We start from the raw sequence: 57516 nt of genomic DNA, 5'->3' as shown, positions 1-57516 counted from the left end.
CACGCGCCGCGCGGAGGGATAGATGCTGCCGTCCGGCTCGTGGATCAGCGGCCCGAGCGCCCCGGCTCGCGGCCAGCGCCGCGCGGCGGCCAGCAGCTGATCGATGGAATCGGTACCCCAGCGCACATCGGGGTTCGCGATGATCACGTATTCGATATCCGGATCGAGCTCGGCGACCGCTCGGTTCACCGCGCCGCCGTAACCGATGTTGCCACCGGTGCGCAGCAGCGTGACGTGTTCGTTGGACTCCGCGGCCAGCTCGGGAGCGCCGTCGGTCGAGCCGTTGTCGGCGAGGATCACCTGCGGCTTCTCCGCGGTGGCGGTCGCGAGTGTGCTGATGAAGTGGTCGAGATGCTCGCCCGGCGAATAGGTAACGGTGACCACCGCCAGCTGAGGGGTACGGTCCGCGGAAGGGGCTGAATCCGAAGCGCTCACGGAAGGCCAGCCTAATGGGTGAGAGGCCGGAGTAGGTACCCGAGCGCAGCCACCCACAGGGCCTTATCAGACTGACGGCCGGCGCCGGTGCTCACACTCGCCGCCTCGCGCGGCGGCGAGCAGGAAGAATCACGGTTTCGCCCGATCCGACAGGCGTGCCAGCGCGTCGGCGAGCGCCGCGCGCCACTCACGCAGCGGGGTGAGCCCGGCCTCGGCCCACGCCCGATTCGACAGCACCGAGTACGCCGGGCGCCGTGCTGGACTCGGGAAATCGGCGGTGCCGCAGGGCCGCACCCGCTCGGGATCGGCCCCGAGTTCGGCGAACACCGCACGCGCCAGCCCGAAGCGGCTGACCGCACCCGCGTTGCTCGCGTGCAGTACCCCCGGAACCGGCTGTCGCGCAACGAGTTCCAGCAGACCCTGCGCCAGATCGGGCGCGTAGGTGGGCGATCCGATCTGATCATCGACCACCGATATCGTCTCGCGTTCGGCCTCGAGCCGGAGCATCGTCGCCACGAAGTCGCCGCGGTCACCGGTGTAGACCCACGCCGTGCGCACGATCGTGGCCTGCGGATACTCTCCGAGCACGGCCTGCTCACCGGCCAGTTTGGTACGGCCGTACACACTTGCCGGTCCGGTCGGGTCGTCCGGCTCGTACGGGTCCGAGGCCGTGCCGTCGAAGACGTAATCGGTCGAGATGTGGATCAGGCGCGCATCGGCCACGCGGCAGGCGGCGGCGAGTACCGCCGGCCCGGTGACATTGCCCGCATACGCCGCCTCGTGGTCGGACTCCGCGGCGTCGACGGCGGTGTAAGCGGCACCGTTGAGCACCACGTCGCCCGGACGCACGACAGCGCGCACCGCCTCGGCGTCGGTGATGTCGAGATCGGCACGCCCCAGGGCGAGTGCCGTGGGCGCCGCCGCGCGCAACGCCCGGCCGAGCTGTCCGCCGGCACCGGTGATCACGAGCCGGGAGTGGGAATCGGGACTCACCCGACAAGTCTGGCACGCCACGCCAACAGCGGTTCAGCGGTGCGGGCGCACTGGTTGGATAGCCTCGAATCCGGGAACTCCCCGGTACGCCACCGGTATCGGAGGCGGTGGGCTACGCGGGCAGATTCTCGAACGGGGGTCGATCGAGCGTGGAAAAGGAATACGGAGTGCCGCAGAACAGAAGTGCGTCGTCGTCGCCCCGCGGCGCCGGAGCACCACTGCCCGGCGGCCGCATCCCGCGAGCTCGCGGCGTTCGCCCGAGTCCGGATCCCGGGGTGAATCGTCCCGGACGACTGCTCGCCGTAGCCGCGGCGGCCGTGGTGTTCATCGTCACCGGCTTCGGCTGGCACAGTGTGGATTCCTTGATCTCCGGTATCGAGCGGATCGGCAATCTCGGCCTGGGCGGCGGCCACGACGGTGCGGTCGACATCCTGATGGTCGGCATCGACAGCCGCACCGACGCGCACGGCAATCCGCTCAGCGACCAGGAACGGGCGATGCTGCACGCCGGCGACGAGGTCGGCACCAACACCGACACCATCGTGCTGGTCCGGGTGCCCAACGACGGCCGTTCGGCGACCGCGATCTCGATTCCGCGCGACTCCTACGTCGACATCCCCGGAATCGGCAAGGGCAAGATCAACTCCGCCTACGGCGCGACCAAGGAGAACGCCCGGCAGAAATACGCGTCGCAGGGCCTGTCCGACTCCCAGATCGAGCAGAAGTCCACCCAGGCCGGCCGGCAGGCGCTGATCAAGTCGGTCGCCAACCTCACCGGGATCACCGTCGACCACTACGCCGAGGTCGGGCTGCTCGGATTCGTGCTGCTCACCAATGCCGTCGGCGGGGTGGACGTATGCCTGAACAATGCGGTGGACGAACCGCTCTCGGGCGCGGATTTCCCAGCCGGACAGCAACGCCTGAACGGGGCGCAGGCACTGAGTTTCGTACGCCAGCGCCACGATCTGCCGCGCGGCGACCTGGATCGGATCGTGCGTCAGCAGGTGTTCATGGCCTCGCTGGTGAACAAGGCGCTCAACGCGCGCATCCTCGCCAATCCCGCGAAGTTGCGCGAACTCAGCGATGCCGTCGGCCGCACGATCGTGCTCGACGAGGACTGGGACGTGGTGGCCTTCATGCATCAGCTGCAGGATCTGTCCGGCGGGAAGGTGAATTTCGAGACCATTCCGGTGCAGGACCTCGACGGGACGACCGCCGACGGCGAATCCGTGGTGAAGGTCGATCCGAAATCGGTGAAATCCTTCGTCGCGGCGGCGGTCGGCGCCACCACCGACGAGCACGACGACGACCGGGCGGTGGCGCCGAGTTCGGTCACCACCGACGTCTACAACGCCGGCAGTACCGGTGGTTTGGCCGGCCAGGTCGCGCAGGCCTTGACCGGCAAGGGTTTCCACACCGGAACAGTCGAGAACTGGCCGGGTTCGCCGGTGCGCAGCAGCCGGGTCCTCGCCGCCTCCAGCTCCGATCCGAAGGCGAAGGCGGTCGCCGAGGCGCTCGGCGGCCTGACCGTGGTCGCCGCACCGGATGTGCCGGAGGGCGCGGTGCGCGTAGTGCTCGCCGATGACTACTCTGGTCCGGGCTCGGCGGCCGGCAGTCTGTTCGATATGTCCGGAACCTCGCCGGCCTCGGGCACCGCGACACCGGTGCCGCCCGCGCCTCCCATCGACGCCGGCCAGAACGGACCGAAATGCGTGAACTGAACGACACTCTCACCGATGCCCTGCTCGGCCCGATCCTCGCCCGCGAGCCCGCGGCGCCCCGGATCACCCACTACGACGACAGCACCGGTGCCCGCATCGAACTGTCCGGGCTGACGCTGGCGAACTGGGCGGCCAAGACCGCCAATATGATTCGCGACGAATTCGGCCTCGCTCCGGGCGCACGGGTGTCGGTGCTGCTGCCCGCGCACTGGCAGACCGCCGCGGTCCTGCTCGGCTGCTGGTGGGCGGGCACGGAGGTGGTGCTGCGGCCGGACGCCGACGCCGAGCTCGCGCTGGTCTCGGCCGCACGCATCGACGAGGCCGGTGATATCGCCGAGGTGGCCGCGCTGTCGCTGGACCCTATGGGCATGCCCGTCGCCGATCTGCCGGTCGGCGTCACCGATTACGCCACGTCGGTGCGGGCGCACGGTGATCAATTCCACCCGTCGGGCGCGGGCGCCGCGCTCGACGGCGCCACCGTCGCCGAGACCGTGGCCGCGGCCCGGGCCTCGGCCGAACAGCAGGGGTTCACCGCGAGCGACCGGGTGCTGTCCACCACCGACTGGGACACCACCGCCCACCTGATCGACGGACTGCTCGCGGTGTACGCGGCCGGGGCCTCGCTGGTGCAGGTGACCGCCCCGGATCCGGCGCGGCTCGAGCACCGGATCGACGCCGAGCGCGTCACCACTCGCCGATCCTGATCTCCTACCCGGGTAGGGCACGGCGATCCACCCGCGGTCCGTTTTCGGCTCGCCCGCTACTCCGTAGTGTGGGTGTCAGGGAACCGGACGACGAACGGGGATGGCGATGAAGCCGCAGTACTGGTTTCGGTGGTTGGTGGTGCAGGGCACGCCGCGGCTGGTCTTGAAGACCTACGCCCGGCGCGGCGAAACCGTGGCACAACTGATGTCCAGCCCCGAGGCGGTCGATGATCCGATACCACTGCTGGAATCCCTGCGCGCACAGGGACGGCTGGTGCACTCCCCCCTCGGCTGGGCGACCACCGACTACGAGGTGGTGCGGACCGTGCTGCGCGACACCACCTTCAAGGTCGCGGCGGCCGAGGGCTTCGTGCCCGGACCGCTGCGGCCGCTGATGGATCTGGCGCCGCTGCCGCCCAATCCGGTGCAGCCGCCGTCGATGCTGGTGATCGATCCGCCCGACCACACCCGGATGCGTAAACCGGTGGCCTCGGCATTCACTCCGCGCGCGATCGCCCGGCTGCGCGACCGCGTCGAATCGGTGACCACGGAACTGCTCGATGCCCTGCCCTCCGGCGGATCGGCGGATCTGGTGGCAGATTTCGCCTCCCAGGTGCCGATCGCGATCATCTCCGAAATGCTGGGCTTCCCCGACGCCGACCGCGACCGCTTCCTGGCGTGGGGCGACGCCGTCTCGCCGATGCTCGATATCGGCATCAGCTGGCCCACCACGCGCGACGCCTCGGCGGCCATTCTGGAGATGGACCACTATCTCGACGAGCACATCGCGCGGCTGCGGCGCGAACCGGGCGAGGACATCCTGTCCGGCCTGGTGAGTTCCGGCACGCTGGACAACACCGAGTTGAAGGCCTCCGCCACGCTACTGATGGGCGCCGGATTCGAGACCACGGTCAATTTGATCAGCAACGGCGTCGTGCAGCTGGTGAACCATCGCGATCAGCTGGACCTGCTGCGCGAGGATCCGCAGCTGTGGCCCAACGCGATCGAGGAGATTCTGCGTTTCGACGCCCCGGTGCAGAACACCGGCCGCATCGCCGGGCGCGATGCGGAGCTGGGCGGGGTCACCGTGCACCGGGGCAGCACGGTGGTGCTGTCGCTGTCGGGCGCCAACCGTGACCCGAAGGTGTTCGACGAACCGCACCGCTTCGACGTCACCCGCGCCAACGCCAAGGATCACCTGACGTTCTCCAGCGGCATCCACGCCTGCCTGGGCGCGAGCCTGGCCCGGATGGAGGGCACGTACGCGCTGCGGTCGCTGTTCGAGCGTTTCCCGAATCTCGTGCTGGCCGGTCGCCCGCAGCGCCGGCCGCTGTTCACCCTGCACGGCTACAGCCGGCTGCCGGTGCTGCTCGGTAAGCGCGCCGAACAGCCCAGCAGCGTCTGAGCCGGCTCAGCTGAAGCCGACCGCCTGGTCGCCCCAGGCGGTGTGCAGATCGTGATCGGGATCGTCGAGGACTCGATCCGCGGCGTCGACGAGCAGTGTCGTGCGGGTGGACTCGCGGTAGGGCGGCCAATGCTTCGAGCCGTCCAGCGCGGCCGGCACTCCGTGCTCGGCGAAGGCCAGCCAGCGCCGCATCATCCGGCCCGAGACCTCGCTCGCGACCTTGCGACCGCCCAGCCAGAAGGTCGGGTCGTGATCGAAGGAGCCGAAATTGCCGAAGATGTACGGCAATTCGGTGGCGTGTCCGGCGCCCACACGCGCCGCCTTCAGCATCGGCGTGGCCTGATCGAAGCGATACATCCAGGTGCGGCTGTGCCGGGAATGCGCATCGGCGACCCAGTGCGCCGGCATCCGGAACGCCGCATCGGTCGACATCGCCAGCGCGCCGCGAGTCTTGGTCAGATCCGGGTAGGCGGAGGTGATTTCGGCGATGCGCTCGTGCGACATCCCGGGGTGTTCCCCCGCGATGGCATTGAGCATCGCGTTCACCGCATCCGGTGTCACCGGCATGATCGGCGAGCGGAACAGCCGGAACAGCGATGCCTCGTCCTTGTTGGTGCCGATGATCAGCGGTACGCGATGCGAGCGGCCCTGCTGGAAACGGTCGGTCGGATAGGTGGGCAGCAGATCACCGTCCACCACCGGCGCCGCGGCCAGGCGCCCCGGCGACTGCAGCGGCACCTCGTCCAGCAGGATGCCGGCCGCGTCCACGATCCGTTCGATGGGGCATTCCAGCAGTTCCCCGGCACGTTCGGGCGGCAGATCCATCAGTTCCAGGAAGCGGCTCGCCACCCCTGCGGCCCGATCGGGGCCGAAGACCGTCGTGGCCGGGGGGCTCTGCGCGATGGCGCGGTGGAACAGGCCCGCGGCCCGCGGCGAGGTCAGCAGCGCGGTGACGCATCCGGCGCCGGAGGATTCGCCGAAGACGGTGACGTTGCCCGGATCGCCGCCGAAGGCGGCGGCATTGTCGCGCACCCATTCCAGCGCCGCTATCTGGTCGTGCAGGCCGAGGTTGGCGACGAACCGGTCGCCCAGCGAGGACAGATCGAGGAAGCCGAGTGCGCCGAGCCGATAGTTCACCGCGACGATCACCACGTCGCCCATCTCGACCATCCGGCGGCCGTCGTAGATCGCCTGGGCCGCCGTGCCCAGACAGTAGGCGCCGCCGTGCAGCCACACCATCACCGGACGCGGCCGCACCGGCTCGGCGGCCGGTGCCCACACGGTGACCCACAGGCAGTCCTCGCCCATGCGCAGCCCCGAGTCGACGGGCACCATATCGCCCATGGTCTGCGGCGCGATCTCGCCGAATTCGGTGCAGTCACGCACTCCCGACCAGGGTTCGGGCGGTTCCGGCCGGGCGAACCGCTTCGGGCCCGCCGGTGCCGCGGCATAGGGGATGCTGCGCCACACGTGAACCGATCCCGTACGGAATCCGCGTACCGCACCGCTGGTCGTGTGGGCGACGGGTCCGGCAGTGTCCTCGACCGGGGTCGCCTCGAAGAATTGAGTGCTCATCTCGCACCTCCTCGTACTCCCTGTAACCGAGAGTACGTCCGAGATCATTCGTACCGCGTCAGCCTCGATCGATGTGGCCGAGGTCGCGGGCGGGATCGATGCGGTCGCGCACGCGCTGTTTCAGCCCGGCGACATCCGGGAAGCCGCCGTCGGCCTTGCGCTCCCAGATCTGCTCACCGTCCACGGTGATCCGGAACACTCCACCGGTTCCGGGAATCAGTGCCACCTCGTCGAGGTCGGTGCCGAAGGTGTTCAGCAACTCTTGGGCCATCCATCCGGCCCGTAGTAACCATCGGCATTGCGTGCAGTATTCGATCGCGATTCGTGCCATGCGGTGACCCTAATGAGGGTCCGGATTCCCGGTAGCCACCGCGCGACTGTCCACGTTTACGGCAACTCCTTCGCTATCTGCATTAATCGGAAATGTATTGCCGAAATAATAATGGGAGAGCACGGGAAACTCTTTACGAGCCGGTTACGATTCGATATCTCCATCGACGTAGACCCAGCGGCCGTCGATACGAGCAAACCTGCTGCACTCGGAGAGCACACCCCGCCGGCCGTCGTATCGGTACGTGGCGCGGAATTCGACCACTCCGGTGTCGTCGAAGAGGCCGCCCGCCTCCGTAGCGAAGACCTGCAGCGATACCCAGCGCTGCGCCGGATCCAGGGCCAGCCGTCGCGGCCTGGTTCGCGGATGCCAGGTCCGCAGCAGGTAGTCGCGATCGCCGACGGCGAAGGCGGTGTAGCGCGAACGCATCAGCGCCTCGGCGGTCGGCGCCGGGCGGCTGTCGTCCAGGCGCGGGCCGCAGCACTGCCCGAACTGTTCGCCGCTGCCGCACGGACAGCGGTCGGTGTAATCCGGACGCTCGGGAAAGGTATCGGCCATCGGACGATTATCGCCGCCCGATATCACCTGTTCCGGCGGCGGCCGAAGACGGCGGGTACATCCGCGCGGCCGATGCGGTCGAGTTCCTCGGCCAGCCGGGCGGTCTCGTCGTACCAGTCACGCAGTTCGTGCAGGGTCGGCGCGGGTTCGGAGTCGAGGTGATGTCCGGCCCGCGACAGCGTCGCCCACAATCCGGCGACCCGGCCCGACAGTTCGGGGCCGGCGCAGCTGTCCAGCGCCAGCAGCTGGGCGCGCATACTGCACCGGGCCAGCGGTGGCGACACCCGCGCCCACAGCCGGTCCACCGACTGTTCCAGCGCGATCCGCAGGATCCACACCGTCGCCCGCGACCACAGGCCGCCCGCATCGGTGACCGTGCCGTCGAGCAGTTCCGCGGCCGCCGCCAAGCGCTCGGCCACGGTCGGTCTCACGGATTCAGCCATGTCACGAATCTCTTCGTCCCCGAGATCAAATCGCCCGAGCGACGCTGGATGCGAATATGGGCTCCGGCCGTGGCATCGCGCACCACCGCGCGCGCCCACGGCGCCTCCCGGTCGAGATAGTCGTTGAGATCGTCAACGCGGTCGGGCACACCGAAGACCGCCAGGGCGACCGTCTCCCACGTGGTCCGGGCCCGATCGACGCGGCGCTGGACCTCGCGGTGGTCGACGCCGGCGGCCAGCAGTTCTCGCCGCGCGCGGGCCAGCGCGGCCGCCTCGATCGCGGATCGGCAGCAGGTGATGACCAGTTCGTTCGCGATGGGCTTGGGCAACTGCCTGGTGCGCAGCAGGGCCCGCGCGTCGCCGAGATAGCGCTGCACCGGATCCTCGACCGCGCGCACCTCCACTCGCGAGTGTTCGCGCCGCTGCACGTCGAGAACCGTTGCGTCCAAACGTAACCGGCGCACCGCCTCGGCCAGCCGCTCGTCGTGGGTGAACACGATGACCTGGCGTCCGCTGCGCGCCACCGCGGCCAGCACGCGGGCGAGTCCGTCGACCTTCGCCGGATCCATCGCCTGCACCGGGTCGTCGATCATGACGAATCCGAACGGACTTTCGGCCACCGTGGCCCGCGGCAGGAACAGGGCCAGGCCCAGGGCATGCAATTCGCCCTGGCTCATCACTCCGAGAGCGGCGGCTCCGGAGTCGTCCACGGTGACGTCGAGCAGCACCTTGCGACTGGCTCCGGCGTTGCCCTGCAGGCGAATCGCGCCGAGGTCCACATTGCTGCGCTGGCGCAACCCGCCCCAGATCCGCCGGGCGTGCTCGGCCAGCGGGGCGAGCCGCTCGTCGCGCAGGCCGGCGGCGGCCGACTTCAGCCAGTCCTCGGCGCGGCGGACGGTACGCAGTTCGGCATCGGCTGCGGCCACCAGCCGCGCCTCGTGCAGCCAGGTGGCGATGCGCGGGACCAGCGGCGTCCAGACCGCATCGATGCGATCGAGTTCCTTGTGCACGGCCCGCTGCAACACCTCCAGCCGCACCGCGAGGTCGGCGTGCGCGCCGCGCATCCGGGCCGCCAGCGTGGCGCCCGCTTCGACCTCCAGCAGGGCGGACCAGGATGACCAGGCGCGACGGGCGTCCACGGGATCGATATTCGGCGCGGCGATGGTCGATTCCAGTTCCGGCGGCACCGGCTCGATCAGAGCACGGGCCGCGGCGATCGCCTCGCCCAGCGCGCCCCGGGCGGCGGTCAGGACGGCGGCGCGCCGCTCGACGGCCTCGATCCGGGCTGTCGCCTCGCGCCGCCACCGCGAGTCGAGCCGGCCGTGGCCGCAGACCGGGCAGGGGCATTCGCCGTCCTCGGCGTGTTCGCGGGCGCCACGCAGCAGGTCGACGACACGGAGTTCGGCCTCCAGATCGCCGGTCGCCAGGTCCAGCAGCTCCGCGGTGGCCCGCTCGACCGCCTCGGCGGCCGCCTCGACCTGGACGGGAGCCGGAATACGCAGCCGTGCCACGGCCTGCAGTGCCGCGACACCGCCGGGGTCGTGGCGGGCGCCGGCGAGTTCGTGGGCGATCGCGGACAGGTCCGGCGCGGGCGCGCGCAACATCTCGGCGACGCGCTCGGCGCGCTCGTCGGCGACGGTGATCAGTTCGTCCAGCAAAGCCTGCCGGCCGTCCCGGGACTGTTTCGCGGCGCGTTCCAATTCGATTCGGCGCGTGCGGGTCCGGTCCAAGGCGGCACTGATGTCGTCGAGCCCGAGCAGCCGATGCAGCGCGTCGAACAGGTCGCTGGGACGGCCGTCGACCACCGCGCCGAGTTCGTTGTAGGACAAAAACGGCCGATACAGCTCCAGGGCGCGGGCCCAGTCCTGCGGGCGGAATCGGTCGCTGTCGCTGCCGTTTTCGTGCTGCGTCCAGCTACCTTCGGACAGTTCGTCGCCGCCGGCCCACGTGCGCTCGATCGTGAACGGGCCGCGTTCGTGCGCGACCAGATCGATCGCGATCCGGGGATCCTGCTCGCAGTGCATATTCCGCCAGCCGTCGCGCCAGACCGCGGATCTGCCCTCCCAGCGCCGGTTGACGCCGGTGAGTGCGAGTTCCGCGGCCTCGGCGAAACTCGACTTACCCGACCCGTTGCGGCCGACCACCAGCGTCAGACCGGGGCCGGGCGCGATGCGCAGTACCGCCTCGCGACCGATTCCGCGGAAGCCGCGGACGCGGATGGCACGCAGGAATACTCCGGATCGCGGCCCGGCGCCGCCCGCCTCGGCGGACTCCCCCAGCGCCTCCAGCACCGTCTGCGCTACCTCGGGGCTCACCGACGAATCCGTCTGCAGCCGAGCCGAAACCAGGTCACGCAGCCGCGGCGCGACCTCCCCCTGCTCTTGCCCCACTGCCCCTCCCGGCCCTCGCACACGACTCGTCGTGGCGAACGCTACCGGAGAACCGGCCCGGGCGGGACGCATGGCCATCGAACGGTCGAACCGCCCGATGTCCACCCCTCGGCCGTCCCGGCCGGGCAGTTCCACGGGTTACACCCCTGACGGGTGGCTCGGTTCAACCGAACAGATCAGAATGCCAGAGATCACGATCGTTCACAACAGCGCTTGATCCTGCAATCACATTCCGCGCCACGGCAATTCGTCTCGCAATCGATGAGCGAACCCGGTGACGGCCGGCCGGACGGCGGCGTCGACGGCCGGGCGCGCGATGTTGTCGGTGGGCTCGGGTACAAATCCGGGGGTACCGAACGAACGGGGGAACACGTGACGACCTCTCCGGCCGCGACCTACGCCGTCACCGCCGACAATGTGCTGGCCCTGGCGCCCGACGCCGCATCGGTGAGCGCCGCCCGCAAGCTCACCGCCGCATGGCTGGGCACCGGCGTCCACGGCAGCGCGCTGTGGGGGCAGTGCAAGGGCAGTGGCGCCAAGCCGTATCAGACGATCGTCGACCTGTCGGGGCCCGCCTATCGCTGCTCGTGCCCCAGCCGGAAATTTCCCTGCAAACATGCGCTGTCGCTGTTACTGCTCTGGTCGCAGGGCACGGTCGCGGCGTCCGACGCACCCGCCGACTTCGCGGCCGAGTGGTTGGCGGACCGGGCCGCACGGGCCGCGAAACCGGCCGAGCCGGCCACGCGCGGCACCAAACAGTCGACAGTCGACCAGCGGCGGGCGCGAGTGACCACCGGACTCGACGATCTCGACGTCTGGCTCGGCGACCAGATCCGCACAGGCCTGGCCCAGGCCGACCATTCCGCGGCGGCCCTGGAGGCGGTGGCCGCCCGGATGGTGGATTCGCAGGCGCCGGGGGTGGCGGCAGCATTGCGGCAACTGCCGCGCCGCACCCTGGGCGTCGAACAGTGGCCGGCGATTCTGCTCAGCGAATACGCCCGGTTGCATCTGCTCATCGGCGCACACCGGCGGCTCGACGACCTGCCGCCAGCGCTGGCTGCCGGGGTACGCGCCCATATCGGCTATCCGGCCAAGGCCGAGGAGGTCCGCGGCGGCGAGCCCGCGATCCGCGACCGGTGGATGGTGCTCGGGGTGCGGATCACCGAGGAGGAACGGGTCTTCACCCGCCGCACTCTGCTGCTCGGCCGGGACACCCAACGCTGGGCACATATCCTCGACCACAGCTTCGGCAGTGCGAGTTTCGCGGGTGAGCTGCCGATTCCCGGCACCATGGTCGAGGCGGACCTGCACTACTACCCGGGCGCGATGCCGCTGCGCGCGGTGTGGGGCGTGCGCCACGGCGAGCCGGAACCGTTCACCACCATCATCTCGGAGTCCGCGTCCATCGCCGGACAGCTCGACGCTCACGCGCGGGCACTGGGCGCCGATCCGTGGTTGCGTGGGTGGCCGATGCTGCTGGCGGACGTGGTCCCGAGTCCGGGAACCGCCGACTGGTATCTCGCCGAGCCGGACGGCACGGCGGTGCCCATCGCCGCGACCGCCGAGGTGCCGTGGCAGTTGATCGGACTGTCGGGCGGTCATCCGCTGACGGTGATCGGTGAATGGACCGCGGCCGGATTGGTCCCGGTCTCCGCTCTGGTGGCCGGCGAACTCGTCGGGGTCGAGACCGAATCGCTTCTGGGGGTACCGACCCCCGGCACCGCCGTCCCGGCCTCGTCGGAGCCGATCGTGCCGGTTGCGCTGCTGGGTACCGCCCGCCGCACCCTCGATCCCGGCGGACTGGCCGAGGCGGTGACTTCGGCCGCGCGCGCCGACACTCCGGAACATGCCGTGCTGGGGGCGGTGGCGCTCCAGGAGCTGTATCACCGCGGCGGGGTGCCACCGGTCCGGACCGAGTTGCCGGTCCCGGCCGCCGACGACGATCGCGCCCCATTGCCGCGGGCAGCGGCACAGCGGCTGCACCACCTGCTGGCCGACGGCTCACCGATGCTCGCCGAATGGTTCGAGGCCGCGCTGCCCGGCGACCGGCGGGCACCCGACGCACTCTGCGCCACACTCCTCGAGGCAGCGAGAAGCCAAGCCGCCCTGCGGGTTCCGCTGATGCGCCTGGCGGGCGCTCGGGGGCGGTGGCTGGCGGCGCTGCATCCACGCTGGCGACCGCTGCTGCGGACCGGTGACGACGATCCCCAGGTGTGGACGCACGGCCGGCCTGCCGAACGCCGAAGTTGGCTGGAAGCCCTGCGCGCCCGCGACGCCGCGGCCGCCCGGCAGGCCCTCGCCGAAACCTGGAGCCGGGAGCCGGCGCGCGGCCGGGCCGAACTGCTGGCGGTGCTGGCCGCAGGAGTCGGGCCCGAGGACGAGCCACTGCTCGAATCGGCGCTCGACGACCCGCGGCCCGACGTTCGCCGCACGGCCGCCGATCTCCTTGCCCACCTGCCTGATTCGGCCTTCGCGGAACGGATGCGCGAGCGCGCCGGCCGGTGGCTGACCGTCCGGTCCGGCCGACTCGAGGCGCATCTGCCGCACGACCTCGACGACGCGGCTCGCCGCGACGGACTCGCCGACCGGCTCGACCCGGTGGCCTACCGCCGCGACGGCGGTGCGGACGTGGATGCCGAACGGCTGCGCCGCCTGATCGCCGCCACCCCGCTGCGACATTGGGAGCAGCTGTGCGGATCCGCGGAGGCCGCCACGGCGCTGGGAATGCCCGACGACATCCTCGGACCGGTCGCCGCGGGATGGGCGGAAGCGGCTCTGGCACAGGATGATTCCCGCTGGGCGATTCCACTGTTCGAGGTGCTGACCACCACGCCCACGCTGGGTGCGGATCCGCGGCTGCGACAGCGGTTGTTCGCGCTGCTGCCGATCGAGCGGCGGCTGCGGTACCTGTGCGGCCTGGACAGCAGTTGGCTGGCCGAACTCGAACTGCTCGTCTCGGCGCTTCCGCGGCCGTGGCCGCAGCCACTGGCCGAACACCTGGTCCGGCTGCTGCTCGATCGCGCCCATCTGGCCGCCGCCCGTCCCGGCGCGGCCGGACTGTCCCCCGCCTCCTATCGCACGCTGCTGCGCAGTGCCGCGATCAACTTCCCGGTCCGCGCGGTCGCGGCGGTGACCGTCGCCGCCCGACGCTGTGCGGACCCCTACTGGCAGAGCGCCTTCGACCGCCTCGCCGACGATCTGACCCAACGCACCCTGATGCTCGAGGAGCTGGCATGACCACCACCCAGAACCCACCCGCCGACCTGCTGCGTCCCCATGCCGAACAGGCCTACGCCGACGAACTCCGAGCCCTCGCCGAGGTCGACGACCGTCCGCGGCCGCCGTCGTGGCAGCTGTCGCCCTGGGCGGTGGTCACCTACCTGTTGGGCGACACCCTTCCCGACGGCACGGTGATCACCCCGAAATACGTCGGACCGCGCCGCCTGATGGAGGTGGCGGTCGCGACGCTGGCGACCGATCGGGCACTGCTGCTGCTCGGCGTACCGGGCACCGCCAAAACCTGGGTGTCCGAACATCTTTCGGCCGCCATCAGCGGCGCCTCCACCCTGCTGGTGCAGGGAACGTCCGGAACCGCCGAGGAGGCGATCCGGTACGGCTGGAACTACGCGCGCCTGCTCGCGGAAGGGCCGAGCGCCGGCGCGCTCGTGTCCTCACCGGTCATGACCGCGATGCGCACCGGTGCGATCGCCCGCGTCGAGGAGCTCACCCGCATTCCCTCCGACGTGCAGGACGCACTGATCACGGTGCTGTCGGAGAAGACGCTGCCGGTGCCCGAACTCGGTATCGAGGTGCAGGCGGCCAAGGGCTTCAACGTCATCGCCACCGCCAACGACCGCGACCGCGGCGTCAACGAACTCTCCTCCGCGCTGCGCCGCCGGTTCAACACCGTGGTGCTGCCGCTGCCCGCGGGCGAGGACGACGAGGTCGCGATCGTGACCCGCCGAGTCGAACAGCTCGGCGCCGCACTGCAATTGCCGCCGATTCCGGCTGCCGCCGAGGAAGTGCGGCGGGTGGTGCGGGTGTTCCGCGAACTGCGTTCCGGCATCACCGAGGACGGCCGGACCAAGTTGAAGTCGCCCTCGGGCACGTTGTCGACGGCAGAGGCGATTTCGGTGCTCACCAACGGCATCGCGCTCGCGGCGCACTTCGGTGACGGGGTGTTGCGCGCGAGCGATGTCGCCGGTGCGGTCCTCGGTGCGGTGATCAAGGATCCGGTCGCCGATGCCGTGGTGTGGACCGAGTACCTCGAGGCCGTCGTCCGCGAACGCCCCGACTGGTCCGATTTCTACCGCGCCTGCCGTGAGGTGCACGGGTGAGCGGCGACGCCGTCGCGCTCGACGAGCCGCAGACCCGGATCTTCGGCATCCGCCACCACGGTCCCGGGTCGGCGCGCTCGCTGTCCTGGGCGCTGGAGCGTTTCCGCCCGGATGCGATCCTCATCGAAGGCCCGGCCGATGCCGACCCGCTGGTCGCCTACGTCGCCGCCGACGGTATGGAACCGCCGGTGGCATTGCTGGCCTATGCTCCGAACGAACCCTCGCGAGCCGCCTTCTGGCCGTTCGCTGTGTTTTCCCCGGAATGGCAGGCGCTGCGGTACGCGTCCGAAAACGCTGTGCCCGTGAGCTTCTGCGATCTTCCGGCCACCCACACCCTCGCTCTCGACACCGAGCCGGGTGACAGCGGTGATCCGCTGGCCGCGCTGGCCGCCGCGGGCGGATACGACGACCCGGAGCGATGGTGGGACGCCGTCATCGAATCGTCGTCGAATCCCACCGGGGACGGCACCGACATCTTCGAGGCCATCACCGAGGCCATGGGCGCCCTGCGCGCCGCGGTCGGAGACGGTCCTGCCCGTGCGGCGTCGGAGACGGACCCTGGAGCCGGCGCGCCACAGTCCGACCCGGATCGGCACGCCACACATGCTTTCGACACGGAAGATACTGCGCCACAGCAGGATTCATCCGCGCCCACGGAGCTCCTGCCCGGTGGCATCGACCTGCGCACGTTGCAGCGCGAGGCGTATATGCGGCAGGTCATCCGCCGGACGCTCAAAAGCGGTGCGCGCCGGATCGCGGTGGTCTGCGGGGCGTGGCACGCCCCGGCGCTGGCGGGCAAACTCGGTCCAGCGGCGGCCGATTCCCGCCTGCTCAAGGGTCTGCCGAAGAGGAAGGCCACGCTCACCTGGGTGCCGTGGACCCACTCGCGGCTGGCCGGCTCGTCCGGATACGGCGCGGGCATCACCTCGCCCGGCTGGTACCACCACCTGTTCACCCGGACCGACGACCCGATCGCCCGCTGGTTCACCCGGGTGGCCGTCGCGCTACGCGCCCGTGACCTGCCGGTTTCCAGTGCGCACATCATCGAGTCGGTGCGACTGGCCGACACTCTGGCCGCGCTGCGCGGTCGTCCCGCGCCGGGGTTGTCCGAGGTCACCGATGCCACGCGGTCGGTGCTCTGCGACGGCGACGAGTCGATGCTGCGGTTCGTCAGCGACGAACTGGTCGTCGGCGAGGCGCTCGGTTCGGTGCCCGAGAGCACGCCGACCGTCCCGCTGGATGCCGACCTGCGCGCGCAGGCGCGCACCCTGCGGCTCAAAAAGCAGGCTCTGGCCCAGCAGTTGGACCTGGATCTGCGCAAGGACCGCGATGTGGACAGGTCGCATCTGCTACATCGGCTGCGACTGCTCGGAATCGACTGGGGCACACCCGTCACGGGCGAGGTGCGCAATACCGGCACCTTCCGCGAATCGTGGGCGCTGCGGTGGGAACCGGGCCTGTCGGTCGCGGTCATCGAGGCATCGCGCTGGGGCACGACCATCCGCACCGCGGCCGAGGCGAAGATCCTCGACCGCGCCGGCGCCTCCGACGCCACGGTCGCCGATATCAGCGCGGCCCTGGAGGCCGCGCTCCTGGCCGACCTCGGCGGCGCGGTGGACGGTCTGGTCGCTCGCCTGGAGGCGGTGGCCGCGCTCGATCACGACGTCACCCACCTGCTGGCCGCCCTGCCCGGACTGATCCGCACCCTGCGCTACGGCGACGTCCGCAGCACCGACCTCGGCGCGCTGGCGCGCGTCGCCGACGGCCTGCTCCTGCGCATCTGCGCCGGATTGCCCGGCGCCGTCACCGGTCTCGACACCGATGCCGCCACCGAACTGCGTGGCCTGATCGACGCCACCCACGTCGCCATCGCGACCCGTGACGATGCGGACGCCACCCGGTCCTGGCTGGCGGCACTGGGCCTGGTGGCCGACCGCGACGATGTGCACGGGGCGCTGGTGGGCCGCGCGGTTCGATTGCTCTGCGATGCGGAAATCATCGCCGACGCCGAGGCCGCGCGCAGGCTGTCGGCGGCCCTGTCGATCGGCCACAGCCCGGCGGAGAAGGCGGCGTGGATCGACGGCTTCCTGGGCGGGCGTGGCCTGCTGCTCGTCCACGACCGAGACCTGTTGCGGCGCATCGACTCCTGGCTGCGCGAACTGGACGAGGAGCAATTCGTCGCGACCCTGCCGCTGCTGCGGCGCACCTTCGGCGCTTTCGAGGCGGGAGAACGTCAGGCCATCGCCCGAGCCGTCCGGGACGGCACGCCCGCGGCCGTGCCGCAGCGCGACCACTCCGGGCCGGACGCCGCCCGCGGCGTGCTGGCCCTGCACGCGGCGACCGAAATTCTGGCGGGCGCACGATGATTCGAGCCGAGAGGAGCCGACGATGACCCATATCGAATCGGATGAGATGCAGGCCCGGCGCTGGCGACTGGTCCTCGGCGCTCCCGCCGAGGCGGGTCTGGGCGGGCTCGGTACCGCCGAGGACGCGGCGATGGACCGGGCGCTGTCGGCGCTCTACAACGCCGACGAGCACACCCCGTCGGACAAGCGCGCCGCCGGCCTGGGTGGTTCGGCGCCGAAGGTCGCCCGCTGGCTGGGCGATATCCGCACCTACTTTCCGTCGACGGTGGTCGAGGTCATGCAACGCGACGCCATCGACCGGCTGCAACTCACGCAACTGCTGCTCGAGCCCGAACTGCTCGAGGCGGTCGAACCCGACGTCCAGCTCGTCGGCACCCTGCTCAGCCTGAACCGCATGATGCCCGAAACCACCCGCGCCACAGCACGAGTCGTGGTCGAGAAGGTGGTGCGCGACATCGAACGCCGGCTCGCCGCGCGCACCGTGGCCGCGGTGTCCGGTGCGCTGAACCGGGCGGCGCGGGTGTCGCGGCCACGGCTGCGCGATATCGACTGGGATCGGACGATTCGCCGCAACCTCGCCCACTATCTGCCCGAACACCGCACGGTGGTGCCGCAGCAACTGGTCGGATACGGGCGCAAGGCGCAGGCGGTGCGGCGGGAGGTGGTGCTCGCGATCGACCAATCGGGGTCCATGGCGGCCAGCGTCGTCTATGCCTCCGTCTTCGGTGCGGTACTCGCCTCCATGCGCTCGCTGAAGACCTCACTGGTGGTCTTCGACACGTCCGTGGTGGATCTCACCGAGCAACTGTCGGATCCGGTGGATGTGCTGTTCGGCACACAGCTCGGCGGCGGGACCGATATCAACCGGGCCATCGCCTACTGCGGGCAACTCGTCACCCGGCCGGCCGACACGCTGTTCGTCCTGATCTCCGACCTGTACGAGGGTGGAATCCGCGACGAGATGTTGCGGCGGATCTCGGCGATGAAGGAGGCGGGCGTCCAGGTCCTGGTACTGCTCGCGCTCTCCGACGAGGGCGCCCCGGCCTACGACCACGACAACGCCGCCGCGCTCGCCGCGCTCGGAGTTCCCGCCTTCGCGTGCACTCCCGACCGCTTTCCCGACCTGCTGTCGGTGGCCCTCGACCGCGGCGATGTGGCGACCTGGGCCCGATCCAACGCGAGCCGCCGATGATCACCCGACCGGCGCCCGTGTCCGGCGCCACCGAAAGGTCTTGCCGGACCGCAACTCTCACCGGCAGCGCAGTCGCGCGGCGACTACCTGCTGTTCTCGGCGGGGTACGGCCGATTTCCTCCGCACGGGCCGCGCAGTTCGGCGGGCCGCGCGCCGGCGCGGAAATGGACGCGATAACTTGGACCGGTGTTGAAGAATTCCGTGGCCACGACGGCAGGAGCATGGCGGGTAGGTGACGGCACTGCGGTGTCATTTCGCGAGGCGGCGGTGGCCTGGGCATTGGCCGCACATGCCGAACTGGCCGAAACCGCGACCGGATACGGGCATTTCATCACTGTGAACGAGTTGGCCGAACGGATTCAGGACGTGTCCGGGGTGCATACCGAGGCGCCGACACGCACCTGGATGGCCGCGATCCTGCGGAAGGTCGCGCGGCGCTGCCACGGCGCCGGTGAGCCGCCGCTGACCGCGCTGTGCGTACGCCAGAACCACACCGTCGGCGACGACTACAAGTACGTGCTCGAACTCGCCGGCCTGCCGATTCCCGACGATCTCGAACTGCATGCGGCCTACGCCCGCTGGCAGTGCTATCAGCACTACGGCGCGGAGATGCCCGCCGAGGTCGGCGTTCCGCCGCTGACGCCGAAGGTGGACGCGCGCCGTCGCGGTCGCAGCGCGACCAAAACCGTGATGGCACAGGAGGAGAAGACCTCCGAGCCGCGGCCGGCGGTCTGCTCGCAGTGCTTCATCCAGCTGCCCGCCGGCGGCGTCTGCCAGTACTGCGTCTGAGCGTGATTCGGGTCGGCCGCTGAACGCCTGCGCTCAGCGGCCGTATCCTCACCGTCACAGATCGGCGATCGCCGCCAGCGGTGGTGTGCGCGCGGCGCGCACGGCCGGCCACAGCGCCGCCAGCACACCGACCACGGCCGAGCCGATCAACATGCCCACGATCTGGCCCCACGGCACGGTGATCGTGCTCAACCCCAGATCCGACAGCGTGCGCAGGAATCCGACGCCGAGTCCCAGCCCGAGGACCACCCCGACCACGGCACCGAAGACCGCGATCAGCATGGATTCGAGATAGATCGTGCGCCGGACCTGTGGGCGCTGCATGCCGACCGCACGGAGCATGCCGATCTCGCGCCGCCGCTCGACGACCGAGAGGGCGAGCGTATTCACGATGCCGAGAATCGCGATCACCACCGCCAATGCCAGCAGCCCGTAGAGGATGGCGAGCATGGTGTTGATCTGTTTGCCCTGTGCGCCTTTGAATTCCTCGCGGTCCTGCACCTGCACCACCACGTAGGACGCGGTCGCCTTCTCCAGGTTGCCCCGCATCGCGGCGACGTCGGCGCCCGGCGCGGCCTTGACCAGCACGATCAGGTCGGTGCGGAACGCCACCGGCATCACCTGGTTGTAGAGGTCCGGCGCCACCACCAGGGGGCCGAGCAGCTGACTGTCGGCATAGATGCCGGCGACGGTCACCGAGAACTTCTTGTTGTCCACACTGGTGACCTCGACGCGGTCACCCGCATGCCAATTGCGGTCGCCCGCTTCGGTTTCCGACACCAGCAGGGAGTCGCCGGTGAGGTTGCCGGTGCCGTGGCGGATGTCGTAGCGCAGGACCTGCCCCATCGGCGCGTCCGGTGAGGTGCCGGTGACCTGGTTGTCGCCCACCCGCAGCGCGACCCCGCGGAAGGCCACCACGTCGGAAACCCCGGGGACCGAGCGCGCCGCCTCCGCGGCGCCCAGCGGCACACCGATCATCTGCGGCCCGGCCAGGACGTAGTCGGCGTTCACACCCTTGTCGACGAGTTCGCCGACACTGGCCTTCGCCGAGGCGCCGAGCATGCCGATCGCCGAGACCAGCATCAGCCCCAAGGTGAGCGCGAACGCCGTGGCGGCGGTGCGGCGTGGGTTGCGCATCGCGTTGTTGCGCGCCATCGCGCCGATCGAGCCGAACGGACGTACCAGCAGGCTCAGCGCTCCGACCACCGGTCGCGACAATGCCGGTGAGGCGAACAGGACCGCGAAAATCAAAGCGGCCGCGCCGACTCCGACCGTGGCCGCGGCATTGCCGCCGGTGTTGCGGGCCCCGAGCACCACCAGCACCACACCGATCACCGCCAGGACCGCACCGATCAGCGTGCGCACGCGCAGCGATTCACCGACCGAGGCGAACTCCTCGCGCATCGCCTCCACCGGCGGAATCTTGGCCGCCCGCCGAGCGGGCGCGTAGGCGCTGGCCACCGTCACCACCAGGCCGATGGCGATCGCCGTCAGCACGGTCCGCGGCAAGACCTGCATGGTTCCGGTGGGCAGTCCGAGGTCGAACGCATTGAGCAGCGCGGACAGCCCGAACGCCAGCCCGATGCCGCCGGCCAGCCCGAGCAGACTGCCGATCAGGCCGATGACGAAGGCCTCCGCCACCACCGACAAGCCGACCTGACGCCGCCCGGCCCCGACCGCTCGCAACAGCGCCAGCTCCCGCAATCGCTGCGCCACGATCATCGAGAAGGTGTTGTAGATGATGAAGGTGCCGACCAGCAGCGCGATCGCGCCGAAGGCCAGCAGGAAGTAGTTGACGAATTTCAGCGCGTTGCCGACCTGGGCCTTCAGATCGGCGCGCACCTGATCGCCGTTCATGACCTTGTAGTCGGGCGCCACCTTCGCGATCCGGTCGCGCAATGTGTCCGGGGACACCCCGGGCACCGCGGCCACATCCACGTAGGCGACATGCGCTCCGTCGGTGAACAGTTCCCGGGCCTGCGCGTCGTCGAACAGCAGCCCGATGAATCCGCCGGTGTCCGAGGACACGGTGTAGATGCCGCTGACGGTCATGTCGATGGTGCCGCGGGAGGGAATCAGCACCTTGGCCTTGTCACCCACGTGCAATCCGGCCCGGTCCGCGCCACCGGAATTGATCGCGATCTGCCCCGGTGTCACCGGCGCCACTCCGTCGACGAAATGCTCCGGGTCGGCGATCGCCTTGTCCGGCGGCAGATACGACCGGCCCCAGCTCGGCGCGCCGCCCGTCTGCACCGCATGCCCGTCCTTCAGCAGAACGATCGGTCCCTGCACCGCCGGCGCCACCGCGCGCACGCCGTCGGTCGCGGCGACCTTGGCGACCAGTTCGTTCGGAACACCCAGCGACTGGCTGTGTTTCGGCTCCACCCGTACGTCGACGCCCTTCGCCTGGTCGGCGAAGATGCCGTCGAAGGTGCGCTGCAGGGTGTCGGTGAAGACGAAAGAGCCTGCGACGAAGGCGGTTCCGAGCACGACCGAGAGCAACGTCAGCGCCAGCCGCACCTTGTGCGCGGCCAGATTACGCAAGGCCACCTTGCGCATCGGCGATCCAGCCATGGCGCTATGCCTCCAGGGACTTCATGCGGTCCAGCACCGATTCCGCTGTGGGATCCCGCAATTCGTCGACGATGCGCCCGTCGGCGAGGAAGATCACGCGGTCGGCGTAGGAGGCGGCATGGGGTTCGTGCGTGACGATCACGACCGTCTGGCCGAATTCGTCGACCGCAGCCCGCAGAATCGACAGCACCTCACCGGAGGACCGCGAATCGAGGTTGCCGGTCGGCTCGTCGCCGAAGATGATGTCGGGCCGGCCGACCAGCGCCCGCGCACACGCGACACGCTGCTGCTGCCCGCCCGACAGCTCACTCGGCCGGTGGTCGAGGCGATCGCCCAGACCGAGACGTCCGATCACGGTGTCCAGCCACTCCTGATCGGGCTTGCGGCCCGCGATATCCAGCGGCAGGGTGATGTTCTCCAGCGCGGTCAGCGTCGGCACCAGGTTGAACGCCTGGAAGACGAAGCCGATGCGGTCGCGGCGCAGGCGCGTCATCTGCTTGTCCGACAGACCGGTCAGCGCGGTGTCGCCGATGCACACCGTGCCGGAGGTGGCGCTGTCCAGTCCGGCCAGGCAATGCATCAACGTCGATTTTCCGGAGCCGGACGGGCCCATGATCGCGGTGAACTCCCGCTGGGCGAAATCGGCCGAAACCCCGTCGAGGGCGCGGACCTGGGTGTCTCCGGATCCGTACAGTTTCGTCAGGTCGGTGGCGCGGGCCGCGAGCGTGGTCGCCGCGGCGGGTTCGGTGCCCAGGGCATCGGCAGTCATGGTCTCCAGTCTGGCCAAACCGGCGTGCGGGCGCCATCAGGATTTCCCCCCAATACCTGGGGCGCATTTCCCGGGACCCGCCGGGGATCCCGCAGCGCCGAGCTTCCGCGCACCTATCCTCGTGCGCATGGCTGCGCTCACCCCGGTCCTGCTGATGCTCGTCGGTGGGATCGCGCTGGCGCAGCACGACCTTCTGCGCTGGATTTCGGCCGCCCGATTGCTTCTGCCGGCGGTGGTCCTCGGCCTCGCCGCGCAACTCACCCACGACGCGATCGACGGTGGCGGCATCACCCGCATCGACGTACCCGTCACCGACTGGGTGATCGACCATCGCATCGGTTGGCTGAACCCGGTGATTCGGACACTCACCGATTTCGGCGGCGTCGCCGCGATGACGGCCCTGACCATCGTGGCCTGCGCCTGGTTCGGCGTGCGGCGGCAGTGGGCGCGGCTGCTGACCACGGCCGCGGTGGGTGTCGGGACAGCGGTGATCGGTGCCGTGCTGAAGTCGGCCATCGGGCGGCACCGGCCGCCCGCGATCGATCAGCTGGTCACCGAGACCAGTCCGTCGTTCCCGTCCGGTCACACCCTGGGGAGCACCGCGGTGGTCGGGGTGCTGGCCGCCATGGTCGTGCTCTCGCCGTGCGGCCGGATGGCACGCGTCGCCGCGGTCGCGGTCGCGGCACTGTTCGCGGTGGTGATCGGCCTGACCAGGATTTATCTCGGCGTGCACTGGACCACCGATGTGCTGGCCGGTTGGTCGATCGGGCTGATCTGGCTCGCGCTGTGCCTCGGCCCCTACCTGTGGTGGCGGGCGCGGGTCAACTCGAGAGCGCAGCCAGCAGAACCAGAACCACCAGCAGCAGCACCACCGCGCCGACGATGATGCCGATGATGAGCCCGGTATTCGATGTGTTCTGCGCCGGGACCGGTCGCATCGGCTGCATCGGCGCCGGCGGCCGCTGTCCGTAAGGCTGGTTGTACTGGTTGTACTGCCCGGAGGCTCCGTACGGCTGCGGCTGATTCGCCGGACGCGCGGCGGTGGCGGGATACGGCTGGGGCACGGGCCCGTGGTGCGGCATCGGTTGGGGCCGGGCCGCGTGCGGCATCGACGGACCGGTCGCCGGCCGATGCACGACCGGCTGGGCCGGCCCGGTGCCCGGCCGGCCCGTCGTCGGCATCGGCGGACCGGTGTAGGGGCGCCCGACCGTCGGCATCCGCGGCGCACTGGCCGGGGACAACGCCTGGCGGGCGGCGGCGGCGAACTCCGCACAGCTGCCGAATCGGTCGCCCGCACGCTTCTGCATCGCCTTCAGCAGGACCGCGTCCAGGTTCGCGGGCAGGCCGGGTCGCACACTGCTCAGCGCGGGCGGCGGTCCCTGCAGATGGCCGCGGATCACCGCCGCCGGATTCGGCGCGTTGAACGGTCCCCGGCCGGTGAACAGCCAGAACAGGCTGCACGCCAGCGAGTACTGGTCCGAACTGCCGTCCAGCGGCGCGCCGGTGAGCTGTTCGGGTGAGGCATAGGCCAGGGTCGCGGTGAAGGTTCCGGTCTGGGTGAGGTGACCGCCGTCGTCGCGCAGGCGGGCGATCCCGAAGTCGGTGAGGTAGACCCGCTCGCCCTTGCCGCCGGTGGAACGTGCGAGCAACATGTTGCCCGGCTTCACATCCCGGTGCATGACCCCGTTGCCGTGCGCGTAGTCCAGCGCCTCGGCCACCTCGGCGATAATCTGCACGGCTCGCTCCGGCGGCAGCTTCTTCGGGTCCACACTCGCGGCGTCGATACCGTCGATGTACTGCATCGAGATCCAGAGCTGACCGTCCTCGAGGCCGCGATCGTAGACCGTGACGACCTTGGGATGATCGAGTTGGGCGACCAGATCGGCCTCGCGCTCGAAGCGGGCCCGGATCTCCGGATCGGCGACCATCTCGCGGTTGAGCAACTTCAGCGCGGTCATCCGCGGCAAGCGCGGGTGTTTGGCCAGATAGACCTGCCCCATACCGCCGCGGCCCAACAGTCGTTCGATGACGTAGCCCGCGAACACATCACCGTTGGCCAGCATGCCCCGCTCCCACTTCCCGTGCCGGAATCACCGAAACCATAGCAGTCCACCGGAACCGGCATTCTCGATCGACGGGGCCGCCGGCCCGGGTGAACACCGGGTCACCGCCTGTCGCTGCGGGCTGTCGGTGCCTACCGATACGCTCTCTGCCATGCGTATTGGAGCACACGTCCGTCAAGACAGTGATCCGATCGGCTTCGGCGAGCGATTGGGTGCCGACGTCATCCAGATGTTCGTCGTGGATCCGCAGGGCTGGGACAAACCGCAGCCGCATCCGCGCACGGAGGAGATCAAATCCAGCCCCATCGACGTGGTGGTGCATTCCTCCTATCAGATCAATGTGGCCAGTACGAACAACAGGTTGCGCATGCCCTCGCGCAACGCGGTCGCGCAGCAGGCGCAGGCCGCCGCCGATCTGGGCGCGTTCGGCCTGGTCGTGCACGGCGGGCACGTGCGTTCGGATGCCGAGATCGAGGCCGGAATCGTCAACTGGCGCAAGCTGTTCGAGCGCCAGCAGGACAAAGGCGGGTTCGCGGTGCCGATCCTCATCGAGAACACCGCCGGCGGTAATCACGCCATGGCACGTCATTTCGATTCGATCGCCCGCCTGTGGGATGCGGTCGGCGATTTCGGCGCGGGCTTCTGCCTCGACACCTGCCACGCCTGGGCGGGTGGTGAGGAGTTGGTCGGCGTGGTCGATCGGATCCGCGCGATCACCGGCCGCATCGATCTGGTGCATCTGAACTCCTCGCGCGACGACTTCAACTCCGGCGCCGACCGGCACGCCAACTTCGCCGACGGCACCATCGATCCGCAGTTGCTCGCCGAGGTGTGCCGGACCGCCGACGCCCCCGTGGTGCTGGAGACACCGGCCGAGGGTGTCGCCGAGGACCTCGCCTACCTGCGCGAACACGTCGGCTGAGCGCAGCGCCGGCGCCGCCTTTGTGATCGCGCTGACCGTAAACCTGGTCGCGCGCGGGCCCCGATGGTGTGCTCGGAACACAGCGCGTTCCGAGCGAAAGGCCCTCCATGTCAAGCGATCACGCAGCAGAGTCCGTGTCCGTGGTGAAACTCGGAACCCACATCGGCGCCCGGATCGACGGCGTCCGGCTCGGCGGAGATCTGGCTCCGGAGACGGTCGTGGCCATCCGCGCGGCCCTCAACGAGCACAAGGTGATCTTCTTCCGGGATCAGCACCATCTCACCGAAGACGGTCAGCACGAATTCGCTCAGCTGCTCGGAAGTCCGACCACGCCGCACCCGACGGTCACCTCCAAAGGCGTGAAGAGCCTGGCGATCGATTCCCACCACGGCCGAGCCAACAGCTGGCACAGCGACGTCACCTTCGTCGACCGGGTCCCGAAGGCCTCGATTCTGCGCGCGGTGACCCTGCCCAGCTACGGCGGCTCGACCACGTGGGCCTCGACCGTGGCCGCCTACGCCTCGCTGCCGGAGCCGCTGAAGCGGCTGGCCGAGGAGCTGCGCGCCGTGCACACCAACAAGTACGACTACGCGGCGAGCCATGAGGAGCAGCCGGACCCGAACGCGCAGGCCTACCGGGAGGAATTCCAGTCGACCTACTACGAGACCGAGCATCCGGTAGTCCGGGTACACCCCGAGACCGGTGAGCGTGCGCTGCTGCTCGGACATTTCGTCAAGCAGTTCGTCGGTCTGTCCAGCAACGAGTCGCACGCCCTGTTCCGCCTGCTGCAGGATCGCGTGACCCGGCTCGAGCACACCACCCGGTGGAACTGGTCGCTCGGCGACGTGGCGATCTGGGACAATCGTGCCACTCAGCACTATGCGATCGACGACTACGACGGCGCCGAGCACCGCAAGCTGACCCGCATCACGCTGGCCGGAGACATCCCGGTCGGCGTGGACGGCCGGACCAGCCTCAGCATCGCCGGTAACGCCGACCACTACTCGATCATCGACGATCTGGCCGAGGCGGCCTGATCCTCCGGCGCCGGCCGGTGGTTGAATCGGTACATGGAGATTCGACCGCTGGCCGGCGTTCGGGTACTGGAACTGGGCAACTACATCGCGGCGCCGACCGCGGGGCGCATTCTCGGCGACTTCGGCGCCGAGGTGATCAAGGTCGAACGCCCGAAAACCGGTGACGAACTGCGCAATTGGCGCCTCTACGGCGGCGACACCTCGATGTTGTATCGCACGGTGAACCGCAACAAGAAGTCGATCACCCTCGATCTGCGCACCGAGGCGGGCCGGGCGATCGTGCTGGATCTCGTCCGGCACTGCGATGTGCTGCTGGAGAATTTCCGGCCCGGCATGCTGGAGAAGTGGGGGCTGGGGCCCGAGGTGCTCGACGAGGCAAATCCCGACCTGGTCATCACCCGCATCTCCGCCTACGGGCAGACCGGACCGCTCTCCCAGCGGCCGGGTTTCGCCGCGGTCGCCGAGGCGATCGGCGGACTGCGCGAACTGGTCGGCGACCCGGATCGGCCGCCGGTGCGGGTGGGCGTCTCGATCGGGGATTCCATCGCGGGGATCTACGCCGCCTTCGGCACGGTGCTGGCACTGTTCCAGCGCAAGGGCACCGAGGAGCGAATCCCGTTGCCGCAGCGCATCATCGACGTCGCGCTGAACGAGTCGATTCTCTCCGTGATGGAGTCGCTGGTTCCCGACTACGAGGCCTACGGCATCAACCGCCAGCGCGTCGGCGGTCGGATGGAAGGGATCGCGCCGAGTAACGCCTACCCGTGCGCCGACGGCACCAGCATCATCATCGGTGGAAACGGCGACGCGATCTTCCGGCGCTATATGCAGGTGATCGAGCGCCCCGACCTCGCCGAGGATCCGGAATTGCAGGACAACGCCGGCCGCTGGCGCCACCGCGACCGCCTCGACGCCGCGATCGGCGAATGGAGTGTGCGCCACACCCGCGACGAGGCGCTGGCGATCCTCGAGCAGGCGGCCATCCCGTGCGGCCCGATCTACACCGCGGCCGATATCGTCGCCGACGAACAGTACCGGGCGCGCAACATGATTCAGCATTTCCCGGTCGACGTCGGCGCCGCCGAACCGAAACAGGTCGCCTTCACCGGCATCGTCCCGGTGATCGGCGAGCGTTCGCTGCCGATCCGCGCGGTGGGGCCCGATCTGGGCGAACACACCCGAGAGGTCCTCTCGGAACTGCTGGGAATGTCGGACGCCGATATCGACGGCCTGGAGGCGGGATGAGCGGCTTTCCTTCCACCACTGCGGGTGCGTTGCGGGATGTGACCCTGCGGGACGGACTTCAGCTGACCGGCAAGGTGCTGCCGACCGAGCACAAGGTAGAGATCGCCCGCACCCTCCTCGCGCTGGGCGTGCCGGAACTCGAGATCGGTTCGATGGCACGCCCGGATCTGGTGCCGCCGATGGCCAACACCATGGAGGTCGTGGCCGCGCTGACTCCCGAAGAGCTGCAACGCTGCTGGGTGTGGGTGGCCACGCCGCGGCAGGTCGCGCGTGCCGCCGAGGCGGGGGTGCGGAACTTCCAATACTGCCTGTCGGTGTCGGATGCGCACAACAAGGCCAATATCGGCCGCACGGCGCAGGACAGCGTGGCCGCGATGCCCGAGGCGATCCGGCTGACCGAGGAGGTCGGCGGGTCCATTCAACTCTGTCTGGCAACTTCTTTCACCTGCCCGTTCGACGGGCCGGTGGATCCCGAGCGGGTCCTCGCGATCGCCGCCGATCCGCGCACCGGCGGCGCCGCCGATATCGTGATCGCCGATACGCTCGGCCAGGCCTATCCGGCGCAGGTGCACGCCCTGATCGCCGCCGTGCGATCGGGAACTCCGCAGCGCCGCATCCTCTTCCACGGCCACGACACCTGGGGTATGGGTGTCGCCAACTCGCTGGCGGCCCTGGCCGCGGGCGCCGATGCGGTGGACGGTTCCCTCGGCGGTCTGGGCGGCTGCCCCTTCGCGCCGGGCGCGAGCGGCAACACCGCCAGCGAGGACATTCTGTTCGCCACCCGCCCGGACTGGTTCACCCCCGCCGCGCTGGCGACCATGGTCGGCCTCACCGAACGTCTGCTCACCGATCTGGGCGAGCCCAACCGCTCCCGCACCGCCGAAGGCGCTCGCTCGGAGGCTCGTGCCTTCGAATGGGTTGTGCCGCGCCAGGATTAGGCGTGCCGTGCCCTATCGGCCGTCCGGCTCGTTCAGCCCCATACGCGCGGTGATGCCGTCGAGCAGGCACCCGAGTGTCCACGCCACGGGGTCGGCGGGGCCGGCGCCGGTGCGGCCGTGGAACCAGCGCGTGAAGGCGGGATAGCGACTGTCCGCGAGCAGGGGTTCCACCAGGGGCTTCGCCGCCTCGGCGAGCTGCTGGTCGGTGGCGAGGCCGACGCGGGCCCGCATGCGCCGCTCCTCGGCCACCTGCAGGGCGGCGCCGAACAGATGGCCGTCCACCGCACCGGTCAGCAGTGCGAGGTCGTCGGCGGACAGACCGAGCGGTTCGAGCATCGCGAAACGGAAATCGAAGTAGCGCAGCGCATTCGGGCCCAGCGGGGGGCGGGTGTGGACGAGTTCGCCGAACCAGAGGTGGCGCTGGATGACAGTCCAGGTATCCAGCGCGAGACGTTCCAACGCGCCTCGCCAGTCCGGATGCGCCGCCGGAGCCGGAGCGTCGGCGAGCGGCACCTCGCCGTAGACGGCGTCGATCATCAGATCGACCAGCCCGTCCTTACTGCCCACGTACCGATACAGCGACATCGGCGTGGACGCGCCCACCGCCTGGGCCACCCGGCGCATCGTCAGGGCCCGCGCGCCCTCGGCATCGGCGATCGCCATTCCCGCGCGCAGAATCTCGGCCCGGCTCAGATTCGTCGTCGGCCGGCCGGGCGGTTCCGGCAGGGACCAGATGAGCGGTCCCGGCACTTCCTCGGTCACCGTGCACACCTCCTTGCCGGAATTCAACCATCGGTGTACAACGTACACATGATGTACGACGTACACTCGGATCCCGTGCTCATCGTCGGCGGCGGATTGACCGGCCTGACCGCGGCCTTGTTCCTGCGACATCAGGGCGTACCGTCGGTGCTGGTCGAGCGCCGGACCACCACCTCGGCCCAGCCGAAGGCACGCCGGATCAATATCCGGACGATGGAGCTGTTCCGCCGGATCGGCATCGCCGCGGCCGTCGAGGACGCCGCCCGTGGACTCTCGGCACATCAGGCGATGGCGGCAGGGCCGACACTGGCCCGCGCCGAGCGGTTGCCGTTCACCTTCCCCGACGGGCTGCCGGACTGGAAGGCGATCACACCCGCCGCGGCGTGTCTGTGCGCACAGGATCTGCTGGAGCCCACTCTGCGCGAACTGGCCGAGGCACGCGGTTGCGATATCCGCTTCGGTGTCGAATGCGTCGACATCACCGAGGACGCCGCGGGTCTCACCGCGACCCTGCGCACCGGTCCGGCTCGCGTCGACACCCTGCGAGCGTCGTACCTCGTCGCGGCGGACGGTGCGCACAGTCCGATCCGCGAGCGACTGAGGATCGGCCGCCACGGCCGCGGCACCCTCGGCCGCGCCGTGAACGTGTACTTCCGCGCGGATCTGACGGAGTGGGTGCGGGGCCGCGAATTCAACCTCTGCCAGATCGAGAACGACCGCGCCCCCGGCGCTTTCGCCTCGGTGGACGGCTCACACCGATGGATCTTCACCAGTTCGACGGAGGTCGACCGCCCCGCCGCCCGGTGGCCCGAACTGCTGCGAGAGGCCATCGGGGTCCCCGATATCGATGTGGAGGTGTTGAGCGTATTGCCCTGGGAGCCGGGAATGTTCATCGCCGATACGTTCCGATTAGGCCGGGTGTTCCTGGCCGGCGACGCGGCGCATGTGATGCCGCCGTACGCGGCCGCGGGCGCCAACACCGGCATCCAGGACGGCCACAACCTGGCCTGGAAACTGGCGCTGGTCCTGCGCGGTGCGGCGCCGGCACACCTGCTCGACAGTTACGACCTCGAGCGCCGCCCCGTCGGCCGGTACATCGCCGATCAATCGAGCATCCGAACCGCCGACCTGCGCACCATGACTCGCGAATCCACCGACGGCACGCCGCTCGCCGACCCGATCGCCCTGATCCTCGGCACTCGATATCCCGCGGGCGCGTTCGTCGACGACGGCAGCACGCACACCATGGACCATCTGGATCTGACCGGGCAGCCCGGTACCCGGCTGCCCCACCGCTACCTCGCCGACGGCCGCTCCACGCTCGATCTGATCGGCACGGCGTTCACGCTGCTGGTCGGCCCGGAGGCGCCGGACTGGGAGTTCGACGCGCGGCCTGTCGAGATCGTCCGCATGGACCGGTCGTGGTGCGCCACCACCGGATCGACGCCGACGGGCGCGCTGCTGGTCCGCCCGGACCAGGTGATCGCGTGGCGGGTTCCGGTCGCACCGGCCGATCCCGCCGCGGCCTTCCGGTCGGCCTGGGCCCGAATCATGGACGGCACCGATCACGAACCCGAGCGCGGCGGCCGCTCGACCGCCATCCACGCGGATGCTTGACCTGAAGTTAACTTCAGCTTCTAGGTTGGGCTGTAGCCGAAGCGAACACGACACAGGAGACAGCCATGACACAGCGCCCGACCCTCGACGACCCCGCAGCCCGCACCACGGCGCAGCGGGTGGCCGCGCATTTCGCTGCGGAATTGCAACGCGCGGGCGCGACCGGCGACGCCGATCTCTACGACCACTCCTTCGCCGCGGATGTGCTGTGGGGCAGCCCGTTCGGCGCCACCGTCGTCGGTTACGACCAGCTCAATCCGATTCACCACCGCCTGATGGCCGGACAGGTGGCGCCGCCCTCGACCTTCGAGGTGGTCGCCGCGACCACACCGGCGCCGGGCGTGGTGGTGGCCCAGATCCGCAGGCAGGCAGTCGATCCCGACGGCTTCTCCGAGACGGCCATGTACGTGCTGGTGGAACGGGACGGGCGGTGGTGGCTCGCGGCTGCCCAGAACACCCCGTTCCAGCCGGAGAAATCGGCACTGGGGCGCACGGCGTAGCCGCCGTCACTCGGAAGCGCCGAAGACGAACCTCGGGAAATCGCCGACCGGGAGGTAGCCGATCTCCTGATAGATCTTGTTGGAGGTCGGATTGGCGAGATCGGCGAACAGGCATACCTGGGAGCCACTGTCGCGCAGCACTTTCGACACCTGCGCGGTGGCGGCGGCAGCGTACCCGCGGCGGCGGAATTCGGGAGGGGTGTAGACCGGCCCGATCCGGGTCCAGCCGTATGCGCGCCGCTGATGCGCGACCACGGAGACCGCCGCACCCCCGTCCTCCCACAGCCACCACTGCCCCGCGGCGATCCGATCGGGCACGGCACGCGGATCCGGGCCGATGTCCTCCTCGCGGCGCATGCGTTCGGCCAGGCGCACGCACACATCGGTATCGGATTCGCCGGCGCGGCGGACACGTCCCGGAACAGCAGGGATGCGCAACTCCCCGAGGCGATACAGTCGCGTCGTCCACTGCGGCCGAAACGCGGTGCCGGACAAGCGTTGCCAGTGCACGGCGAATTCCGACGCGGAGTGCGGATCTCCCTCGACGGCCACGACGGCGGGGTCGCGATCGAACAGGGCCGCGGCCAGCCTCGTCGCTGCCGTGGCGGGAATGTCACCCAGGTACGCGCCGTACCCGGGGGTATTCATGGCAACCCCGAGCACCATGTCGCCGTCGCAGACCATGGCGAAGACCGGATCGACCGTCATCGCCCCGGCCGCGCAGTTGCGGAGCATCGTGGCAATGACCGTGTGCCGCAGCGGGTCTCGCGCCAGGCAGTCGCCTGCGCGGGCACGGAGTTCGAACGGGTCCGTGGTCAGCTCGATCCTCATGCCGCCAACGGTAGGCCCGTCGGATCAGCTGGCCTACCGATTTTCCGCGACGGCGGGATCCTCAGGCCGATTGTTGCCCGTCGGCGCGAAGTTTCAGCAGGACCAGACCGGCCGTGCAGGCCAGAATCAGTCCGGCAACGGTGATTTCGACACGAAGGCCCGCGATGCCGAGCACCGCGCCGACCAATCCGCCGAGGAAGATCAACCAGGCCGCGAGGCGGGATGTGATCGACCAGGCGCTGCGCCCGGATTCGGCGGCAGCCGAATCACCCTGCGACACCGCGCGCGTGGGGGATGTCGAATAAGCTCCCATCACTACTCCTCGATGACGCTCACCGAGACTGTCGAAACGTCCGTTTCACCCGGTAAATAACACGCGTCGCACATGTAACTTCGCTCACACGGTACGTGCCCGACACCGAATCTCCACGCGACACGTGCCCGCGACACGCTGAACGTAACTACTTCGTTATGTGAAGTATTGGCATTTCACGTTACCGTCCGGTATTTTGCGGACCGACCGGCATGCCTGGCCCCGGGTGCGGCTCTCGGTTACTGTGAGTCCACTCGGAAACAGTTTGAGGGAGCACCACATCCATGGACGACAGGGCGAGCACGGGGGATCGCGCCGATGAGAAGACCCCGGACCGCCTGAACATGAAGGTCGCGGGTCCCGCAATGGCCGCCGGTGCGGTATCGCTGGGTTTGGTGTTGATCGGAGCCTGCGGAATCGGTCACAAGGACGTCTATGTCGCCCCGCCGCCGCTCGCCGCGGATCTGCAGGTGGCCACCACCCCGATCACGCGCAGCGGCACCACCACCGCCCCCGCGGTGATCATTCCGCCCTCTCCCTCCTGGCGTGTCGCGGCGAATACCCCGGCCCGGCGCACCACCTCCGCCACGGCGACCAGCACCACGACCGAGGCCGAGCCGAGCTACACCGCGTTCGCACCGCCCGTGCCGACCACCACCACGACGACGCAGACTCCCCCTCCGACCACGGAACCGTCCGCCGGCGAACCGTCCGCCGATTCCGACACCACGACGACCACGCGGCCACATCACACACCGCGCACGGTCGAGGAATCCGAACCGACGGCCGATCCCTATCTCGCGCCGACCACCGAGGACGCCGGCAACTGATCCGCACGGCGAAAAGGGTGGCGGCCGCGCGGATTCGCGACGGCCGCCACCCTCACCGGTGAACCGGCGTACGGATCAGAGTTCGGCCAGGCCGTAGTCGCCGACCCGGCTGCTCAGCACACCCAGATGTTCGCGGCGGCCACCGAAGGTCTGGTCCACGGCGGTGAGCCGGGCGACGTAGTGGCTGACCGGATATTCGGTGGTGATACCGATTCCGCCGTGCATCTGCACCGCTTCCTGCCCGATGTGGCGGGCGCCGCGGCCGACCTGGAGGCGGGCCCGCGACAGCGCGATCGGATCGACCGTGCCCTCGGCCAGCGAGGCGGTCGCGTAGAAGCTCATGCTGCGAGCCAGTTCCATCGCGACGTACATATCGGCGGCGCGCTGGGTCAGGGTCTGGAACTTCGAAAGCGTGACCCCGAACTGCTTGCGCGTCTTCAGATATTCGGTGGTCAGACGCAATGCCTCGCCCATCGCGCCGATCGACTCCGCGCACAGGCTCGCCTGGGCGGTCGCGATGGCGGTGGCGACGGCCTCCGTGGCGTCGCCGGCCTCGGCCGCGCCGAGCAGTTCGGCGGGGGCCGAGGCGAATTCGATCTGCGCACCCCGGCGTTCGTCGAACGTGCGGTAGGAGGTGCGGGTCACCCCCTCGGCGTCGGCGGCCACCAGGAACAACCGCAGCACGCCGTCGGATCCGAGCGCGGTGACGACCAGCTCGTCGGCGCAATCACCGTGCGACACCCGGCTTTTCACACCGGAGAGGCGGTAGCCGTCGCCGTCTGCGGTGGCCGTGGTCGCCACCGTGAGATCCGGCCAGCGCGAACCGGCCTCCTCGTGCGCGAAGGCCAGCAGCCGGGAACCGCCGGCCACCTCGGGCAGAATCCGCTGCCGCTGCTCGGCGGTGCCGAGGGAAGCGATCAGGCCACCGGGCAGCAGGACCGCGTCCAGCAGCGGTTCCGGGGCGAGGCGTCGGCCGACCTCCTCCATGACGACCATCGTCTCCACGGGGCCCGCGCCGACTCCGCCGTCCTCCTCGCTGAAAGACAGTCCGAGGACACCCAATTCGGCCAGCTGCGACCACACGTCGCGACTCCAGCCGAGTTCGGTGTCGAGCACCTTCAGCCGGCTCTCCGGGTCGTAGGCACGGGCCAGCAGATCACGCACCGTCTCACCCAGCATGACCTGTTCATCGGTCAATTCGAAATCCATGGCAGCGCCTCACAATCCGAGGATGGTGGAGGCGATGATGGTGCGCTGCACCTCGTTCGAGCCTCCGTAGATGCTGGTCTTGCGGTAGTTCAGATAGGTGGGGCCGGTGCGCTGCGCCCAATCCGGCGCGGCGATGTCGTCGGCGCCGACCGGCACCGCGTCCGGGCCCGCCACATCGAGCATCAGCTCGGTGGCCGCCTGCTGCAATTCGGTACCGCGCAACTTCAGCACCGACGACACCGGATTCGGTTTGCCCTCGGCGGAATTGGCCACCACCCGCAACAGCGTCAGTTCGAGCGCCAGCAGTTCGTTCTCCAACTCGGCGACACGCGTGGCGAAAACCGGATCCTCCAGCAGCGTGCCGGAACCCGTCGCGATCTGTGCCGCATGCTTTTTCGCGGTGGCGATCACCACCTTGGTGCGGCCCACGCCGGCAATACCCGTGCGCTCGTTGCCGAGCAGGAATTTCGCGTACGTCCAGCCCGCATTCTCCTCACCGACCAGTTGATCGGCGGGCACCCGCACGTTTTCGAAGAAGACCTCGTTGACCTCGTGCCGGCCGTCGATCAATTTGATCGGCCGCACGGTGACACCGGGCGATTTCATATCGAAGAGCAGCATCGAAATACCGGCCTGCTTCTTCGGCGCATTCGGATCGGTGCGCACCAGGCAGAAGATCCAGTCGGCGTACTGAGCCAGCGTGGTCCAGATCTTCTGGCCGTTGACGATGTAGGAATCACCGTCACGCACCGCGGTGGTGCGCAGCGACGCGAGATCGGATCCGGCGTCGGGCTCGGAGAAGCCCTGGCACCACCAGATATCGAGGGCGGCGGTCGGCGGCAGGAAGCGCTGCTTGAGTTCTTCGGAGCCGAATTGCGCGATGACCGGGCCGATCATGTTCGCGTTGAAGGTCAGCGGCTCGGGCACGCAGGCCAGCTGCATCTCGTCTTCCCAGATGTGGCGCTGCATCGAGGTCCAGTCCTGGCCGCCCCACTCCACCGGCCACTTCGGCACCGCGATGCCCTTGGCGTGCAGGAGTTTGTGGGCGGTGACGATGTCCTCGCGGGAGAGTTCCCGGCCGTTTTCGACCTTGTCCCGGATCTCGGCCGGTATCTCGGTCCGAAAGAACGTGCGTAGTTCGTCCCGGAAGGCCACCTCGTCGGGTGACAGGGCAAGTTTCATGGGCATCTCCCACCGTATTTCGTAGGTCCGAATCGAATCTACGCCTCGAATCGAACCGGTCGTCGACGGGATCATAAACGACGAATCGCGCACGATGCCGCGATCCCGAGCGGTCCGGTTCCACCGCCGGTACGAAGGAACCTTTAGGTTGCGGCGAAATGCCCGTACGCTGCGCAATTCCCCGCGAATGGAATAAGTTAATGAGAATTCGCATGCATTCCGCCGAATTCCCCACGACGGGAAACGCGCCCGCCGACCGACGCCGCGACACCGGGCAGCGGGCCGGTTTGCCGTTTCGGCAAGTTTTCTTGCCGACACTCCGGACCGTTGGTGATCCTGGGAGCAGGCGCCGACAGGGCGCCCCGAGCGACGAGGAGTCTCATGTCCGCCACATCACCCACCGAGGCCGCGGTGTTCTGGGAGCAGCGGTATCGCGACAACGACCGGGTCTGGAGCGGCAATCCGAATCCCTTGCTGGTGCGCGAGACCGCGGACCTGCGGCCCGGCCGGGCATTGGATCTGGGCTGCGGCGAAGGCGCCGACGCGGTCTGGCTGGCCGGTCAGGGCTGGCAGGTGACCGGCGTGGACATCTCGCAGACCGCGCTGGAGCGCGCCGCGGCCCATGCCGAGCAGGCCGGCCTGGGCGATCGCATCTCGTGGCAGCGACACGAACTCGGGCGAACCTTCCCGGACGGCAGCTACGACCTGATCAACGCCCAGTTCCTGCAGTCACCGGTGGCCCTGGACCAGGACGGCGTGCTCCGCCGCGCGGCCGGCGCGGTGGCGCCCGGCGGCACCCTGCTGATCGTCATGCACGCCGGATGGCCCACCTGGATGACGCCCGACGAATATCCGTTCGAGGCCGCCTTCCCCACCCTCGACGGCGTTCTGCACGCGCTGCGCCTCGGCGACGAATGGACCGTTCGCACCTGCGAGCCGGTCGAACGCGCACTTACCTCCCCGGACGGCCGATCCGGCACCCGGGTCGACAATGTCTGGCGCCTCTCGCGCGCCGCGGCGGCCCGTAACTAACTGCGCGGCTTGCGACGGTCGTATTTGCGCGGACCTTCGCGGCGCGGGCCGCGGCTCAAGGAGCGATGGGACGGCGCGCCCTGGTCCAGCTGCAACTGGATCAGGACACCGCTGATCCGGGTGCGACGCAACGCATCCAGAGTTTCCGACGACAGATCCGCGGGAAGTTCCACGAGACTGTGGTCGGGGCGGATGCTGATGTGGCCGAAGTCGCTACGACGCAGACCGCCCTCGTTGGCGATGGCGCCGACGATCGCACCGGGCACCACCCGGTGCCGTTTGCCGACCGCGATGCGGTAGGTGGCCATCTCCGCGCCGGTGGCCCGGTGGTGCTGCGGCCCGCCCTCCGGGCGGCCCTCGCGATCCTCTCGGGGGGCACGTTCGCGACGCGGCGGGCGGATCGGCTCAGCCTCGGCCTCCATGAAGAAGTTGTCGCCGTCGTGGCCGCCCACCGCCAGGGCGGCGGCGATGTCGGCGAGCGGGATGTTGTGCTCGGCCTCGTAGTCCTCGATCAGCTTGCGGAACAGCGCGAGATTCGACGACGCCAGATTCTCGGTGATCGCGTCGTGGAATTTGACCACGCGCTGAGCGTTCACGTCGTCGACGCTGGGCAACTGCATCTCGGTCAGCGGCTGGCGGGTGGCGCGCTCGATCGCATCCAGCAGGCGGCGTTCGCGCGGCGCGACGAACAGCAGCGCCTCACCGGTGCGGCCGGCCCGGCCGGTGCGTCCGATGCGATGCACATAGGACTCGGTGTCGTGCGGGATGTCGTAGTTGACCACATGCGAGATGCGGTCGACATCGAGTCCGCGCGCGGCCACATCGGTGGCGACCAGGATGTCGAGGGCGCCGGACTTCAGCTGGCCGATGGTGCGTTCGCGCTGGTTCTGCGCGATGTCGCCGTTGATCGCGGCGGCCGAGTAGCCGCGCGCGCGCAGTTTCTCGGCCAGTTCCTCCGTGGCCTGCTTGGTGCGCACGAAGAGGATCATCGCCTCGAACGGCTCGACCTCGAGAATCCTGGTCAGCGCGTCGAGTTTGCGCTGATGCGATACGTGCACCCAGCGCTGCGAGATGTTGGTGTTGGTCGAGGTCTTGGACTTGACCGTGATCTCGACCGGATCCTTGAGGTACTGCTTGGAGATCTTGCGGATCACCGACGGCATGGTGGCCGAGAACAGCGCCACCTGCTTCTCCGCGGGAGTGTCGCGCAGAATGCGTTCGACGTCCTCCTGGAAACCCATCTTCAGCATCTCGTCGGCCTCGTCGAGCACGAGATACCGCAGCTGGGTGAGGTCGAGGGTGCCACGCTCGAGGTGGTCGATGACCCGGCCCGGCGTGCCGACGACGACCTGCGCGCCGCGGCGCAGACCCTGCAACTGGACCGCGTAGTTCTGACCGCCGTAGATCGGCAGCACGTGGATTCCCGGCAGATGCGACGAGTAACGGCCGAACGCCTCGGCCACCTGGATCGCCAGTTCACGGGTCGGTGCGAGCACCAGCGCCTGCGGCGGCTTCGGCCGCTTGTCCAGGCCCATCAGAATCGGGATGGCGAAGGCCGCCGTCTTACCGGTACCGGTCTGGGCCAGGCCGACGACATCGGCGCCCGCGAGCAGCGGCGGAATAGTGGCCGCCTGGATCGGCGAGGGGGACTCGTAACCGACATCGGCGATGGCCGCTAGCAGCCGATCGTCGATGCCGAGGGCGGCGAACGACGGCTCGGTCGCGCCGGCCGTGACATCCGCTCCGCTACCGTCGCGAGACCCGGTGGCGGCGTCCGCGGGCCCTTCGTGGTTGCGCGCGTCTGCGCCTTCGGGCCTGTCGTCCCCGCCGCCGGGCACGCTGTCGACCGATGAGTTGTTCATATTGACCAGCAGTTTAATGCCTTGCGGTGGCCGCCCGGACCATCGGGCCAATACGGTGAGACCTATGCAACCGCAGCCGCCGCCCTCGCGCGCCGTTCCGGAATCCACCGAACCCCTGCGGCCCACCGCATCTGCGCCCGCCGAGCCGAATTCTCCGGGCGGCGCCGGAGCGCACGTGAGTGACGAATCCGACACCGCCGACGCACCCGGAACCGCCCGCGCGCACACCGCCGACCCGATCGGCAGCCCCGTCCCGATCGTGATCACCTACTCGACGACCGCGGAGGCGGGGCGGCCCGCGCCCGCGGTGGCCGGTGGACTCGAACCCAGGCCCGCCGCCCGACCGGCGCCCGCCCCGGCTCCGGCGCAAGCGGTCGACATCGCGGTCGTCCAGTTCGGGCCTTATACCGACAAGGCCGCCAATCTCGCCGCGCTGCGCGACCATGTTCGTGCCGCTGCCGAGCACGGCGCGAAAGTGGTTGTCGCTCCGGAATATTCGATGTTCGCCGTGAAGCGGCTGGACGAACGGGTAGTGGCGGCCGCCGAACCGATCACGGGCCCGTGGGCGAGCGAATTGCGCGGGCTCGCCGCCGAATTCGGCGTGCACGTGGTCGCCGGCGTCGTCGAGGCGCCGGGCGGGCAGATCACCGACCGGATCTACAACACGCTGATCGCGGCCGGTCCCGATGCCGAGTTCGCGGCGATCTACCGCAAGGTGCATCTCTACGACGCGTTCGGATTCCGCGAATCGGAGGTGGTCGCCCCCGGCCCGATCGAGGATCCCGCCACCTTCACCGTCGACGGCGTCACCTTCGGTCTGCAGACCTGCTTCGACCTGCGCTTTCCGGAGGGCTGCCGCCGAGTGGCGGCCGCAGGCGCGCAGGTGTTGCTCCTTCCCGCGCAATGGATTCCGGGACCGGGCAAGCTCGATCAGTGGACCACGCTGCTCCGCGCTCGCGCGATCGAGAACACGGTCTACGTGGCCGCCGCCGACCACTGCGCCCCGCGCGGTGCGGGCGCGTCGATGATCGTCGACCCTTCCGGCAATCTGCTGGCCGAACTCGGTGATGCCCCCGGCATCGCCACCAGCCGCGTCGACCTCGATCACCTGCGCCAGATCCGCACCACCAACCCCAGCCTGAGCCTGCGCCGATTCACCGTCGAGCCATAGACTGGATGGCACCATGATCTATCCGGATCGTCGGTCGGCCGGTCGCACGCTGGGTGAATCGCTGTCGCACCTGCGGGCGTGGCATCCCCTGGTGCTGGGACTGCCGCGCGGCGGGGTGCCGGTCGCGGCCGCCGTGCACGAGGTCATCGGCGGAGATCTGGATGTGCTGCTCGTCCGGAAACTCGGCGTGCCGTGGCAACCCGAACTGGCGATGGGGGCGATCGGCGAGGACGGGGTCCGGGTTCTCAACGACGACGTGGTGCGGCAGACCGGCGTGCGATCCGAACAGATCGCCGCCGTGGAGGAGGCCGAGCGCGCGGAGTTGTCCCGCCGGCAGCGGATGGTGCGCGCGCAGGTGCCGCGGGTGCCGATTCACGATCGCGCGGTGGTGATCGTCGACGACGGGATGGCCACGGGCGCGACGGTCGTCGCGGCGTGCCGCGTGGCGCAATCGCACCGGCCCCGCTGGATCACGGTGGCGGTGCCGGTGTCCTCGATCGAGGCGATGGAGCGGCTGCGCGGCCTGGCCCGGGAGACGGTGTGCCCGCTGATTCCGCGCTCCCTCGGCGGGGTCGGCGGGGCCTATCGCGATTTCCATCAACTCGACGACGAGGAAATGCTGGACCTGTTGCGCACGGCGCACCAGCCCGGCCGCTGAGGACGCGGGTGCGAATCACTCGGTCTCCGAGACGATCTCGCGGACCCCTTTCCGATGCCGCTGCGCGAGGTCGGCGTAGTACCCGGGGTTGATCCGGACCCAGTTTTCGGCCTGGGTGCCGGCGATGGGACGTTTGACCTCGGCCGGCGCTCCCGCCGCCAGGACTCCCTCGGGGATTTCGGTTCCGGGCTGGACCAGCGAGTGCGCGGCGATCATCGAACCGGCGCCGATCGTGGCCATATCGAGCACCGTGCTGCCGTTGCCGACGATCGCCTCGGCTCCGACGCTCGCGCCGTGCAGGACCACGCTGTGTGCGATCGTGGCGCCGGGCCCCACCTCCACGGGGACGGCGGGCGGGGTGTGAATCACGGTGTTGTCCTGCACATTCGCCCGCTCGCGGACGATGATCGGCGCGAGGTCGGCGCGCAGCACGGCGCCGTACCAGACCGAAGCGTTCGCCTCCACGCGCACATCGCCGATCAGGGTGGCGGTCGGCGCGATGAACGCGGTCGGATCCACCTGGGGGCGTTTACCTTCGAATTCGTAGCAGGGCATGCGTTCTCACCATTCGTTGTCGTCGGCGACCACTCGTTCCGCGGCCGCGACCATCGGGCGCAATTGCGCGGCAAAGGTTTCCGCGGTGACGCCGACGATATCGACCTCCGCGCGGGTGCGGACCGCGTAACGGCCGTCGCCGGTGACGTCGATCCAGCACAGCACGCCGAGCGGGCGCATGCTGTCGTCGGCGCGACGCGCAGAGACCACGATCTGACCGATGCCGTCGCGGGGCTGCTTGAGCAACCGCCGCATCCGCGCCGTGGTGGAGGGACCGGCGACCGGCACGGTCACCAGATCGCGACTGTCCTCGCGCACCCGGTCCAGCGGTGCGGTGCGGCGCGGTTCGGCCCCGGGCGGGCATTCCGGCAGCAGCGAGACCACCCGGGCCGCGAGGGTGCCGGAATTCCCGACGAACAGCCGCAGGTCGCCGCCGCGATCGGGCGCGCTGCCGTGGCGCTGGGCCGCGACCACGGTGATGTGACCGGCGGCCGCGCCCAGCACCCGGACGGGCCGGGCCTCCCCCGCGCCGTGTTCGCCGAACACCTCGACGCATACGGTGGGCCGGGCGAGCAGTCGCAGCGCCGCCTCCAGATCGGGGTCCACGGTGCGGTCGCACCACTCGGTCAGCTCCGGCAGCTGCGCGGCCCGTTCGGCGCTGTCGCGGGCGGACAATCGCACCGCGAGCGGATACGGGATCCGGTCACCGTCGATCCGTTGCCACGCCATCGCGAACTGATCGGGCGTCAGCGTCCATTTCACCGCCGCCGGCCCGCCTCGGCACCGGCCGTGACCCCGCGGTCAGTCATCCTCGGACCATTCGCCCAGCACGGGTGGGGTGGTCGGGTCGAGGTGCCCGACCAGTTCGCCGCCCGGCTCGGCCGGTTCGAGGAAGGTCGGCTCATCGTCGAATTCGGGGTAGTAGTCCTCGTCCTCGTCCTCGTCGACGCGGCGGATCGGCTTCGCCGCCACCGGGGTCGACGGGCCCTGTCGCACGGCATCGCCCGCGGCGAACGCGCCCCCGGCCAGGCCGCCCACGATGCCCGCGCCCATGCCGGACATCGAGTCGGCGCCGGGGTTGCGGTCCTGGTCGTGGTCGTCGCGCTTGGTCGAATCGGAATTCTGCGCCGTCGACGCCGGGCCGGTGGCCGCCCCGGCGAGGGCCACGGCGGCCGCGGGGACCACACCGGGAGCGGGTGGTACCCCGGCCGCGGGTGGCGCGGCAACGGACGGTTTCGACTGCGCGACACCCTGATTCGTGGTCGCTACCACCGGCACCTCGGAGACCGCGGCGGCGGGAAGCGCGGTGTTCGCCGGAGTCGTGATCGGTGTCGCGGGCTCTACGAGCGTCGGTGCGACCGCGGCGGGCGCCACGGCCGCGGGCCGATCGGCGGCCGGCTGGTCACCGCCGGGCCGGTCGCCGTCGGGCCGGTCGCCGCCCGGTTCGCTCGGCCGATCCGCCGGAGCCGCGTCCGGCCCCTGCGGTCCGTCCACGGTCGGCGTCACCCGAGAGCCCGTCGCCCGGCCGACCAGATCCGCACTGCCGCCACCCGGTGCGGTCGCCTCGTCACCCGGTGGCACGACAGCGGGATTCGGGTACATGCCGCCGTCGGGAAACGCCGGCACGCTGTCGCCGGTGCGCAGGAAGACACCGGCATAGACCGAATCCATCACCCGCACGGCGTCCTGCCGCACGTTCTCGGCGCTCTTCTGCACGACGACGTTGGCGGCCGCCTGTTTCGGATCCAGCAGTGCCCCTTCCAGATCCGGATGGGCGGTCGCCTGCTGCGATACCGAGGCGCGCAATGTCTCGGCTGCGTCGTTGGCCTGCGCGAGTCGTTGCCCGACAACCGCCATCACATCGGACAGCTGCTGGCCCAGCCGTTCGAAGGCGGTCACCGCGTCGGCGGCCAGTTGCGCGGCACCACCGCGCCAGCCGTCGGCGATGGCGCCGCGGATTTCGGTATGCGCGGACTGGACGGCGTCGGCCATCCCGGCCGCCGAACTCTGCCAGGCCTGGCGGCCGGCGGTGAGGATCTCGGGATTCAATTCCTGGACCCCCCGCTGGATTTCGCGATGGGTGAGGTTGTCGAACACCTCGACCGTCGGGGCGTAATCCGGGTCGGTATGCCCCTGCGCCGGTGGTGTTCCGTTGCCGCTGACCCTATGCATGTCCGACCCCCACCGGCTGCGACGGCTGTACCACGACCGCGGGTGGTGCGGTTTTCCCGATCGCCGCGGCGGCATCGGCGTCGTGCTGGGCATAGGCGGCCGCGGCGGCACGCAGCGTCTGCGCCAATTGCCGTGCGGCATCGGCGTATTCGCGTAACCGATCGACCGCGTCGGCGGCCTTGCCCTCGAAACCGCGGCGCAGCGACTGCCCCGACTCGAAGCCGCCGAATCCGGGCAGCGACGCGGCCGCGCCGAGGGTGCGGATCTGCTGCTCGACCTGCTCGGCCAGTGCCTCGTAGCGGCGCGCGCAGCGTTCGTGGGTGCCGTCGCCGACCAGTACGCCGTCGATCCACAGCTCTCCGTCGTCGACCGCCTGGGCCAGCGCACCGACATCGTTGCGCAGATCCCCGGCCTCTTGTGACTGCATCGCGGTCCCCCTTTCTCAACCCACTTCCGCCGCGCGGTAACGACGGTCCGCAACCTCGCGAATCCACTCCGCGATATCGGCGGTGACTGCCGCGTGCACCGGCTCGTGCAGCAAATCGTGCCCGGCATCGGTGTACTCGTGCAACCCCACCGACCGCTGCCGAGCCGACCACTCGCGCGCGGAGTCGATCGGTGCGCGGCGGTCGTCCACACCGTGCAGCGCCAGGATCGGTAGTCCGGGCGGCAGGGCGGCGGGCGATTCGGCGGCCCGTTTCGGGGTGCCGGTCAGCACCATGCCCGCGCACCCGGTCATCTCCGGCAGCGACATCGACGCGAGACAGGTCGCCGCTCCCAGCGAGTGGCCCGCCAGGAACAGCGGCGGATCGGGCTGCTCGGCGCCCATCGCCCGCACCAGCGCGGCGGCGTCGGCCGCCAGTTCGGGCAGCGTTCCCGGCGCTTCCGGGTCGCCTTCGCTCAGCCCCTGACCCGCGGTGTCCAGACACCAGACCTCGATCTCGCGCGCACCCAGGGCACGGCCGAACCGATGGTAATGCCCGCTGTGCTGGCCGGTTCCGGGCAGGAACGCCACCACCGCCACCGGCCGCTCCACCGGCCACCGCCGGTAGTGCAGTCGACCGCGGGCACCCTGGAAGTACGGCATCACCCCATTGTCACGGGCGGGTCGCCGGTGAGCGGGCCCGGCCCGGCGAAGTGAGACCGATATCCGACACGCCCCCCTCACGCCACGCCGTACGACCTCGAAAGATTACGCTGTTGCGCGACTCGGCACGCGAGCGGTGCGTCGGCCGCGTGCGGGTGTCCGGACTCAGGAGGGCCGCGATTGATTCTGTTCGGTGATCGTGTCGTGTGCAGCACCGATGACCTGGTGAGGGCAGCGCGCTGCGAATTCGCGCTGCTGCGCGCGCTCGATACCGAACTGGGCCTTGTCGTTTCGCCGGATGCGACCGATCCGGTGAGCTTTCCGCTGGGTTCGGACACACTGTCGGACGACGTGTTCGACGATGTGCACGCGGCTCTCGGCGCGGCCGTGATCGGCATCGATTCGCCGGCCGCCACGGCCACGGAATTGCGCCGCGCACACGAGCAGACCGTCGCCGCACTCGGCACCGACGCGCCGGCGATATTCGGGGCCACCTTCTTCGACGGATCCTTCGCGGCCGGATGCGCCGTCCTCGTCCGCCGCGACGACCTCACGCCGGTACAGCCCCGGCGATCCGCGGCCGCGGCGCTGCCCGACATCGGCGCGACCGGCGAATCCGCGACAGCGGCCGCCGGCGTCCCGGACCGCGACGCCGCGCCGACTCCGCATTCCTCCTTCATCCTGTACGTCCGTTCGATGTCGTCCGATGTCGCGGCGCTCATGGAGGCGGCCGCGTGTGCGCGCATGGTGCGCGCCAACGGATTCGACGTCGATCCGTGGGTCCGGATCCGGGATGCCGCGGGTGCGGAACGGATCTACGAGCTCGGTCCGGCCGAAATCGTATACGCGGCGCGACGGATTCGGCTCGCCACGATCCTCGCCGCCAAACAGGACGAACTGCTGCCCGTGCAGTGGGGAGACCGTCGCTACCTCGCCTGCGGGCAATGCGCGAGCTGCACCGCCGAACTGGTGGCCGGGCGTGATCTGCTGCTGGTGGCCGGGATGCGACCGTCGGTGCGGGCGCAGCTGCGCGATGCCGGCATCACCACGGTCGATCGCCTCGCCGCCGCGGATTCGTCGGTGACCGGCGTTGCGGTACAGACGTTTTCGACGCTGCGGCGGCAGGCCGAGCTGCAGTTGCGCCGCGAGCGTACCGGGCGGCCGGCCTATGCAGTCACCGATGCGGCCGCGTTCGGTGAGCTGGCCCGGCCCGACACCGGGGACGTCTTCGTCTCGGTCGCCGGATCAGCCGTCGGCGTCGGGGTCGCCGCGCGCGGTGCGGACGGTGGCGAGGGCGTGTTCCTGTTCCACGCCTTCACCACGCACGATCCGGTGGCGCTGCTGGAATTTCTGGCCGACCGCCAGCAGCACCATCCCGACCTGCGGATCTACCACTTCTGTTCGCCGATCCGGACGCTGCTTGCCGACCTGTGCGCACGCTGCGGCGCCGACGAGGAGACCGCCGACGAGCTGCTCGGCGCGCTGCTGGACCTGTATCCGATCGTGCGTTCCGCGCTGCTGATCGGTGCCCGGTCCTATGATCTGCCGGAAGTACTCGGCCTCCTCGACCCCGAGGCGGAACCGGTTCGCGCCGATCTCGAATCCTCCTGTGCGGCAACGCTGCGGCTGCGCGAGCGACTGTACGAACTCGCCGCCGAGCACGACATCCAGCCCTGCCCGGTCCCCCGCCGCACCCTCGCCGAACAACCGGCCGCGGTGGAGGCGGCGCTGCGCGAATTCGCCTTCGACTACGACGACACTCGCAGTGCCGGACAGCAAGCCGCAGCCATGATGGCCGCGGTCCTGGGTTATCACCGGCGCGAGCGCCAGCCGCTGCACTGGGCGCACGAAGACCGCCTGCATCGGCCGATCGGTGAATGGGCCGATACCCCGGGGGTTCTCGTCGCGGACTGGGCCAGCGTCGACACGAAATGGCAGCACACCGACGACCGGCCGATGCGGCGCTACCTGAAGCTGACCGGCAGGCTCGGCACCGGACGTCCGCCGCCTCCGGGCACCGCGGTACGCACGCTCTACGATTCGCCCGTCCCCGACCTCCCGGCCACCCCCGGCCGGCGCGCCACCGCGGCGGCGACGGTCCTCGGCTTCGCCCTCGACGACAACTTCGACGATGTGGTGCGGGTGGAGGAGCTGCTACCGCCGGGATGCGCACCCTACGACGAACTGCCGGTCGCCATCGTGCCCGATCCGCCGGGCCGCGACGACAATCTGGAACAGGCGCTGAACGCCGTGGCGCACGATCTGCTGGTCAGTTTGCCGGACGTCCCGCTGACGGCGGCCTTCGATCTGCTGTGCCGGCGGCGGCCCCGGCTGCACAGTGCGACCGCGCTGCCGCAGGTCTTCGGCGACTACGCGGCCGCGATCACCGCGGCGGTGCTCGATCTCGACCACTCGTATCTCGCGGTGCAGGGGCCCTCGGGCACCGGCAAACTCGACACCGCGGCGCGGGTGATCGAGCGGCTGGTGACCCGCTACAAGTGGCGCGTCGGGGTGGTGGCGCAAACACATTCGGCCGCCGAGGTGCTGCTCGACGCCGTGGTCCGCGTGGGCGTACTGCCCGAACTGGTCGCCAAATCGGATGTGCACACGGTGGCTCCGGAATGGCTGGGAATCGCCGCCGACCGCTATCCGCGCTTCCTCGACAACGCGGTGAACGGTTGTGTGATCGGCGGACTGACCGGCGATTTCACCGATCCCGACCAGGTGGCGCCGCAGAGTCTGGACCTCCTGGTGATCGCCGACGCCGGGTATTTCCCGCTGGCGCAGGCGATCGCGGTCGGCGCGTCGGCGCGCAATCTGCTGCTGATCGGCGATCCCGCTCCGCTGCCGGGTACCGGCCTGCATCCCGAGCGCGTCCACGATTCGGCCCTGGGTCGCATCGTCGGCGACAACCCCACGGTGCCCACGGCTTTCGGCTATTTCCTGGAGCGCACCTGGCGGATGCATCCCCAGGTGTGCGGGCCGGTGTCGTCGCTGCGCTACGGCCGCCGGCTGCGCTCCAACGAGACGGTCACCCTCGCCCGCGAACTCGAGGGCGTCGCGCCGGGTGTGCGCGCGGTGCCGGTCGAACATCACGGCAACAGCACCGAATCCGCGGAGGAGGCCCGCGAGATCGTCCGTCAGGTCCGGTCCCTGCTGGGCCGCACCTGGCGCCAGGGCGTACTCACGCGGCGGCTGCATCCGCACGACATTCTGGTGGTCACGCCCTATCACGCGCAGGTGGCACGCATTCGAATGCTGTTGTCGCGGGCCCGGATCGAGGACGTGGTGGTCGGCACCGCCGATCGCTTCCGCGGCCGGGAGGCGGCGGTCGTGCTGATCTCGATGACGACCTCGGCCCCCGCCGACGCACCGCACGGAATGGACGATCTGCTCTCGCGGCATTGGCTGACCACCGCCGTCTCCCGGGCGATGTGGTCGGCGATCGTCGTGGCGTCGCCGCTGCTCACCGACTATCTGCCCGAAACCCCCGAACAGCTGCCCGATCTGGCCGCCTACCTCGAACTGACCGGGCGCGGCTAGCCGAAGTTGCGGCCCTCGCCCCGATAGGTCGGCACCGTGGTGCGCCGGTCGTCGGCATCCACGATGTGGATGGCGTCGAAGCGTTCGCAGAGCTCACCGGCCTTGGCGTGGCGCATCCACACCCGATCCCCGACGGCCAGGTCCGCGGCGCCCGTGAACGGCGTCTGCACCTCCCCCGCACCCTCGGTGCCGATCAACCGTAACCCCTTGGGCCACACCGGCTTCGGCACTCGTGAGGCACCGGCCGGACCGGAGGCGATGTAGCCGCCGGCGAAGACGGTGGCAATATCGGCGGTCGGGCGGCGCAGCACCGGCAGCGCGAAATACAGCGCGGGACGAGGCGTGAACGCGCGATATCCGTCGAACAGCGTCGGCACGTAGAGACCGGATCCGGCCGTCACCTCGGTGACCTCGGGTGCCGCCACACTCACCTCGATGGACCCGCTGCCGCCGCTGTTGACGATCTCGAGCTCACCGGCCACCGAACGCACGGCGTCGAGCACATGCGTACGGCGAGTGCCGATTTCGGCCGCGGAGAGCCGTTTGACCAGCCGCACCGCGGGATTGGTGTCGGGCAGGCCGGCGATCTGGGCCTCGTAGGTCATCACACCCACCACCCGGAAGCCGCGCTCGCGGGCGACCCGGGCCAGCCGCTCGGCCTGCTCGGGAGTCCGGATCGGCGATCGGCGCACCCCCAGGTGCAGCGGGCCGATCCGCAACGAGGCGTCGACGTCCAGGCACACCCGCGGGCTGATTCCGGCGCCACCTACTGCGGCGCGGATCAGATCCAGCTGGGCGACGTCGTCGATCATCAGCGTGATCGAGTCGAGCAAGGTGGCGTCGGCGGCCAATTCGGCCAGCGCGGCGCGATCGACGCTCGGATAGCCGAGCAGAATGTCGCGTGCTCCGTGTCCGGCCAGCCACAGTGCTTCGCGCAACGAATAGGACATGATGCCGGCGAATCCGCCGTGGCCGGTGAGCTGCGATCCGAGCACTTCCTCCAGGACCGCGCGGCAGCGCACCGATTTGCTGGCCACCCGGATCGGCACGCCGCGGGCCCGGCGCACCAGGTCTGCGGCGTTGGCGCGCAGCGCGCTCAGGTCCAGCGCGGCCAGGGGCGGATCGAGGTCCGCGGTGGCGGCGTGCAGGTCTGCGATGGGCGACGCGTCTGTCACCACATCAGCCAATCACGAAACTGGTCACACGTCCAGGAGACCCGGCGCGTCGTTACCGATCGACCGCCTTGGTGATCAGCGTGGCGACCAGATCGTCCAGCACCACGAGCGTGGTCTCGTCGTCACCATCGGCGAGCCAGCGCAGCACGGCGCCCTGGATCACGGCCAGCACATACGCCGATATCGCCGCCACCGGCTCGATCCACTGGGTATTCGAACGTTCGGCACACGCGTCCAGCGCCGCACCGACCTCGGCGTCCAGGTCGCGCAGCCACTCCGTCGCCGAGAGACCGGGACAGTCGGCCTCGCCCTCCCAGCGGCGGCGTAAGGAACTGATCGTGAGATCCAGCGTATGCACCTGCCGTTGCGGGGTGGCCCGGATGGCCGACCACATCGCACTCACGCCGGCATGCAGAACCACCCGTAACGCGCGCGTGCCCGTGCAGTCGCAGGCGGCCGACGCGGCGTCGATGGCCTCCTGCACAATCGGCCGCGGCCGGACCCGAATCATCTCTCCACTAGCGCTCAACGACGACTCCCTCGGCGAAAGAACTCGCGCACCTCGCCTGCGCGGCTCGCTCAACGGGCATCAGATCCGCGGTGATCTCTTCCGAGGTCTACCCCGGGCGGCCCGTTCAACATCCGTCAATGTTAGAGGGTTTTCGGGGATCGTGACCAGGTTCGATGGGTCATTCCGTACTGAAAGATTGTTTTGTTACCACCCCGACACATCCCGCGGTGGGGTTCGGCGGCGGATCCGCCACGGTCAGGGCGGCTGCCGCGCGGGCGCAAACGCTCAGAACTCTACGGCCTCGGGCCGGGAATCGTTATATCGATGTGGGCGAGCACACAGCTGAGCCATCGCCGCCCACCGTGTCGAACCCGCCGATAACCTGGAGTCGTGACAACGGTGGGCCCCGATCATCTCCACATTCCCGGCACCTTCAACTACCGCGACGTCGGCGGTCTGCGCACGGCAAGCGGGACCAAGATTCGCAGCGGAGTTCTGCTCCGGTCGGCTCAGCTGTGCCGGCTGGACGAACGCGGGCACGACATCCTGCGCCGGCTCGGCGTCGCCACCGTGCACGATCTGCGCGGGCCCGGCGAGGCCGACCGGATGGGCGTCGACATCCTTCCCCACGGCGTGCGGCTGGAGGTGACACCGTTCCACTCCGGGGTCGGCGCCGCCCGGGCCCCGCACGAGGCTCCGGAGGCGACGGCGCTGCCGCCGCACGAGGCCGCCGCGCGCGAGGAGGCCCCGACGACCGGCCGCCACCTCGACCTGCTCGAGGTCTACGCGGAATTCCCCTCGATGCCGGAGGCGGGACTCGCGATCACCGCGATGGCCCGGTCGCTGGCCCGCGGCGACGGCGCGGTGCTGGTGCACTGCGCGGCCGGTAAGGACCGCACCGGCTGGGCGGTCGCCACCCTGCTGCGGGCCGTCGGCGTCACCGAGGACGACGTCCTGGCCGACTATCTGCTCAGCAACGAGGCCGTCGAATCGCTGGCCGCCGACGTGGCACGCAATTCCGGCGAGTCGCTGCCGCCCGCCCTGCTGGGCGTGAGCATCGAATACCTCGCCGCCGGCACCGAGGCCATGCACCGCCACTACGGCACCCTCGACGCCTATCTCGAGGCCATCGGCATCACACCGCAACTGCGGGCCGCCCTGCACACCCGCATGCTGGAGTGATCCGGTACTGCCGGCCGGCACCGGCTATCCGGTGCGGTGGACCAGACCGTCGGTGTCGATGCTGACCTGATTTCCCGTGTGGAACCAACTGCCCGTGAACCGCGATTGCGTGGTCTGCGGGTCGTTCCAGTAGCGCGGGGTGATATTCGGCCCGCGACAGAGCAATTCGCCGCTGCCCACCCCGGCCCGCGGCCCCCACAGCGCCAATTCCGTACCGCCGAACGGGAATCCGAGAACGTCGCTGCCCGGCGTCACGCCGCTGTCCACCAGCGCCAATCCGATGCCGCTGGTTTCGGTCGCACCCCATACCGACCACTGCCGCGCCAGCGGGAACACCTCGCGCAGCGTCTCGGCGACGATTTCGGCGGTGCCGGCGTCGGTCGCGGCCAGTTCGGCGCGATGTCCCGCACTGCACACCTGGCGCACGCCCTCCGCCCGCAATCCGGCCAGTTCCGGGAGCAGGCCCGCGAAGATGCGGGGCGTCGCGGCCACCATATCGATACGTTCGGCGACGATCGTCTCGGCGATCATCGCCGGATCCGGGGCGAGGACGACCGTGCCGCCCACGGCGAAGGTCGGCAGCAGTTGATCGACACAGCCGCTCGCGTGCGCCAGCGGCATCAGGACCAGGTTGCGCAATCTTTCGGTCGGCAGGTCGAAGGCGCCCACCACCGAGCGCACCGCCGACAGCAGATTCTCGTTGGTCAATTCGACACCGCGCGGACCGCCCGGCGCCGCCGAAAGGCCCTGGCTCGCAGCGCCGCTGGTGTAGCACAGCAGGGCGAGCTCGCTCAGCGAGGCACCGTCGTCGATGAAGGCCGCGCCGTCGGGGAAGTCGGCGTACCCGGCGTCCGCGCCGCCGCCGTCGAGGACGAAATCCGCGCAGCTGTCCGCGATTACCTGGGCGGCCACTTCATCGGGCAGCCCGTCGTGCACCAGCACCGGCACCGCACCGGACAACAGGGCGCCGAGGAAGGCCTGGACCCAGCGCGCGCCCACCGGCATCCGCACGGCAACCCGGTCGCCGTAACCGATTCCGTGTTCCTGCAGGCCGCCGGCTATCCGGGAGGCGGCATGCCACAGCTGCCGGTAGGTCAGCCGCGGACCGCCGATTTCGACGACCGCCTCCCGGGCCGAAAACGCGTGTACCTGCACATCGAGCAGTTCGGTGAGGGCCGGATTGAGATTTCCGTACCGCAGCACGCCGTCGGCACCGCGAGCAAGAGGGTTGCCGCACCACGGATTTCGCGTCTGCGGATATTCGATCAGAAGCTGCGTCATCAAGTCCCTCCGGATGCCTCGATCAACAGGCATCTGTGACTATATGACGCAGATCACAATCGCGGGGCGTTAGGCGACAAAGATGTCCGGGCGATCACCGCCCGGTGTAGCTCGCCTTCCCCGGGCCCACGTCCAGGAAGCTGCGCACCGCACCCCGCAAATCCTCGGTTTCGAACAGTTCACCGGAGACCTTGGGCGTCACCGAATCGGCATGTTCGACGCCGCCGGAACGCCATGCCGCGATGATCTGCTTGGTGGCCGCGTGCGCGCGGGTCGGGCCGTCGGCGAGGCGGGCGGCCAGCGCCCGGGCCGCGGTGTCGACATCCTCGTGCACCGCGTTGACCACACCCCAGTCGGCGAGGGTGGCCGCGTCGTACAGGTCGCCGGTCATGACCAGCTCCCGCGCCCGGCCGGAACCGGCGCGCTCGGCCAGCCGCTGCGGGCCGCCCATCGACGGCGTCAGGCCCACGACCGTCTCCACCAGCCCGAACCTGGCCTTCGGCGAGGCCAGCAGGATGTCGCAGGCCAGCGAGATCTCGAAGGCGGCGGTCAGGGTGAGGCCGTGGGCGGCGAAGACGACCGGGCACGGCAGGGCCTCGACCGGGTGGATGATGCCCTGGAACAGGCGCCGCCAGAGTTCGGCGCCCTGATCCACGCTCAGGCCGTCGAATTCGTGGACGTCGACCCCACCGGAGACGACCTTGCCCTCGGCGCGGATCAGCAGCGCTCGCGGCGGATTCGCGGTCAACTCGGCGAGATCGGCGGCGAGCGATCCCAGCAGCGCCGAATCGAACAGGTTCAACGGCGGATGGTCGATGGTGATGATCGCGAGCTGGGCGCCGGCCTCGGTCTCGGTCCGCTCCAACCGGGTGGGTTTCGAATCGCTCATCGGCCGAATCTATCCAGAACCAGTCGTAACCGGTACCCCGCCCGCCGGTCTGCCAGACTGGTCCGGTGGATACCTCGCCGATCGAGCACGCCGGTTCGAACACCGCGACCTATGTCGAGCCCGGCGAATTCAAACGCGATACGAACTACATCACGACCCGGATCACCGCCGACGGCCGCGACGGCTATTACGTCGAACCGCAGCGTTATCGGCTGATCGCGGCGCGGGCCTGCCCGTGGGCCAACCGCACGCTGATCGTGCGGCGGCTGCTCGGTTTGGAGCAGGTGATCTCGCTGGGGTTGTGCGGGCCGACCCACGACAAACGCAGCTGGACCTTCGACCTCGATCCGGACGAGGTGGACCCGGTGCTGGGCATCCACTTCCTGCGCGATGCCTACCTCGCGCGCGACCCGGAGTATCCGCGCGGTATCACGGTCCCGGCGGTGGTGGACGTGCCGACCGGACAGGTGGTCACCAACGACTACCCGCAGATCACGCTCGACTTCTCCACCGAGTGGACGCAGTTCCACCGGCCGGGCGCGCCGCAGCTGTATCCCGAACCGCTGCGCGCCGAGATCGATCAGGTGAACCGGCGCGTCTACACCGAGGTCAACAACGGTGTCTACCGCTGCGGCTTCGCCGGCAGCCAGGACGCCTACGACGCCGCCTACGATCGGCTGTTCACCGCGCTGGACTGGTTGTCGGAACGGTTGAGCGAACAGCGTTACCTGGTCGGCGACACCATCACCGAGGCCGATGTGCGGCTGTTCACCACGCTGGTGCGGTTCGACCCGGTGTATCACGGCCATTTCAAATGCAATCGGAACAAGCTCACCGAACAGCCCGTGCTGTGGGCCTACGCGCGCGACCTGTTCCAGACCCCGGGCTTCGGCGACACCATCGATTTCACGCAGATCAAGCGGCACTACTACATCGTGCACAGCGATATCAATCCGACCGGGATCGTGCCGAAGGGGCCGGAACTGTCGGGCTGGCTGACGCCGCACGGCCGAGAAGCACTGGGCGGCAATCCCTTCGGGGACGGCACCCCGCCTCCGCCGCCCCTGCCGGCGGAGCGGGTTCCGGCCGCCGACTGGGTCTGAGCGTCACCGGGCGGAGGCTGTCCCCGCCTCCGCACCGGATCCGCTCGTGCGTCGTTTCGTCAGGCGGAGGTTCCCGCGTAGGTGCCGAAGCTCCAGAACACGCCTTCGGGATCGCGGCAGGTGAATCCGCGCGAGCCGTAGTCCTCGTCGCGGAGTCCGCGCACGATGGTCGCACCGGCGGCACGGGCGCGTTCGTAGAGTCCGTCCGGGTCGTCGACGACGATGTACACCGAGCCGGTCCCCGGCGGCTGCTCGCAGAGCGCGGAATCGCCGCGCTGCGAACCGAGCATGATCCCGCCGCCGCCGGGCCAGCCGAGTTCGGCGTGCTGGACCACGTCGGCGGTGCCGTAGCGGGCGACTTCTACGAAGCCGAAGGCGCGCTGCAGGAAGTCGATCGCCGCCGGGGCGTCACGGTAGATGAACGTCGGCCACAGCGGGGCGGTCGTCGTCGCGGTACGGGTCGTTGCGGTATCGGTTGTTTCGGTCATGCACCCAGCCTTTCTCGCCCGGGCCCCCGTCGTCTTGGACGAATGGGAACACCTCACGCGCACGCCACGCCGAGGGCGGGCAGCCGGCCAGTTCGCGCCACTCGCGGGCCATATGGGCCTGGTCGTAATAGCCGGTCGCGGCGGCCACCTCGGCGATGCTCACCTCGGGGCGGCGCACCATGCGATGCGAGACCTCGAAGCGGGTCAGCCGCGCGGCCTCCTTCGGCGTGATGCCGAACTCACCGGCGAATCGCGCGGCCAGATGCCTTCTGCTCCAGCCGATCTCGTGCGCCACCCGATCGACCGCGGGTGCGCCGGCGGGATCGGTCAGCAGCCGCCAGGCCCGGCGGAGATTGGCGTCCATCTCGAGCCGGCGCGCATCGATCGCGGCGACCCGCGCGCAGAAGACCTCGTCCAGCACGGCGAACCGCGCCCGCCAGTCGGAGGTCGCGGCGATCCGCTCCCGCACCCGCTCGGCCTCGGGCCCCAGCAGATCCGACAGATCGACGATCCACTCCCCCAGCTCACCGGCGGGTATGCCGAACAGCGCCCGCGCACCCAGCGGTGTCACCGCCAGCTGGATTCCGTGCTGGTAGCCGTTGTGCGCGATCAGTGTCGGCCGCAGCGTCAGCCCGCCGGCCAACGCGTCCCAGCGGCCTCCGGCCTGGTCGGGATGGGAGGACACCGGCACGTCGATCGGTTCGTCGATGGTGAGGATCACCGTGATCGAGGTACTCGGCATGCCGACGTGCACGCCCGGATCGAATCCGCGCAGCAGATAGCCGTCGTAGCGGCCGAGATAGGGCCGCAACGACGGGGCAGGCAACCGGCGCGCTCCCGCGGAGACACCACTCACCCTCTCCACGGTAGGCGGCGCGGGGCCGCAGTGGAACCGGACCCGGGCGCGATTCGTTGCACGGACGACGGCCGTATCGGCCACCGTCGCCGACTTCGTCCGCGGCCGTCGGATCGGCACCACTAGAGTTTGTGCCGACCGGACGAGAGGGGTGCGTTACCGATGTTCGACAGCGGCGTGGAAAAGGCCGTGCGGTCACTGCTGGACAACGGGGCACAATTGCAGGCTCCCGCGGTCGCGAAGTACGTCGACCGGTTCCGCCGGGCACATCCGGACGAGAGTCCGGCTCAGATCCTCGATCGGCTGGAGAAGATCTATCTCACGACCGTGACCGGCAGCGGCACCGCGGTCGGCGCCACGGCCGCCGTGCCGGGGGTGGGCACCCTGACCTCGCTCGCGGCGATGAGCGCGGAAACCACCTTCTTCCTCGAGGCCTCGGCCGTCTTCACCCTGGCCGTCGCCGCCGTCCACGGCGTCGCCCCCGAGGACAAGGAACGCCGGCGTGCGCTGGTGCTGGCGGTGGTGCTCGGCGAGAGCGGTATGGAGATCGTGCAGCAGAGCGTGGGCCATTCGGCCAAGAACTGGGGCACGCTGCTGGCGGAGCGGATCCCGGGCATCAAGGGCATGAACGAATCGCTGATGAAGCGATTCGTCGTCCAGTTCGTCACCAAGCGCAGCATGCTCATGTTCGGCAAGATCCTGCCGGCCGGAATCGGCGCGGCCGTCGGCGGATTCGGCAACCGCGCCCTGGGGAAGAATGTGATCGGCAACGCGCACAAGGCATTCGGCCCCGCACCGATGCGGTGGTCCGGCCGTACCGCACGCGGTACCGTGATCGACGCTGATCCGCTTCCCGCACTGGGTAATCCGGACGGCACCGCCTCCGGTTCGACGGCCGAGCAGCGATGAGCGCGGCCCGCTCGCTCGCCGTCTCGATCAGCGGACTGCACAAGCAGTTCGAGGGTGTGGTCGCCTTACGCGATGTCGGGTTCTCGGTTCCGGCCGGCACCACCGCGGCCCTCGTCGGCCCGCCCGGATCCGGAAAATCCACGCTGATCCACATTCTGCTCGGACTGCTGCGAGCCGATTCCGGCGTCGCCGAGACCTTCGACGGCGGCGGGATCGGCGCGGTGCTGCAGCCGCGCGGACTGCACCCGGCGCGGACCGTGCGCGCCCAGTTGCGGGTGTACGCGGCCGCCGCGGGTGTCGACGACGAGCGGGTCGACGCCCTGCTCGCGATGCTGCGCCTCGACGAAGCCGCCGCCACGCGGGTGCGGGACGTTCCCGACGGCCTGCGCACGCGGCTCGCGGTGGCGCAGGCACTGCTCGCACAGCCGCGCCTGCTGGTGCTCGACGACCCGTTCGAAGGTCTCGAATCGCCCGAGCGGGCATGGCTTTTCGACTATCTGCGGGCTCATGCCCGGCGCGGTGGCACCACCCTGTTCACCTCGCAGAGCCTGGCCGCGGCCGTGCCGGTCTGCGATCAGGTGATCGTGCTCTCGGCCGGTTCGGTGGCCTATCAGGGCAGTCCGCGGCGGCTGCGGCGCAACCATCCGGATCGGCTGGTGGTCGCGGCGTCGAGCCCGATCGCGCTGGCCACCACGCTGGCCGCGCAGGGCTTCACCGACGCGGTGATGCGCAGTGACGGCCGACTTGCCGTCGCCGAGGCTTCTCGCGCCGAGATCGAGGCCGCCGCGGCGCTGGCCCGGGTCCATCTCGGCGAGGTGGTGGCCGAACCCGTCCACCCGGATCGGGTGCTGGCCATCCTCACCAAATCGTCCGCGCCGCCGGCCTATCCCGCCCCCGCCCCTGCGACCATGTACGGAACGCGATGATGCTGCCGACCCTGCCCACCGTTCCCGCCGAGGTGAACCGGGCGGCGAGCGCCGAAATGCGCAAGATCACCGCGGTGCGCTCCGG

The 57516-nt window shown here is 69.7% G+C and carries 52 protein-coding genes (2 of these 52 running past the window's edge); 25 read left to right on the top strand and 27 right to left on the bottom strand.

From position 1 onward, the window contains the following. Together IG65_RS0112145 and rfbD are read right to left on the bottom strand one after the other, a co-directional pair. Positions 1-435 carry the 5' end (the start) of a glycosyltransferase family 2 protein gene (locus IG65_RS0112145; RefSeq protein WP_051755793.1) on the bottom strand. Its footprint begins 477 nt before the window's first position, so the window shows 435 of its 912 coding nt (coding positions 1-435); it begins with the start codon at positions 433-435; the stop codon falls past the left edge of the window. Between the two features lie 129 nt (positions 436-564). Continuing rightward, positions 565-1428 (bottom strand): dTDP-4-dehydrorhamnose reductase, encoded by an 864-nt coding sequence (rfbD, locus tag IG65_RS0112140; RefSeq protein ID WP_030514994.1) that lies wholly within the window; start codon positions 1426-1428, stop codon positions 565-567. 275 nt (positions 1429-1703) lie between these two features. Between rfbD and IG65_RS0112130 the strand changes: the two genes are divergently transcribed. The 3 genes from IG65_RS0112130 to IG65_RS0112120 all read left to right on the top strand — a co-directional run bounded on the left by IG65_RS0112130 (position 1704) and on the right by IG65_RS0112120 (position 5258). Next, positions 1704-3149 (top strand): LCP family protein, encoded by a 1446-nt coding sequence (locus IG65_RS0112130; protein ID WP_081879422.1) that lies wholly within the window; start codon positions 1704-1706, stop codon positions 3147-3149. Further along, positions 3137-3853, top strand: a complete 717-nt coding sequence (locus IG65_RS0112125) for a TIGR03089 family protein (protein WP_030514992.1) — start codon at positions 3137-3139, stop codon at positions 3851-3853. Before IG65_RS0112130 ends, IG65_RS0112125 begins: the two co-directional genes overlap by 13 nt. Before the next feature lie 100 nt (positions 3854-3953). After that, positions 3954-5258, top strand: coding sequence for a cytochrome P450 (locus IG65_RS0112120; protein WP_369801527.1), 1305 nt, complete (start codon positions 3954-3956; stop codon positions 5256-5258). 6 nt (positions 5259-5264) lie between these two features. Here IG65_RS0112120 and IG65_RS0112115 read toward each other — a convergent pair whose 3' ends face one another. The 5 genes from IG65_RS0112115 to IG65_RS0112095 form a co-directional block, all read right to left on the bottom strand. Further along, complete coding sequence (locus IG65_RS0112115) at positions 5265-6833, bottom strand: carboxylesterase/lipase family protein (RefSeq protein WP_030514990.1); 1569 nt, start codon at positions 6831-6833, stop codon at positions 5265-5267. A 58-nt stretch (positions 6834-6891) separates the two neighbouring features. Beyond that, positions 6892-7164, bottom strand: coding sequence for a SelT/SelW/SelH family protein (locus IG65_RS0112110; RefSeq protein WP_030514989.1), 273 nt, complete (start codon positions 7162-7164; stop codon positions 6892-6894). Between the two features lie 144 nt (positions 7165-7308). Next, positions 7309-7722 carry a YchJ family protein gene (locus IG65_RS0112105; RefSeq protein WP_030514988.1) on the bottom strand — a complete coding sequence of 138 codons (414 nt, stop codon included), beginning with the start codon at positions 7720-7722 and terminating at the stop codon, positions 7309-7311. Between the two features lie 23 nt (positions 7723-7745). Continuing rightward, positions 7746-8165, bottom strand: coding sequence for a hypothetical protein (locus IG65_RS0112100; protein WP_030514987.1), 420 nt, complete (start codon positions 8163-8165; stop codon positions 7746-7748). Beyond that, the gene (locus IG65_RS0112095) at positions 8150-10555 is read right to left on the bottom strand and encodes an AAA family ATPase (protein WP_030514986.1); all 2406 of its coding nucleotides are present in this window, start codon (positions 10553-10555) and stop codon (positions 8150-8152) included. Before IG65_RS0112095 ends, IG65_RS0112100 begins: the two co-directional genes overlap by 16 nt. 261 nt (positions 10556-10816) lie before the next feature. Here IG65_RS0112095 and IG65_RS0112090 point away from each other — a divergent pair, with 261 nt between their 5' ends. From IG65_RS0112090 to IG65_RS0112070, 5 genes are all read left to right on the top strand, one after another. Beyond that, entirely contained in the window at positions 10817-13792 is a 2976-nt protein-coding gene (locus tag IG65_RS0112090) for an SWIM zinc finger family protein (RefSeq protein WP_081879434.1), read from the top strand. Beyond that, positions 13789-14892, top strand: coding sequence for an AAA family ATPase (locus tag IG65_RS0112085; protein ID WP_030514984.1), 1104 nt, complete (start codon positions 13789-13791; stop codon positions 14890-14892). Before IG65_RS0112090 ends, IG65_RS0112085 begins: the two co-directional genes overlap by 4 nt. Next, complete coding sequence (locus tag IG65_RS0112080; protein ID WP_030514983.1) at positions 14889-17258, top strand: DUF5682 family protein; 2370 nt, start codon at positions 14889-14891, stop codon at positions 17256-17258. The genes IG65_RS0112085 and IG65_RS0112080 overlap by 4 nt, the downstream gene beginning before the upstream one ends. Positions 17259-17280: 22 nt before the next feature. After that, positions 17281-18450: a VWA domain-containing protein gene (locus IG65_RS0112075; RefSeq protein WP_030514982.1), complete on the top strand. Its 1170-nt coding sequence runs from the start codon at positions 17281-17283 to the stop codon at positions 18448-18450. Positions 18451-18696: 246 nt separating this feature from the next. Then, a complete protein-coding gene (locus tag IG65_RS0112070) occupies positions 18697-19239 on the top strand; it encodes a hypothetical protein (RefSeq protein ID WP_036524139.1) in 543 nt (180 codons plus the stop codon). 54 nt (positions 19240-19293) lie between these two features. Here the strand turns inward: IG65_RS0112070 and IG65_RS0112065 are convergent, their stop codons facing one another. Continuing rightward, the gene (locus IG65_RS0112065) at positions 19294-21813 is read right to left on the bottom strand and encodes an ABC transporter permease (RefSeq protein WP_030514980.1); all 2520 of its coding nucleotides are present in this window, start codon (positions 21811-21813) and stop codon (positions 19294-19296) included. Between the two features lie 4 nt (positions 21814-21817). After that, positions 21818-22582, bottom strand: coding sequence for an ABC transporter ATP-binding protein (locus IG65_RS0112060; protein WP_030514979.1), 765 nt, complete (start codon positions 22580-22582; stop codon positions 21818-21820). 127 nt (positions 22583-22709) lie between these two features. Here IG65_RS0112060 and IG65_RS0112055 point away from each other — a divergent pair, with 127 nt between their 5' ends. Further along, positions 22710-23468 carry a phosphatase PAP2 family protein gene (locus IG65_RS0112055; RefSeq protein WP_051755791.1) on the top strand — a complete coding sequence of 253 codons (759 nt, stop codon included), beginning with the start codon at positions 22710-22712 and terminating at the stop codon, positions 23466-23468. On the opposite strand, the gene IG65_RS0112050 is transcribed toward IG65_RS0112055, so the two are convergent. Beyond that, on the bottom strand, positions 23404-24645 hold the full coding sequence (locus IG65_RS0112050; protein ID WP_081879420.1) for a serine/threonine-protein kinase: 1242 nt from the start codon (positions 24643-24645) through the stop codon (positions 23404-23406). The two genes, IG65_RS0112055 and IG65_RS0112050, sit on opposite strands and share 65 nt — an antisense overlap. 151 nt (positions 24646-24796) lie before the next feature. Between IG65_RS0112050 and IG65_RS0112045 the strand changes: the two genes are divergently transcribed. The 4 genes from IG65_RS0112045 (at position 24797) to IG65_RS0112030 (ending at position 28787) form a co-directional block, all read left to right on the top strand. Next, on the top strand, positions 24797-25567 hold the full coding sequence (locus IG65_RS0112045; RefSeq protein ID WP_030514976.1) for a deoxyribonuclease IV: 771 nt from the start codon (positions 24797-24799) through the stop codon (positions 25565-25567). Positions 25568-25674: 107 nt separating this feature from the next. Then, complete coding sequence (locus IG65_RS0112040; protein WP_030514975.1) at positions 25675-26604, top strand: TauD/TfdA family dioxygenase; 930 nt, start codon at positions 25675-25677, stop codon at positions 26602-26604. A gap of 33 nt (positions 26605-26637) precedes the next feature. Then, the gene (locus IG65_RS0112035) at positions 26638-27849 is read left to right on the top strand and encodes a CaiB/BaiF CoA-transferase family protein (RefSeq protein ID WP_030514974.1); all 1212 of its coding nucleotides are present in this window, start codon (positions 26638-26640) and stop codon (positions 27847-27849) included. Continuing rightward, a complete protein-coding gene (locus tag IG65_RS0112030; RefSeq protein ID WP_030514973.1) occupies positions 27846-28787 on the top strand; it encodes a hydroxymethylglutaryl-CoA lyase in 942 nt (313 codons plus the stop codon). The genes IG65_RS0112035 and IG65_RS0112030 overlap by 4 nt, the downstream gene beginning before the upstream one ends. A 12-nt stretch (positions 28788-28799) precedes the next feature. On the opposite strand, the gene IG65_RS34620 is transcribed toward IG65_RS0112030, so the two are convergent. Then, positions 28800-29549, bottom strand: coding sequence for a TetR/AcrR family transcriptional regulator (locus IG65_RS34620; protein WP_231509166.1), 750 nt, complete (start codon positions 29547-29549; stop codon positions 28800-28802). 48 nt (positions 29550-29597) lie between these two features. Between IG65_RS34620 and IG65_RS0112020 the strand changes: the two genes are divergently transcribed. Both IG65_RS0112020 and IG65_RS0112015 read left to right on the top strand, forming a co-directional pair. Continuing rightward, the gene (locus IG65_RS0112020; protein WP_231509163.1) at positions 29598-31166 is read left to right on the top strand and encodes an FAD-dependent monooxygenase; all 1569 of its coding nucleotides are present in this window, start codon (positions 29598-29600) and stop codon (positions 31164-31166) included. 65 nt (positions 31167-31231) lie between these two features. After that, positions 31232-31666 (top strand): SgcJ/EcaC family oxidoreductase, encoded by a 435-nt coding sequence (locus IG65_RS0112015; protein WP_030514970.1) that lies wholly within the window; start codon positions 31232-31234, stop codon positions 31664-31666. Between the two features lie 6 nt (positions 31667-31672). Here the strand turns inward: IG65_RS0112015 and IG65_RS0112010 are convergent, their stop codons facing one another. Together IG65_RS0112010 and IG65_RS0112005 are read right to left on the bottom strand one after the other, a co-directional pair. After that, positions 31673-32497: a GNAT family N-acetyltransferase gene (locus tag IG65_RS0112010; protein ID WP_051755790.1), complete on the bottom strand. Its 825-nt coding sequence runs from the start codon at positions 32495-32497 to the stop codon at positions 31673-31675. Between the two features lie 61 nt (positions 32498-32558). Further along, positions 32559-32810: a hypothetical protein gene (locus IG65_RS0112005; protein ID WP_156055562.1), complete on the bottom strand. Its 252-nt coding sequence runs from the start codon at positions 32808-32810 to the stop codon at positions 32559-32561. Positions 32811-33094: 284 nt separating this feature from the next. On the opposite strand from IG65_RS0112005, the gene IG65_RS0112000 reads away from it, so the two are divergent. Continuing rightward, positions 33095-33640 carry a hypothetical protein gene (locus IG65_RS0112000; RefSeq protein ID WP_030514967.1) on the top strand — a complete coding sequence of 182 codons (546 nt, stop codon included), beginning with the start codon at positions 33095-33097 and terminating at the stop codon, positions 33638-33640. A 75-nt stretch (positions 33641-33715) separates the two neighbouring features. Here the strand turns inward: IG65_RS0112000 and IG65_RS0111995 are convergent, their stop codons facing one another. Together IG65_RS0111995 and IG65_RS0111990 are read right to left on the bottom strand one after the other, a co-directional pair. Further along, positions 33716-34849, bottom strand: a complete 1134-nt coding sequence (locus IG65_RS0111995) for an acyl-CoA dehydrogenase family protein (RefSeq protein ID WP_030514966.1) — start codon at positions 34847-34849, stop codon at positions 33716-33718. Positions 34850-34858: 9 nt separating this feature from the next. Continuing rightward, positions 34859-36031, bottom strand: a complete 1173-nt coding sequence (locus tag IG65_RS0111990; protein WP_030514965.1) for an acyl-CoA dehydrogenase family protein — start codon at positions 36029-36031, stop codon at positions 34859-34861. Between the two features lie 381 nt (positions 36032-36412). Here IG65_RS0111990 and IG65_RS0111985 point away from each other — a divergent pair, with 381 nt between their 5' ends. Further along, the gene (locus IG65_RS0111985; protein WP_030514964.1) at positions 36413-37063 is read left to right on the top strand and encodes a bifunctional 2-polyprenyl-6-hydroxyphenol methylase/3-demethylubiquinol 3-O-methyltransferase UbiG; all 651 of its coding nucleotides are present in this window, start codon (positions 36413-36415) and stop codon (positions 37061-37063) included. On the opposite strand, the gene IG65_RS0111980 is transcribed toward IG65_RS0111985, so the two are convergent. Then, complete coding sequence (locus IG65_RS0111980; protein WP_081879419.1) at positions 37060-38925, bottom strand: DEAD/DEAH box helicase; 1866 nt, start codon at positions 38923-38925, stop codon at positions 37060-37062. The genes IG65_RS0111985 and IG65_RS0111980 overlap by 4 nt on opposite strands. Before the next feature lie 379 nt (positions 38926-39304). Here IG65_RS0111980 and IG65_RS0111975 point away from each other — a divergent pair, with 379 nt between their 5' ends. Next, positions 39305-40096, top strand: coding sequence for a carbon-nitrogen hydrolase family protein (locus tag IG65_RS0111975; RefSeq protein WP_030514962.1), 792 nt, complete (start codon positions 39305-39307; stop codon positions 40094-40096). A gap of 13 nt (positions 40097-40109) precedes the next feature. Continuing rightward, positions 40110-40754, top strand: coding sequence for a phosphoribosyltransferase (locus IG65_RS0111970; protein WP_030514961.1), 645 nt, complete (start codon positions 40110-40112; stop codon positions 40752-40754). A gap of 15 nt (positions 40755-40769) precedes the next feature. On the opposite strand, the gene IG65_RS0111965 is transcribed toward IG65_RS0111970, so the two are convergent. From IG65_RS0111965 to IG65_RS0111945, 5 genes are read right to left on the bottom strand one after another with little or no spacing between them, the layout of a single operon-like run. Beyond that, on the bottom strand, positions 40770-41309 hold the full coding sequence (locus tag IG65_RS0111965; protein WP_030514960.1) for a gamma carbonic anhydrase family protein: 540 nt from the start codon (positions 41307-41309) through the stop codon (positions 40770-40772). Between the two features lie 6 nt (positions 41310-41315). Beyond that, positions 41316-42071 (bottom strand): ESX secretion-associated protein EspG, encoded by a 756-nt coding sequence (locus tag IG65_RS0111960; RefSeq protein WP_030514959.1) that lies wholly within the window; start codon positions 42069-42071, stop codon positions 41316-41318. 39 nt (positions 42072-42110) lie between these two features. Then, positions 42111-43481, bottom strand: coding sequence for a WXG100 family type VII secretion target (locus IG65_RS0111955; RefSeq protein ID WP_030514958.1), 1371 nt, complete (start codon positions 43479-43481; stop codon positions 42111-42113). Continuing rightward, the gene (locus tag IG65_RS0111950; protein WP_051755788.1) at positions 43474-43908 is read right to left on the bottom strand and encodes a hypothetical protein; all 435 of its coding nucleotides are present in this window, start codon (positions 43906-43908) and stop codon (positions 43474-43476) included. Before IG65_RS0111950 ends, IG65_RS0111955 begins: the two co-directional genes overlap by 8 nt. 15 nt (positions 43909-43923) lie before the next feature. Continuing rightward, positions 43924-44568 carry an alpha/beta hydrolase gene (locus IG65_RS0111945; protein WP_030514956.1) on the bottom strand — a complete coding sequence of 215 codons (645 nt, stop codon included), beginning with the start codon at positions 44566-44568 and terminating at the stop codon, positions 43924-43926. Between the two features lie 225 nt (positions 44569-44793). Between IG65_RS0111945 and IG65_RS0111940 the strand changes: the two genes are divergently transcribed. Next, on the top strand, positions 44794-48111 hold the full coding sequence (locus tag IG65_RS0111940; protein ID WP_231509161.1) for a bifunctional RecB family nuclease/DEAD/DEAH box helicase: 3318 nt from the start codon (positions 44794-44796) through the stop codon (positions 48109-48111). Here IG65_RS0111940 and IG65_RS0111935 read toward each other — a convergent pair. Continuing rightward, entirely contained in the window at positions 48108-49286 is a 1179-nt protein-coding gene (locus IG65_RS0111935) for an amino acid deaminase/aldolase (RefSeq protein WP_030514954.1), read from the bottom strand. The genes IG65_RS0111940 and IG65_RS0111935 overlap by 4 nt on opposite strands. 52 nt (positions 49287-49338) lie before the next feature. Further along, the gene (locus IG65_RS0111930) at positions 49339-49815 is read right to left on the bottom strand and encodes a TetR family transcriptional regulator (protein ID WP_228796546.1); all 477 of its coding nucleotides are present in this window, start codon (positions 49813-49815) and stop codon (positions 49339-49341) included. A gap of 372 nt (positions 49816-50187) precedes the next feature. Between IG65_RS0111930 and IG65_RS0111925 the strand changes: the two genes are divergently transcribed. Beyond that, a complete protein-coding gene (locus tag IG65_RS0111925; protein ID WP_030514952.1) occupies positions 50188-50979 on the top strand; it encodes a tyrosine-protein phosphatase in 792 nt (263 codons plus the stop codon). Positions 50980-51003: 24 nt separating this feature from the next. On the opposite strand, the gene IG65_RS0111920 is transcribed toward IG65_RS0111925, so the two are convergent. Further along, the gene (locus IG65_RS0111920) at positions 51004-52260 is read right to left on the bottom strand and encodes a class I adenylate-forming enzyme family protein (protein WP_030514951.1); all 1257 of its coding nucleotides are present in this window, start codon (positions 52258-52260) and stop codon (positions 51004-51006) included. A gap of 94 nt (positions 52261-52354) precedes the next feature. Further along, positions 52355-53149 (bottom strand): enoyl-CoA hydratase/isomerase family protein, encoded by a 795-nt coding sequence (locus tag IG65_RS0111915; protein ID WP_030514950.1) that lies wholly within the window; start codon positions 53147-53149, stop codon positions 52355-52357. A 65-nt stretch (positions 53150-53214) separates the two neighbouring features. Here IG65_RS0111915 and IG65_RS0111910 point away from each other — a divergent pair, with 65 nt between their 5' ends. Beyond that, positions 53215-54252 (top strand): glutathione S-transferase family protein, encoded by a 1038-nt coding sequence (locus IG65_RS0111910; RefSeq protein ID WP_369801525.1) that lies wholly within the window; start codon positions 53215-53217, stop codon positions 54250-54252. A 59-nt stretch (positions 54253-54311) separates the two neighbouring features. Here IG65_RS0111910 and IG65_RS0111905 read toward each other — a convergent pair whose 3' ends face one another. Continuing rightward, positions 54312-54740 carry a VOC family protein gene (locus IG65_RS0111905; RefSeq protein WP_030514948.1) on the bottom strand — a complete coding sequence of 143 codons (429 nt, stop codon included), beginning with the start codon at positions 54738-54740 and terminating at the stop codon, positions 54312-54314. Beyond that, entirely contained in the window at positions 54661-55596 is a 936-nt protein-coding gene (locus tag IG65_RS0111900) for an AraC family transcriptional regulator (protein WP_081879431.1), read from the bottom strand. The genes IG65_RS0111905 and IG65_RS0111900 overlap by 80 nt, the downstream gene beginning before the upstream one ends. A 162-nt stretch (positions 55597-55758) precedes the next feature. Between IG65_RS0111900 and IG65_RS0111895 the strand changes: the two genes are divergently transcribed. The 3 genes in view from IG65_RS0111895 to IG65_RS0111885 are tightly spaced (each overlapping or abutting the next) and all read left to right on the top strand, a layout consistent with a single transcriptional unit that may run on beyond the window. Beyond that, the gene (locus tag IG65_RS0111895; protein WP_051755786.1) at positions 55759-56505 is read left to right on the top strand and encodes a hypothetical protein; all 747 of its coding nucleotides are present in this window, start codon (positions 55759-55761) and stop codon (positions 56503-56505) included. Continuing rightward, positions 56502-57431, top strand: coding sequence for an ABC transporter ATP-binding protein (locus tag IG65_RS0111890; RefSeq protein ID WP_030514945.1), 930 nt, complete (start codon positions 56502-56504; stop codon positions 57429-57431). The genes IG65_RS0111895 and IG65_RS0111890 overlap by 4 nt, the downstream gene beginning before the upstream one ends. Continuing rightward, positions 57428-57516, top strand: partial view of an ABC transporter permease gene (locus IG65_RS0111885; RefSeq protein ID WP_051755784.1) — the 5' end (the start) only. 706 nt of this gene lie beyond the right edge of the window; the window shows 89 of its 795 coding nt (coding positions 1-89); its start codon is at positions 57428-57430; its stop codon lies beyond the right edge, outside the window. Before IG65_RS0111890 ends, IG65_RS0111885 begins: the two co-directional genes overlap by 4 nt.

The sequence above is a fragment of the Nocardia sp. NRRL WC-3656 genome (assembly GCF_000720265.1).
GTDB lineage: Bacteria > Actinomycetota > Actinomycetes > Mycobacteriales > Mycobacteriaceae > Nocardia > Nocardia nova.
This window is presented reverse-complemented; position numbering and strand designations above follow the sequence as displayed.

What these genes read in the sequence shown, in the direction of transcription:
- IG65_RS0112000 (WP_030514967.1), top strand. Translation starts at nt 33,095, where the DNA reads ATGGACGACAGGGCGAGCACGGGGGATCGCGCCGATGAGAAGACCCCG.
- IG65_RS0112010 (WP_051755790.1), bottom strand. Translation starts at nt 32,497, where the DNA reads ATGAGGATCGAGCTGACCACGGACCCGTTCGAACTCCGTGCCCGCGCA.
- IG65_RS0112075 (WP_030514982.1), top strand. Translation starts at nt 17,281, where the DNA reads ATGACCCATATCGAATCGGATGAGATGCAGGCCCGGCGCTGGCGACTG.
- IG65_RS0112090 (WP_081879434.1), top strand. Translation starts at nt 10,817, where the DNA reads ATGAGCGAACCCGGTGACGGCCGGCCGGACGGCGGCGTCGACGGCCGG.
- IG65_RS0112055 (WP_051755791.1), top strand. Translation starts at nt 22,710, where the DNA reads ATGGCTGCGCTCACCCCGGTCCTGCTGATGCTCGTCGGTGGGATCGCG.
- IG65_RS0112040 (WP_030514975.1), top strand. Translation starts at nt 25,675, where the DNA reads ATGTCAAGCGATCACGCAGCAGAGTCCGTGTCCGTGGTGAAACTCGGA.
- IG65_RS0111990 (WP_030514965.1), bottom strand. Translation starts at nt 36,031, where the DNA reads ATGAAACTTGCCCTGTCACCCGACGAGGTGGCCTTCCGGGACGAACTA.
- IG65_RS0112030 (WP_030514973.1), top strand. Translation starts at nt 27,846, where the DNA reads ATGAGCGGCTTTCCTTCCACCACTGCGGGTGCGTTGCGGGATGTGACC.
- IG65_RS0112085 (WP_030514984.1), top strand. Translation starts at nt 13,789, where the DNA reads ATGACCACCACCCAGAACCCACCCGCCGACCTGCTGCGTCCCCATGCC.
- IG65_RS0112065 (WP_030514980.1), bottom strand. Translation starts at nt 21,813, where the DNA reads ATGGCTGGATCGCCGATGCGCAAGGTGGCCTTGCGTAATCTGGCCGCG.
- IG65_RS0112060 (WP_030514979.1), bottom strand. Translation starts at nt 22,582, where the DNA reads ATGACTGCCGATGCCCTGGGCACCGAACCCGCCGCGGCGACCACGCTC.
- IG65_RS0112020 (WP_231509163.1), top strand. Translation starts at nt 29,598, where the DNA reads ATGATGTACGACGTACACTCGGATCCCGTGCTCATCGTCGGCGGCGGA.
- IG65_RS0112105 (WP_030514988.1), bottom strand. Translation starts at nt 7,722, where the DNA reads ATGGCCGATACCTTTCCCGAGCGTCCGGATTACACCGACCGCTGTCCG.
- IG65_RS0111950 (WP_051755788.1), bottom strand. Translation starts at nt 43,908, where the DNA reads ATGCAGTCACAAGAGGCCGGGGATCTGCGCAACGATGTCGGTGCGCTG.
- IG65_RS0111905 (WP_030514948.1), bottom strand. Translation starts at nt 54,740, where the DNA reads ATGACCGAAACAACCGATACCGCAACGACCCGTACCGCGACGACGACC.
- IG65_RS0111970 (WP_030514961.1), top strand. Translation starts at nt 40,110, where the DNA reads ATGATCTATCCGGATCGTCGGTCGGCCGGTCGCACGCTGGGTGAATCG.
- IG65_RS0111945 (WP_030514956.1), bottom strand. Translation starts at nt 44,568, where the DNA reads ATGCCGTACTTCCAGGGTGCCCGCGGTCGACTGCACTACCGGCGGTGG.
- IG65_RS0112100 (WP_030514987.1), bottom strand. Translation starts at nt 8,165, where the DNA reads ATGGCTGAATCCGTGAGACCGACCGTGGCCGAGCGCTTGGCGGCGGCC.
- IG65_RS0111965 (WP_030514960.1), bottom strand. Translation starts at nt 41,309, where the DNA reads ATGCCCTGCTACGAATTCGAAGGTAAACGCCCCCAGGTGGATCCGACC.
- IG65_RS0111980 (WP_081879419.1), bottom strand. Translation starts at nt 38,925, where the DNA reads ATGAACAACTCATCGGTCGACAGCGTGCCCGGCGGCGGGGACGACAGG.
- IG65_RS0111890 (WP_030514945.1), top strand. Translation starts at nt 56,502, where the DNA reads ATGAGCGCGGCCCGCTCGCTCGCCGTCTCGATCAGCGGACTGCACAAG.
- IG65_RS0111915 (WP_030514950.1), bottom strand. Translation starts at nt 53,149, where the DNA reads ATGAGCGATTCGAAACCCACCCGGTTGGAGCGGACCGAGACCGAGGCC.
- IG65_RS0111955 (WP_030514958.1), bottom strand. Translation starts at nt 43,481, where the DNA reads ATGCATAGGGTCAGCGGCAACGGAACACCACCGGCGCAGGGGCATACC.
- IG65_RS0112115 (WP_030514990.1), bottom strand. Translation starts at nt 6,833, where the DNA reads ATGAGCACTCAATTCTTCGAGGCGACCCCGGTCGAGGACACTGCCGGA.
- IG65_RS0112120 (WP_369801527.1), top strand. Translation starts at nt 3,954, where the DNA reads ATGGCGATGAAGCCGCAGTACTGGTTTCGGTGGTTGGTGGTGCAGGGC.
- IG65_RS0112125 (WP_030514992.1), top strand. Translation starts at nt 3,137, where the DNA reads ATGCGTGAACTGAACGACACTCTCACCGATGCCCTGCTCGGCCCGATC.
- IG65_RS0111995 (WP_030514966.1), bottom strand. Translation starts at nt 34,849, where the DNA reads ATGGATTTCGAATTGACCGATGAACAGGTCATGCTGGGTGAGACGGTG.
- IG65_RS0112005 (WP_156055562.1), bottom strand. Translation starts at nt 32,810, where the DNA reads ATGGGAGCTTATTCGACATCCCCCACGCGCGCGGTGTCGCAGGGTGAT.
- IG65_RS0112045 (WP_030514976.1), top strand. Translation starts at nt 24,797, where the DNA reads ATGCGTATTGGAGCACACGTCCGTCAAGACAGTGATCCGATCGGCTTC.
- IG65_RS0111920 (WP_030514951.1), bottom strand. Translation starts at nt 52,260, where the DNA reads ATGACGCAGCTTCTGATCGAATATCCGCAGACGCGAAATCCGTGGTGC.
- IG65_RS0112110 (WP_030514989.1), bottom strand. Translation starts at nt 7,164, where the DNA reads ATGGCACGAATCGCGATCGAATACTGCACGCAATGCCGATGGTTACTA.
- IG65_RS0112050 (WP_081879420.1), bottom strand. Translation starts at nt 24,645, where the DNA reads ATGCTGGCCAACGGTGATGTGTTCGCGGGCTACGTCATCGAACGACTG.
- IG65_RS0112015 (WP_030514970.1), top strand. Translation starts at nt 31,232, where the DNA reads ATGACACAGCGCCCGACCCTCGACGACCCCGCAGCCCGCACCACGGCG.
- IG65_RS0111985 (WP_030514964.1), top strand. Translation starts at nt 36,413, where the DNA reads ATGTCCGCCACATCACCCACCGAGGCCGCGGTGTTCTGGGAGCAGCGG.
- IG65_RS0111895 (WP_051755786.1), top strand. Translation starts at nt 55,759, where the DNA reads ATGTTCGACAGCGGCGTGGAAAAGGCCGTGCGGTCACTGCTGGACAAC.
- IG65_RS0112035 (WP_030514974.1), top strand. Translation starts at nt 26,638, where the DNA reads ATGGAGATTCGACCGCTGGCCGGCGTTCGGGTACTGGAACTGGGCAAC.